This window comes from Streptomyces sp. NPDC056580, from assembly GCF_042793175.1.
Lineage (GTDB): Bacteria > Actinomycetota > Actinomycetes > Streptomycetales > Streptomycetaceae > Streptomyces.
This window is the reverse complement of the sequence record NZ_JBHTVE010000006.1, coordinates 1-55727: the sequence shown is the minus strand read 5'-3', so window position 1 is coordinate 55727 and position 55727 is coordinate 1. Positions and strand designations below refer to the sequence as shown.

The 55727-nt window shown below is 74.0% G+C and carries 46 protein-coding genes and 2 pseudogenes (1 of these 48 running past the window's edge); 23 read left to right on the top strand and 25 right to left on the bottom strand.

The annotated features are described in order from the left end of the window. A protein-coding gene (gene bla, locus ACFQ9Z_RS14040) for a class A beta-lactamase (RefSeq protein WP_383015978.1) crosses the window boundary here: on the bottom strand, nucleotides 1-463 show its 5' portion. The gene continues 458 nt to the left of window position 1, outside the view; only the first 463 of its 921 coding nucleotides appear in the window; it begins with the start codon at nucleotides 461-463; its stop codon lies off the left edge, out of view. Nucleotides 464-599: 136 nt separating this feature from the next. Between bla and ACFQ9Z_RS14035 the strand changes: the two genes are divergently transcribed. Both ACFQ9Z_RS14035 and ACFQ9Z_RS14030 read left to right on the top strand, forming a co-directional pair. Beyond that, nucleotides 600-1592, top strand: a complete 993-nt coding sequence (locus tag ACFQ9Z_RS14035) for a LysR family transcriptional regulator (protein WP_383015975.1) — start codon at nucleotides 600-602, stop codon at nucleotides 1590-1592. Then, nucleotides 1589-2524: a serine hydrolase gene (locus ACFQ9Z_RS14030; protein WP_383015972.1), complete on the top strand. Its 936-nt coding sequence runs from the start codon at nucleotides 1589-1591 to the stop codon at nucleotides 2522-2524. The genes ACFQ9Z_RS14035 and ACFQ9Z_RS14030 overlap by 4 nt, the downstream gene beginning before the upstream one ends. Nucleotides 2525-2570: 46 nt before the next feature. Here ACFQ9Z_RS14030 and ACFQ9Z_RS14025 read toward each other — a convergent pair whose 3' ends face one another. From ACFQ9Z_RS14025 to ACFQ9Z_RS14015, 3 genes are all read right to left on the bottom strand, one after another. After that, the gene (locus ACFQ9Z_RS14025; RefSeq protein WP_383015969.1) at nucleotides 2571-3173 is read right to left on the bottom strand and encodes a hypothetical protein; all 603 of its coding nucleotides are present in this window, start codon (nucleotides 3171-3173) and stop codon (nucleotides 2571-2573) included. Nucleotides 3174-3435: 262 nt separating this feature from the next. After that, nucleotides 3436-5667: a catalase/peroxidase HPI gene (gene katG, locus ACFQ9Z_RS14020; protein WP_383015965.1), complete on the bottom strand. Its 2232-nt coding sequence runs from the start codon at nucleotides 5665-5667 to the stop codon at nucleotides 3436-3438. Nucleotides 5668-5724: 57 nt separating this feature from the next. Next, the gene (locus ACFQ9Z_RS14015) at nucleotides 5725-6162 is read right to left on the bottom strand and encodes a Fur family transcriptional regulator (protein WP_383015962.1); all 438 of its coding nucleotides are present in this window, start codon (nucleotides 6160-6162) and stop codon (nucleotides 5725-5727) included. A gap of 452 nt (nucleotides 6163-6614) precedes the next feature. Here ACFQ9Z_RS14015 and ACFQ9Z_RS14010 point away from each other — a divergent pair, with 452 nt between their 5' ends. From ACFQ9Z_RS14010 to ACFQ9Z_RS13980, 7 genes are all read left to right on the top strand, one after another. Then, nucleotides 6615-7802 (top strand): acyltransferase family protein, encoded by a 1188-nt coding sequence (locus tag ACFQ9Z_RS14010; protein ID WP_383015960.1) that lies wholly within the window; start codon nucleotides 6615-6617, stop codon nucleotides 7800-7802. A gap of 158 nt (nucleotides 7803-7960) precedes the next feature. Next, a complete protein-coding gene (locus ACFQ9Z_RS14005) occupies nucleotides 7961-8440 on the top strand; it encodes an SRPBCC family protein (protein ID WP_383015957.1) in 480 nt (159 codons plus the stop codon). A gap of 214 nt (nucleotides 8441-8654) precedes the next feature. Further along, nucleotides 8655-9551, top strand: a complete 897-nt coding sequence (locus tag ACFQ9Z_RS14000; protein ID WP_383015954.1) for an STAS domain-containing protein — start codon at nucleotides 8655-8657, stop codon at nucleotides 9549-9551. After that, nucleotides 9548-9925 carry an STAS domain-containing protein gene (locus ACFQ9Z_RS13995; protein WP_383015951.1) on the top strand — a complete coding sequence of 126 codons (378 nt, stop codon included), beginning with the start codon at nucleotides 9548-9550 and terminating at the stop codon, nucleotides 9923-9925. Before ACFQ9Z_RS14000 ends, ACFQ9Z_RS13995 begins: the two co-directional genes overlap by 4 nt. Next, a complete protein-coding gene (locus tag ACFQ9Z_RS13990; protein ID WP_383015948.1) occupies nucleotides 9925-10371 on the top strand; it encodes an ATP-binding protein in 447 nt (148 codons plus the stop codon). Before ACFQ9Z_RS13995 ends, ACFQ9Z_RS13990 begins: the two co-directional genes overlap by 1 nt. Continuing rightward, nucleotides 10371-11429 (top strand): SpoIIE family protein phosphatase, encoded by a 1059-nt coding sequence (locus tag ACFQ9Z_RS13985; protein ID WP_383017138.1) that lies wholly within the window; start codon nucleotides 10371-10373, stop codon nucleotides 11427-11429. The genes ACFQ9Z_RS13990 and ACFQ9Z_RS13985 overlap by 1 nt, the downstream gene beginning before the upstream one ends. Further along, a complete protein-coding gene (locus ACFQ9Z_RS13980) occupies nucleotides 11413-13092 on the top strand; it encodes a PP2C family protein-serine/threonine phosphatase (protein ID WP_383015945.1) in 1680 nt (559 codons plus the stop codon). Before ACFQ9Z_RS13985 ends, ACFQ9Z_RS13980 begins: the two co-directional genes overlap by 17 nt. Nucleotides 13093-13143: 51 nt before the next feature. Here ACFQ9Z_RS13980 and ACFQ9Z_RS13975 read toward each other — a convergent pair whose 3' ends face one another. The 7 genes and pseudogenes from ACFQ9Z_RS13975 to ACFQ9Z_RS13945 all read right to left on the bottom strand — a co-directional run bounded on the left by ACFQ9Z_RS13975 (nucleotide 13144) and on the right by ACFQ9Z_RS13945 (nucleotide 21573). Further along, nucleotides 13144-13380 carry a chaplin gene (locus tag ACFQ9Z_RS13975; RefSeq protein ID WP_383015942.1) on the bottom strand — a complete coding sequence of 79 codons (237 nt, stop codon included), beginning with the start codon at nucleotides 13378-13380 and terminating at the stop codon, nucleotides 13144-13146. Between the two features lie 103 nt (nucleotides 13381-13483). Then, a complete protein-coding gene (locus tag ACFQ9Z_RS13970; protein WP_383015939.1) occupies nucleotides 13484-15691 on the bottom strand; it encodes a catalase in 2208 nt (735 codons plus the stop codon). A 419-nt stretch (nucleotides 15692-16110) separates the two neighbouring features. Then, nucleotides 16111-16311: pseudogene (locus ACFQ9Z_RS13965) on the bottom strand (ornithine decarboxylase); the annotation flags it as partial. 24 nt (nucleotides 16312-16335) lie between these two features. Further along, nucleotides 16336-16578 carry a hypothetical protein gene (locus tag ACFQ9Z_RS13960; RefSeq protein ID WP_383015936.1) on the bottom strand — a complete coding sequence of 81 codons (243 nt, stop codon included), beginning with the start codon at nucleotides 16576-16578 and terminating at the stop codon, nucleotides 16336-16338. Nucleotides 16579-16823: 245 nt separating this feature from the next. After that, nucleotides 16824-19364 carry a discoidin domain-containing protein gene (locus tag ACFQ9Z_RS13955; RefSeq protein ID WP_383015933.1) on the bottom strand — a complete coding sequence of 847 codons (2541 nt, stop codon included), beginning with the start codon at nucleotides 19362-19364 and terminating at the stop codon, nucleotides 16824-16826. Nucleotides 19365-19514: 150 nt separating this feature from the next. Then, the gene (locus ACFQ9Z_RS13950) at nucleotides 19515-20315 is read right to left on the bottom strand and encodes an inositol monophosphatase family protein (RefSeq protein ID WP_383017135.1); all 801 of its coding nucleotides are present in this window, start codon (nucleotides 20313-20315) and stop codon (nucleotides 19515-19517) included. A gap of 82 nt (nucleotides 20316-20397) precedes the next feature. Then, nucleotides 20398-21573, bottom strand: a complete 1176-nt coding sequence (locus ACFQ9Z_RS13945; protein ID WP_383015930.1) for an FAD-dependent monooxygenase — start codon at nucleotides 21571-21573, stop codon at nucleotides 20398-20400. Nucleotides 21574-21869: 296 nt separating this feature from the next. Here ACFQ9Z_RS13945 and ACFQ9Z_RS13940 point away from each other — a divergent pair, with 296 nt between their 5' ends. The 3 genes and pseudogenes from ACFQ9Z_RS13940 to ACFQ9Z_RS13930 all read left to right on the top strand — a co-directional run bounded on the left by ACFQ9Z_RS13940 (nucleotide 21870) and on the right by ACFQ9Z_RS13930 (nucleotide 24273). Further along, on the top strand, nucleotides 21870-22298 hold the full coding sequence (locus tag ACFQ9Z_RS13940; RefSeq protein WP_383015927.1) for a PaaI family thioesterase: 429 nt from the start codon (nucleotides 21870-21872) through the stop codon (nucleotides 22296-22298). Nucleotides 22299-22450: 152 nt separating this feature from the next. After that, nucleotides 22451-23667 (top strand): annotated as a pseudogene (locus tag ACFQ9Z_RS13935) (chitinase). A gap of 141 nt (nucleotides 23668-23808) precedes the next feature. After that, nucleotides 23809-24273, top strand: coding sequence for a hypothetical protein (locus tag ACFQ9Z_RS13930; RefSeq protein WP_383015924.1), 465 nt, complete (start codon nucleotides 23809-23811; stop codon nucleotides 24271-24273). 69 nt (nucleotides 24274-24342) lie between these two features. On the opposite strand, the gene ACFQ9Z_RS13925 is transcribed toward ACFQ9Z_RS13930, so the two are convergent. Further along, complete coding sequence (locus ACFQ9Z_RS13925) at nucleotides 24343-27717, bottom strand: pyruvate carboxylase (RefSeq protein ID WP_383017131.1); 3375 nt, start codon at nucleotides 27715-27717, stop codon at nucleotides 24343-24345. 532 nt (nucleotides 27718-28249) lie between these two features. On the opposite strand from ACFQ9Z_RS13925, the gene ACFQ9Z_RS13920 reads away from it, so the two are divergent. From ACFQ9Z_RS13920 to ACFQ9Z_RS13910, 3 genes are all read left to right on the top strand, one after another. Continuing rightward, nucleotides 28250-29422 carry a cytochrome P450 gene (locus ACFQ9Z_RS13920; protein WP_383017128.1) on the top strand — a complete coding sequence of 391 codons (1173 nt, stop codon included), beginning with the start codon at nucleotides 28250-28252 and terminating at the stop codon, nucleotides 29420-29422. A 207-nt stretch (nucleotides 29423-29629) separates the two neighbouring features. Then, nucleotides 29630-30619, top strand: a complete 990-nt coding sequence (locus ACFQ9Z_RS13915; protein WP_383015921.1) for an aldo/keto reductase — start codon at nucleotides 29630-29632, stop codon at nucleotides 30617-30619. Nucleotides 30620-31176: 557 nt separating this feature from the next. Further along, the gene (locus tag ACFQ9Z_RS13910) at nucleotides 31177-32439 is read left to right on the top strand and encodes an MFS transporter (RefSeq protein ID WP_383017125.1); all 1263 of its coding nucleotides are present in this window, start codon (nucleotides 31177-31179) and stop codon (nucleotides 32437-32439) included. 22 nt (nucleotides 32440-32461) lie between these two features. Here ACFQ9Z_RS13910 and ACFQ9Z_RS13905 read toward each other — a convergent pair whose 3' ends face one another. The 8 genes from ACFQ9Z_RS13905 to ACFQ9Z_RS13870 form a co-directional block, all read right to left on the bottom strand. Beyond that, nucleotides 32462-33202, bottom strand: a complete 741-nt coding sequence (locus tag ACFQ9Z_RS13905) for a metallophosphoesterase (RefSeq protein WP_383015918.1) — start codon at nucleotides 33200-33202, stop codon at nucleotides 32462-32464. Further along, the gene (locus ACFQ9Z_RS13900; RefSeq protein WP_383015915.1) at nucleotides 33199-33486 is read right to left on the bottom strand and encodes a BON domain-containing protein; all 288 of its coding nucleotides are present in this window, start codon (nucleotides 33484-33486) and stop codon (nucleotides 33199-33201) included. The genes ACFQ9Z_RS13905 and ACFQ9Z_RS13900 overlap by 4 nt, the downstream gene beginning before the upstream one ends. Continuing rightward, nucleotides 33483-34169, bottom strand: coding sequence for a hypothetical protein (locus ACFQ9Z_RS13895; RefSeq protein WP_383015912.1), 687 nt, complete (start codon nucleotides 34167-34169; stop codon nucleotides 33483-33485). Before ACFQ9Z_RS13895 ends, ACFQ9Z_RS13900 begins: the two co-directional genes overlap by 4 nt. A 204-nt stretch (nucleotides 34170-34373) precedes the next feature. Then, the gene (locus ACFQ9Z_RS13890) at nucleotides 34374-34871 is read right to left on the bottom strand and encodes a hypothetical protein (RefSeq protein ID WP_383015909.1); all 498 of its coding nucleotides are present in this window, start codon (nucleotides 34869-34871) and stop codon (nucleotides 34374-34376) included. Nucleotides 34872-35019: 148 nt separating this feature from the next. Next, complete coding sequence (locus tag ACFQ9Z_RS13885) at nucleotides 35020-35319, bottom strand: acylphosphatase (protein ID WP_383015906.1); 300 nt, start codon at nucleotides 35317-35319, stop codon at nucleotides 35020-35022. Beyond that, nucleotides 35316-35657 carry a hypothetical protein gene (locus ACFQ9Z_RS13880; RefSeq protein WP_383015903.1) on the bottom strand — a complete coding sequence of 114 codons (342 nt, stop codon included), beginning with the start codon at nucleotides 35655-35657 and terminating at the stop codon, nucleotides 35316-35318. The genes ACFQ9Z_RS13885 and ACFQ9Z_RS13880 overlap by 4 nt, the downstream gene beginning before the upstream one ends. 34 nt (nucleotides 35658-35691) lie before the next feature. Further along, nucleotides 35692-37833, bottom strand: coding sequence for an acetoacetate decarboxylase family protein (locus ACFQ9Z_RS13875; protein WP_383015900.1), 2142 nt, complete (start codon nucleotides 37831-37833; stop codon nucleotides 35692-35694). Between the two features lie 245 nt (nucleotides 37834-38078). Then, a complete protein-coding gene (locus ACFQ9Z_RS13870; RefSeq protein ID WP_383015897.1) occupies nucleotides 38079-38537 on the bottom strand; it encodes a flavodoxin family protein in 459 nt (152 codons plus the stop codon). Nucleotides 38538-38658: 121 nt separating this feature from the next. On the opposite strand from ACFQ9Z_RS13870, the gene ACFQ9Z_RS13865 reads away from it, so the two are divergent. Further along, nucleotides 38659-39300 (top strand): class I SAM-dependent methyltransferase, encoded by a 642-nt coding sequence (locus tag ACFQ9Z_RS13865; protein ID WP_383015894.1) that lies wholly within the window; start codon nucleotides 38659-38661, stop codon nucleotides 39298-39300. A gap of 15 nt (nucleotides 39301-39315) precedes the next feature. Here ACFQ9Z_RS13865 and ACFQ9Z_RS13860 read toward each other — a convergent pair whose 3' ends face one another. Beyond that, nucleotides 39316-40641 (bottom strand): lipase family protein, encoded by a 1326-nt coding sequence (locus ACFQ9Z_RS13860; protein ID WP_383015891.1) that lies wholly within the window; start codon nucleotides 40639-40641, stop codon nucleotides 39316-39318. Between the two features lie 183 nt (nucleotides 40642-40824). Here ACFQ9Z_RS13860 and ACFQ9Z_RS13855 point away from each other — a divergent pair, with 183 nt between their 5' ends. Next, the gene (locus tag ACFQ9Z_RS13855) at nucleotides 40825-41544 is read left to right on the top strand and encodes a lipoprotein (RefSeq protein WP_383015888.1); all 720 of its coding nucleotides are present in this window, start codon (nucleotides 40825-40827) and stop codon (nucleotides 41542-41544) included. A 23-nt stretch (nucleotides 41545-41567) separates the two neighbouring features. On the opposite strand, the gene ACFQ9Z_RS13850 is transcribed toward ACFQ9Z_RS13855, so the two are convergent. Together ACFQ9Z_RS13850 and ACFQ9Z_RS13845 are read right to left on the bottom strand one after the other, a co-directional pair. Continuing rightward, a complete protein-coding gene (locus tag ACFQ9Z_RS13850; protein ID WP_383015885.1) occupies nucleotides 41568-42200 on the bottom strand; it encodes a GNAT family N-acetyltransferase in 633 nt (210 codons plus the stop codon). 134 nt (nucleotides 42201-42334) lie between these two features. Then, nucleotides 42335-44368 carry a DUF1996 domain-containing protein gene (locus ACFQ9Z_RS13845; RefSeq protein WP_383017122.1) on the bottom strand — a complete coding sequence of 678 codons (2034 nt, stop codon included), beginning with the start codon at nucleotides 44366-44368 and terminating at the stop codon, nucleotides 42335-42337. 463 nt (nucleotides 44369-44831) lie between these two features. Between ACFQ9Z_RS13845 and ACFQ9Z_RS13840 the strand changes: the two genes are divergently transcribed. From ACFQ9Z_RS13840 to ACFQ9Z_RS13820, 5 genes are all read left to right on the top strand, one after another. After that, a complete protein-coding gene (locus tag ACFQ9Z_RS13840; RefSeq protein WP_383015882.1) occupies nucleotides 44832-46313 on the top strand; it encodes an NlpC/P60 family protein in 1482 nt (493 codons plus the stop codon). Nucleotides 46314-46502: 189 nt separating this feature from the next. After that, entirely contained in the window at nucleotides 46503-47867 is a 1365-nt protein-coding gene (locus tag ACFQ9Z_RS13835; RefSeq protein WP_383015880.1) for an FAD-dependent oxidoreductase, read from the top strand. Nucleotides 47868-48251: 384 nt separating this feature from the next. After that, on the top strand, nucleotides 48252-49442 hold the full coding sequence (locus tag ACFQ9Z_RS13830) for a hypothetical protein (RefSeq protein ID WP_383015878.1): 1191 nt from the start codon (nucleotides 48252-48254) through the stop codon (nucleotides 49440-49442). Nucleotides 49443-49553: 111 nt separating this feature from the next. Next, complete coding sequence (locus ACFQ9Z_RS13825; protein ID WP_383015875.1) at nucleotides 49554-49877, top strand: YkvA family protein; 324 nt, start codon at nucleotides 49554-49556, stop codon at nucleotides 49875-49877. Nucleotides 49878-50169: 292 nt separating this feature from the next. After that, the gene (locus ACFQ9Z_RS13820) at nucleotides 50170-52791 is read left to right on the top strand and encodes a SpoIIE family protein phosphatase (protein ID WP_383017119.1); all 2622 of its coding nucleotides are present in this window, start codon (nucleotides 50170-50172) and stop codon (nucleotides 52789-52791) included. A 116-nt stretch (nucleotides 52792-52907) separates the two neighbouring features. On the opposite strand, the gene ACFQ9Z_RS13815 is transcribed toward ACFQ9Z_RS13820, so the two are convergent. Both ACFQ9Z_RS13815 and ACFQ9Z_RS13810 read right to left on the bottom strand, forming a co-directional pair. Continuing rightward, nucleotides 52908-53144 (bottom strand): hypothetical protein, encoded by a 237-nt coding sequence (locus ACFQ9Z_RS13815; protein ID WP_383015871.1) that lies wholly within the window; start codon nucleotides 53142-53144, stop codon nucleotides 52908-52910. Between the two features lie 116 nt (nucleotides 53145-53260). After that, nucleotides 53261-55096, bottom strand: a complete 1836-nt coding sequence (locus ACFQ9Z_RS13810; protein ID WP_383015868.1) for a glycoside hydrolase family 15 protein — start codon at nucleotides 55094-55096, stop codon at nucleotides 53261-53263. Nucleotides 55097-55313: 217 nt separating this feature from the next. Here ACFQ9Z_RS13810 and ACFQ9Z_RS13805 point away from each other — a divergent pair, with 217 nt between their 5' ends. After that, a complete protein-coding gene (locus tag ACFQ9Z_RS13805) occupies nucleotides 55314-55520 on the top strand; it encodes a hypothetical protein (protein WP_383015865.1) in 207 nt (68 codons plus the stop codon). Nucleotides 55521-55727 lie beyond the last annotated feature (207 nt).

Sequence of the window (55727 nt, the reverse complement as noted above, 5' to 3'; positions counted from 1 at the left end):
GACGCAGCAGCAGGTTCCCGGCGGTGTTGTCGCTGAACTGGATCGCGGCGGCGCACGCCTCGCCCACCGTCATCCCCGTTGCCAGGTGGTCGTCGGAGTACTGCGAGTTGTCGAGGATGTCCCGCCCCGGGTAGTGGATCACCTTGTCCAGGGGCGCGCAGCCGGCGTGGTCGCGCAGCACGGCCGCGGCGGCGAACGCCTTGAACGTCGAGCACATCGCGAACGGCTCCCCGGCGCGGTAGGCCGCGGTCCGGCCGGTGCGCGTGTTGCGGGCGTAGACACCGAGCCGTGCGCCGTAACGCAGCTCGAGATCGCTGAACTCCTTTCCGAGGTCTACGGTTTCGGCGTCCGGGGCTGCCGAGGCGGGTGCGGAGGCCAGGGCGGGGGCCACCGCGGCGGCGGCGGTGAGGGCGAGACCGGTCTGGAACAGGCGGCGGCGCGGCATCGGGTCGGCACTGGTCATGTGCGGAGTCCTCCCAGGTCGTCGGTGACCGGATGTCGGTCGGTGGATCTTCGACGGGGACAGCGAAACAGCAGGACTCCGCCCATGTCCAAGAGTCAACTTTGAAGTGCCCATACCCAATTGATATGACTGCTGGATGGATCTGCTCGCACACCTCGAGGCGTACGTCGCCACCGTGGACGAGACGAGCTTCTCGCGCGCCGCCGACCGGCTCGGGATCGCCCAGCCGCTGCTCAGTCGCCGCATCAAGACGCTGGAGTCCCGCTTCGGCGGCCTGCTGTTCGACCGCTCCCGGCGGCAGGTCGCCACGACCGAGCTGGGCATGCTGCTGCTCCCCTACGCGCGGGACGTCCTGGACCGGGCCCAGCGGCTCGACCAGGCCGCCCGGTCGGCCCAGCGGGCCCAGGTCCGGATCGTGGGGGTGCCCGCCGACTGTGCGCCGGCGGAGCTGGCCCGGGTCATCCGCGCCGGGGCGGAACGCGGCAGCACGCTCGGCGTGCGCGAACTGCCGCCCCAGGAGCGGGAGGCCCGGCTGGCGGACGGCTCGCTCGCGTTCGCGCTGCAGCGCGTCCCGCCGGAGCACGCCGCGTACCGGGTGCCGCTCGGCCTGGCCTCCGCGCCGCCCCCGGACGCCGGACGGCCGGCGCACGCCGCCCCGGGCGGCGCCCGCGGACGCCCGGTCCACCTGGAGGACCTGCGGCCACGCCGCCTCGGCCCCGCCACCGGCGCGCGGACCGCTCCCCTGCCGATCCTGACCCTGGCGGAGGACGACGTGCCGTACGCGCGCGACAGACTGGGGCGCGCGGCGGCCCGCTCCGGACTGCCCGAGCAACTGGTCCGGCCGGCCGGGCCGGCGGCCACCGCGCTCGCCGAGACGCTGGCGGGCCGGGCGGTGCTGCTGTGCGACGAGCCGTTCGCGCGGCGACACGGGGCCGACTGGGCGCCGCTCGCCGACGCCGCGCTGCACCGGGGGTACGAGGTGCGGGGCACCCCGCGTCAGCAAAGCGGCGACGTACCGCAGTGGCTGTCAGCGGCACTGGCCGCGGCGGCCGGCGCCTCGACGGGTGCGCGCGCCGCGCGGCGGCCCGGGTCCGCGGACGCCGCCTCCCGGCTGGCGGCCCGCGGATGACCTGGGACGCGGCCCACCGGGCGCCCCAGGTCTGCGGCGACGGCCCCCTGCTGGACGTCGCCGAGGCGATCGCCCAGGACTGGGCGGCGCTCGGCGTCCGGGGCTCGTTCCTCGCCCGCGACATCGACACCGGCGACCGGCTCGGCTTCGACACCGAGGAGCCCGTCCCCCTGGCGTCCGTGGTGAAGGTGCCGCTCGCCCTGGTCGTGCTGGACCTGATCGCGGAGGGCGGCCTCGACCCGGCCCAGCCGGTGACGGTCGACCCGGCCACCAGCAGCGTCGGCCCGACCGGTATCGCCGCGTTCCGCCATCCCGTCACGGTCGCCGTCGGCGACCTGCTCCTGCTGATGCTCTCGGTGAGCGACAACGCCGCCGCCGACGCGCTGTTCGACCTGGTGCCGGTGGCCGACGTCGACGCCCGGCTGCGCTCCTGGGGCTGCGCCGGCATCCGGGTGCGGCACCGGATGAACCACATGTACGAGTGCGCAGCCGGCGCCGCGGGCAACGACTTCTCCCTCGCGCTGGAACTGGCCGTCCGCGACGAGCGGGCGGGACGGCACACCATCGAGACGCTGGACCCGGCGCACGCCAATCTCGGCACCGCCTCGGCGCTGGTCGACCTGCTGCGGCGGGTGTGGCGCGACGAGGTGGCGCACCCTGGGGCCACGGCCGAGCTCAGACGGCTGATGGGCCATCAGGTCTTCACCCAGCGGCTGGCGAGCGAACTGCGCGCCGACAGTCTGCGGCTGAGCGGGAAGACGGGGACGTTCCTTCACCTTCGGCACGAGATCGGCGTGATCGAGGCGGACTGCGGGACCCGGGTGGCCGTGGCCGCCCTCACCCGGGCGGACCGGCGGGCGGCGCAGGCGCCGGACATCGACCTGGCGATCGGGATCGGCGCACGGCAGGCGTTCGAGGCGTTGCGCGGGTGAGGCGCCGGGAAGCCGGGGCGGGCGGGAAGCGGGCCGCGGGGACCGGTCAGCCCCGGCCGCCGCTGTAGTTGCGCCACTCGGGCCCGACGCGCTTCCACTCCTCGTCCCACTCGGCCAGCCGGCGCCGCACCAGCGCGTTGCGGACCAGCCAGCCGCCGGCCCAGACCGTCGTGCCGGCGACCTGGGCGACCAGGGCGCCGGTCAGGACCGTCTGCAGCATGGCCTCGGCCGCGGAGGCGGGCGCGGGCACCGCCCGACCGGTGCGGTCCGTCCACACCGTGACCTGGGAGCCGGCCGGAGCGCCGGGCAGGACCTTCGCCCGGTCCATGTGCACCTTGCCGTCCGGGCCCGTCCAGCGGGCCGTGGCCCAGACCCGGCCGTCGTCGTAGCCGCTGCCGGCGGCCGGGGTCTTCACGGCGCCGTCGGTGAGGACCGCGGAGACGGCGTGCACCTGGGCCCGCCGTGCGGTCAGCGTCGAGTCCACGGAGTGCGCCGCCGCCCAGCCCCCCAGGGCCGCGCCCAGCAGGGCGAGGGACCAGGTGACGAGCACGACCCACGCCTCGACGAGGTCGCTGTGCCGGCGCAGCGGGTTGTGCCGCCAGCGCCACAGCCGGTCCCGTGTCACCGTAGTGGGAGGTGTCCGAGTCATCGGCCGCCGCCTCCTCTCGCCTGCCGGCGGCCGCGTGCCACGCGCGGGTCCGCTCGGCGTTCGGAGGATCCGGATCGGGATCCGAATCGCCACCTCACCATCGTGCACCCCGGCCGCCCCGAACGCAGTACCGGGGACGGTCCTCGGCTCCGAGGCGCGGGCGGCCCCGCTCCACGCGGTCGGCGGTTCCGCCCGGCACACGGCGAGGGGCGTCCGGCCCCGGCCCGTGCGGGCCGGGGCCGGACGCCCCTCGGTGGGCCGGTCAGGCCAGGTCGAACCGGTCCAGGTTCATGACCTTGTCCCAGGCGGCGACGAAGTCCTTCACGAACTTCTCCTTCGCGTCGTCAGCGGCGTAGACCTCGGCGAGCGCGCGCAGCTCGGAGTTCGAGCCGAACACCAGGTCGGCGCGGCTGCCGGCCCACTTCACCTCGCCCGTGGCGGCGTCCCGGCCCTCGAACGTGGTCTGGTCCTCGGTGGTCGCCGACCACGTCGTGCCCAGGTCGAGCAGGTTGACGAAGAAGTCGTTCGTCAGCGAGCCGGGCGTCCTGGTGAAGATGCCGAGCTGCGAGCCCTCGGAGCCCACGCCCAGCACCCGCAGACCGCCGACCAGCACGGTCATCTCGGGGGCGCTCAGCGTCAGCAGGTTGGCCCGGTCCAGCAGCAGGAACTCGGCCGGCAGGCGGTTGCCCTTGCCGAGGTAGTTGCGGAAGCCGTCGGCGGTCGGCTCCAGCGCCTCGAAGGACTCGGCGTCGGTGTGCTCCTCGCCGGCGTCGACCCGGCCCGGCGTGAAGGGCACCTCGACCTGGAAGCCGCCTTCCTTCGCGGCCTTCTCCACGGCCGCGGCGCCGCCGAGGACGATGAGGTCGGCGAGGGAGACGTGCTTGCCGCCGGCGGAGGCGTTGAACTCCTGCTGGACGCTCTCCAGGGTGCGCAGCACCAGCGCGAGCTGGTCGGGCTGGTTGACCTCCCAGCCGCGCTGCGGCTCGAGGCGGATGCGGGCGCCGTTGGCGCCGCCGCGCTTGTCGCTGCCGCGGAAGGTGGAGGCGGACGCCCAGGCGGTGGTGACGAGCTGGGAGACGGTCAGGCCCGAGTCGAGCAGCTTGGCCTTGAGGGCCGCGATGTCGGCGTCGTCGATCGCCTCGCCCTCGCGCTCCGGCAGCGGGTCCTGCCAGAGCAGGGTCTCCTGCGGAACCTCCGGGCCGAGGTAGAGCGACTTCGGGCCCATGTCGCGGTGGGTCAGCTTGTACCAGGCGCGGGCGAAGGCGTCCGCGAACTCCTGCGGGTTCTCGTGGAAGCGGCGGGAGATCGGCTCGTAGATCGGGTCGAAGCGCAGCGCCAGGTCGGTGGTGAGCATCGACGGGGCGATCTTCTTCGAGGAGTCGTGGGCGTGCGGGACGGTGCCCTCGCCCGCGCCGTCCTTCGGCTTCCACTGCTTGGCGCCGGCCGGGGACTCGGTCAGCTCCCACTCGTAGCCGAAGAGGTTGTCGAAGAAGCCGTTGCTCCAGCGGGTGGGCGTGGAGGTCCAGGTGACCTCGAGGCCTGAGGTGATGGTGTCGGCGCCCTTGCCGGTGCCGTAGCTGCTGCGCCAGCCCAGGCCCTGCTCCTCGAAGCCGGCGGCCTCCGGGTCGGGGCCGACGTGGTCGGCGGGGCCGGCGCCGTGGGTCTTGCCGAAGGTGTGGCCGCCGGCGATCAGGGCGACGGTCTCCTCGTCGTTCATCGCCATGCGGCGGAACGTCTCACGGATGTCGCGGGCCGCGGCGATCGGGTCCGGGTTGCCGTTGGGGCCCTCCGGGTTGACGTAGATCAGGCCCATCTGGACGGCGCCGAGCGGGTTCTCCAGCTCGCGGTCGCCGGTGTAGCGCTTGTCGTCGAGCCAGGTGGTCTCCGGACCCCAGTAGACGTCCTCCTCCGGCTCCCACACGTCCTCGCGGCCGCCGGCGAAGCCGAAGGTCTCGAAGCCCATGGACTCCAGGGCGACGTTGCCGGACAGGACCAGCAGGTCGGCCCAGGACAGGCTCTGGCCGTACTTCTTCTTCACCGGCCACAGCAGGCGGCGGGCCTTGTCCAGGTTGGCGTTGTCCGGCCAGCTGTTCAGCGGGGCGAAGCGCTGCTGACCGGCGCCGGCGCCGCCGCGGCCGTCGCTGATGCGGTAGGTGCCCGCGCTGTGCCAGGCCATCCGGATGATGAAGGGGCCGTAGTGGCCGAAGTCCGCCGGCCACCAGTCCTGGGAGGTGGTGAGCACCTCCAGGATGTCCTGCTTCACGGCCGGAAGGTCCAGGGACTTGAACGCCTCGGCGTAGTCGAAGTCCGCGCCCAGCGGGTTGGCGACCGCCGGGTTCTTGGCAAGGATCTTCAGGTTGAGCCGCTCCGGCCACCACTGACGGTTGCCACCACCCTGGGTCGGGTGCAGGGCTCGCCCGTGCGCGACGGGGCAGCCGCCGCTCGGCTCCTCCGAATTCGCGTCAGTGACGATCGCGTCGTGGTTCTCAGTCATGGCAATCCTTCCGAATGGAACGGAACTCTGTGCTCAGCAACTCTGGAACTCGGGAACTCAGGCGATGCGGCCGGTGGAACAGCCCGGGCAGGTGCCCCAGTAGACGACCTCGGCCTCGTCGATCGAGAAGCCGCGGTCGTCGGACGCGGTCAGACAGGGCGCCTCGCCCACCGCGCAGTCGACGTCGGCGAGCGCACCGCACGACCGGCACACGATGTGGTGGTGGTTGTCGCCGACGCGTCCTTCGAACCGGGCCGGGCTCCCGGCCGGTTCGATCCGCCGTATGAGGCCCGCCGCGGTCAGCGCGTGCAGTGCCTCGTAGACGGCTTGCAGCGAAATGTGGCCCACGCGGTCACGGACCCCGGAAGCGATCGCCTCGACGCCGAGGTGGTCACCCGCACGGACTGTCTCCAGCAGCGCGACGCGGGCCGCCGTCACGCGCAGGCCGGACCCGCGCAGTTCCTCGGCGGTGCTCGGAGTACCGGATGCGGTCATGGGCCGAACCTACCCCTGTAAACACGAAGGGTTCAATAAAACGAAGGATGCAATTCTGGCCTCCCGCCGGCACCCGGTGTCCGCCCGTGCGTGGCCTGGCCCGGCATCGCCTGAGGCGCCGTGTGAACGCATCATGTGGCCGCACGGTCCACCCGGACGGGGCACCGGGCCGACGGGTCCTCCGGACGGGTGAGCGCGGGGCCGGCGGGACGGATCACCGCGTCGCGGCGCAGGCGTCCGGAGCGCCCCCGCCGCCCCGCTCACGAGGACCGGGACGCCCGGGAGCGGGGCTTTTCACTCGTAAGGACGCGCGGGTGCGGCCGGCCGTGGCATACGGCGGACCCGGTCGTTCGGCAGCAGTGTGATGTTCGCAACGCGAGGTGAGTGGAAAGGGGCGACCGGGCAATGTTCCCCTTTATGCCCCACGCAACCCTCCTGCGGCAGGTGATGTGATGACGACGGCGACGCCCCGGACGACCCGGACGCCGCCCGCACGAACCGGCGACGACAGGGCGGGCTCCGCCCCGCCGGCCGCCGCCCCCGCCCTGCCGTCCCTGACCGGGCTGCGCTGGGTCGCGGCGCTGCTGGTCTTCGGACTGCACGTGAACAACTTCGGCTACTTCGGGGGCGAGCCCGGCCGTCTCGTCCTGTGGGGATTCGGGGCGGGCGCCACGGGCGTGTCCTTCTTCTTCGTGCTGTCCGGTTTCGTACTGACGTGGTCCGCCCGCCCCCAGGACCGCGCGCCGGCCTTCTGGCGGCGGCGGATCGCCCGTGTCTACCCCGTGCACCTGGTCACCCTGGGCCTCGCCCTGCTCATGGCCTACGCACTGCCCCGCCAGCCGAGACCGACCTCCGGGCAGGCGCTGTCCAACGTCCTGCTGGTGCACTCGTGGTGGCGTCCCTGGTGGCAGACGCTGAACCCGGTGAGCTGGTCGCTGGCCTGCGAGGCGTTCTTCTACGCCGCCTTCCCGCTGCTGTTCCTGCTGCTGCGCCGGCTGGGCCCCCGCGGCGCGACCGCGCTGGGGGTGCTGTCGGTGGCGGCCGTGCTGGTCCTGGCCCGGGCGGACGCCCACCACTGGACGGAGCAGGCCCTGTACTCGATGCCCGCGGCCCGGCTCCCGGAGTTCGTGCTCGGCGCCGTCACGGCCCGGCTGGTGCTGCTCGGCCGGTGGCGCGGGCCCGGGCTGGAGGCCTCGCTGGCCCTGGCCGTCATCGGCTACTTCCTGGTGCCGCAGGTGACGCCCGGCTACTCCGCCACCGTCTGCACCATCGCCGGGTTCGCGCTGCTCATCCCGGCCGCGGCCGTCGCGGACCTGCGCGGACTGCCGTCGTTGTGGCGGCGCCGGCGGCTGGTGCGACTCGGGGAACTGTCGTTCGCCTTCTACATGATCCACCTGCTGGTCCTGCGCGCGGGCACCCAACTGCTGGGCACCAAGCCGCACTTCGGTCTGCTCGCCGGCCTGGCGGTGACGGCGGTCGCCTTCAGCGTGTCGCTGGCGCTGGCCTGGGTGCTGTACGAAGCGGTGGAGCGGCCCGCGAGGCGCCTGCTGCTGCGCCGCCGGGGTGCGGGCCGCCCGTCGCGGGAGCGGCCCGAGCCGGTCCCCGGCGTTCGGGAGACCGCGGCGCCGGCGCGGGACTGACGGCTGGCCGCGTGCTTCCCTCGCTCGCCTGCGCGCCGCCGCTCGCGGCGGCCCGTGCAGCCCGGCCGGTCGTCCGTGTGCCGGTTCGCAGGCATGACCCGGCGGCAAAGAGGAACCCGGTCTCTCGTACAGCCGACGAGAACGAGAGGTGTTCCTGTATGTCGCAGGTCGAGGAATCCGTGCGGGTCGGCGTCCCGGTGCGCACCGCGTACAACCAGTGGACCCAGTTCGAGACGTTCCCGGAGTTCATGGAGGGGGTGGAGCGCATCGAGCAGCGCAGCGACACCCTCACCCACTGGGTGACCAACGTCGGTGGGGTACGCCGGGAGTTCGACGCGGCGATCACCGAGCAGCAGCCCGACGAGCGGGTCGCCTGGACCACTGTGGACGGCGAGGCGAAGCAGGCCGGCGTCGTCACGTTCCACCGCATCGACGACTCCACCACCAAGGTCATGCTGCAGCTCGAGTTCGAGCCGGAGGGCGTGACCGAGAAGGTGGGTGACAAGCTCGGCGTCGTCAAGCGGCGGGTCTCCGGGGACCTGCACCGGTTCAAGGAGTTCATCGAGCGGCGCGGCGGCCTGGAGACGGGCGCGTGGCGCGGCGAGGTGGGCGGCCCGGGCGGCGGCGGGACGTACTGATCCGTCGCACGCGCGAGTGACGTGCCTAACAGTGAGGAGAGGTCTCCCTGATCCTGGGTAGACGGCCCTCCGACACCGGCCCGGCGGCTTCGGCCGCCGGGCCGTCCGGGGTTTGTGCCGGTCGGCGGCGCGGATCCCGGCCGTCCGCCGTACGCAGGCCATCGGCCCGGGACCGGCCGGACGGGGTGGAAGCGGGCTGTGCGGAAGGGAGAGGATGTACGTGCCGGAGCAGGATGCGGCCGAGTCGGCGTCTCGTGTGGTGAGCGCCTTTCTGGAGCGGCGCCGGGAGCAGATCGCACAGCGCTGGGCGGACGCCCCCTTGTTCCGCTCGGTGTTCACCGTCTCCCGCGACGAGGCGGTCGAGGCGTGCAAGGCCGTGCTGGACGCGCTGTCGGACGTGGCGATGAGCGGCCGCCCCGAGGACGTCGACGCCCCCGGCTTCGGTACGGTGCGCGAGCAGCTGGGCCGGATGGCCGCCACCCGCGCCCGCACCGGGTCCAGCCCGGCGCAGATCTCCGGCGAGGTGGCCTCCTTGCGCGGTCCGGCGGTCGAGCTGCTGCGCGGGGAGTTCCCGGACCCGGCCGGCCCGGAGGCCCAGGCAGCGGTGCTCGCCCTGACCCTGATCATGGGTACCCTTCGTCTTGTGGTGATGGAGACGGCGCTGCACGCGGGTGAGGACCTGATCCACCGGCAGCGCCAGCAGCTCCTCGAAGTGGCCACGCCGGTGATCCAGCTCTGGGAGGGCACCGTCGCCGTGCCGCTGATCGGCACCCTGGACAGCGCGCGCAGCCAGGTGGTCATGGAGTCGCTGCTGGAGGCGATCGTCGAGGAACGGGCCAGGTACGCGATCCTGGACATCACCGGTGTGCCCACGGTCGACTCGCTGGTCGCGCAGCACCTGATGAAGACGGTGGCCGCCGCACGGCTGATGGGGGCGGAGTGCATCGTCTCCGGCATCCGGCCGGCCATCGCGCAGACGATCGTGCAGCTCGGCATCGACCTCGGGTCGGTGGTCACCCGCGCCTCGCTGGCCGACGCGCTCGCCTACGCGCTCGGCCGGCAGGGCATCGAGGTCTCCGCCCGCGCCGACGCCGCGGCGGCCGCGCGGTGAGCCGGCCCTTTCCCGCTCGGACCCAGGTGCCCGTGCTGGCGCTCGGCGACATACTTCTCGTCTCGTTGCAGGGCGAGCTGCACGACGGCCTGGCGGAGCAGCTTCAGCACGACATCTCCAGCCGCGTCGCCACCAGCAGGGTGACGGGCGTGGTGCTCGACATCTCCGGCGTCGACATCGTGGACTCCTTCCTCGGCCGGGTGCTCGCGGAGATCGCCTCGACGGCCCGGCTGCTCGCGGCCCGTACGGTGCTGGCGGGCATGCGGCCGGCGGTGGCGATCACCCTGGTCGAACTGGGGCTCACGCTGCCCGGTCTGATCACGGCTCTCGACGTCGACCGCGCCATGGAACTGCTGTCGCCGGAGGAGGAGTGATGCCGGCGTCGCCCGGCCACGCCTGCGCGACCCGCCTGCCCATCGGCTCGGACGGGGACCTGGCCTACGTCCGGCAGCAGGTGCGGCAGTACGCGGCGCAGCTCGGCTTCGGCCTGGTGCAGCAGACCAAGCTGGTCACCGCGGCCAGTGAGCTGGCCCGCAACACGCTGGTGCACGGCGGCGGCGGCGGGGCGGAGATCACCCCGCTGGACCGCGGCGGCGTCCGCGGGCTGCGGATGCGCTTCACCGACGAGGGCCCGGGCATCCGGGACCTGGAGCTGGCGATGACGGACGGCTACACCTCCGGCGGCGGACTCGGTCTTGGGCTGAGCGGCGCAAGACGGCTCGTCCAGGAGTTCGAGGTGGACACCGAGCCCGGCCGGGGCACCACGGTCACGGCCGTCGCGTGGGTCAGCCCGGTGCCGCCGTCCAGGACGGGGGCCTGATGACCCGGGTGTGGGAGATCCCGGTGCACGACTCGACACGGGTGCGGGACGTTCGGGTCGCGGCCGAGGCCGCGAGCTCCGCCGCGGGCCTCGGTCAGGAGCGCACCGCGGCGGCCGCGCTGGTCGCCACCGAGCTGGCCACCAACCTGATCAAGCACGCCGGCGGCGGCCGCATGGTGCTGAACCTGGTGACCGGGCCGGCCGACGGCGCGCCGTCGGTGCAACTGTGCTCGCTCGACCAGGGGCCGGGCATCGCCGACGTCGGCACGGCCCTGCGGGACGGCTTCAGTACCGCCGAGGGCTCCCTCGGCGCGGGCCTGGGCAGTTGCCGCCGGCTCGCGAACGCCTTCCACCTGCACACCGCCCGGGGCCGCGGCACGGTGGCGTCGGCGCGTGTCGACCGGGAGGCCGACCGCACCGGCGCGCCCGCGCACGAGGCGCCGGTGGGCGGGATCACCGTCGCGCTCGACCAGGCGGAGCACTCCGGGGACGGCTGGGGCTGGGCACGCTCCGGTTCCCTGCTGACGCTGCTGCTGGCCGACGGTCTCGGTCACGGCGCCAACGCGGCGCACGCCTCCACCGCCGCGGTCGACGAGCTGCGCGGGAGCGCGCAGCTGCCGCCGGTGGAGATGCTGAAGCGGCTGCACGCCGCGCTGCGGCGCACCCGGGGCGCGGCCGTCGCGGTGGCACAGGTGGACACCGAGCGCCGGGAGCTGCGTTTCGCCGGGGTGGGCAACGCCGGCGCCCGGCTGCGCACGGGGGGTGTCTGGACCTCCCTGGTCTCCCATCCGGGCATCGTCGGGGCGTACTTCCCGGCGCAGGTGCCGCTGCGGAGGGCGCCCTGGGACCCGGACAGCCTGCTCGTCCTGCACAGCGACGGGCTGCCGAGCCGCTGGTCGCCGCCCGACGACCCCGGTCTGCTCGCCCGTGACCCGTCGGTGCTGGCCGCGACGATCCTGCGCGACGCGAGCAGCCCCGCCCGCCCCGTACGCGACGACACCAGTGTGGCCGTACTGGCCCCCGACCGCCGGACCAGCTCCCATGACAGCCGCCCGTGACCTCTGGACCGTCGCCTCGACCGCCGACGCCGCCCGCGCCCGGGCCGTGCTCGCGCGGCTCACGGCCGACGCCGGCCTGCCCGCGCTCGACCGCGCCCGGTTCCTGACCGCGTTCACCGCGCGGCTGCGCCGCTGTGTGGGCGAGGGCGGCGCCGAGGTCGCCGTCCGCGCCGACGCCGACGGGCAGTTGCACGTCACGCTACGGCAGCCGGGCCGGCCCGGGGCCTGGCGGCACGCCCTGACCTGCCCCCGCCCCATCACGTCACCGCTGCCCTCGCCCGCCGGACTGGACGGCGCCGGGCTCGCGGAGGCACTGCTGGACGCCGACGCCGACGCGGACGCCGTGCTGGAGAGCCTCGCGGAGACGGAGGAGCTGGTCGGTTTCCACCGCGAGGAGCTGCACCAGACCAACCAGGGGGTGCTGGCGCTGCACGCCGAGCTGGAGGCGGCCGCGCTGGCGCAGCACGAACTGCTGGACGCCGAGCGGGCGGCACGTGCCGCGGCCGAGAACGCCCGGCGGCTGCTGACCTTCCTGGCGAACGCGAGCGCCGCCCTGAACGCCTCCCTCGAACACGACGACATCCTGCGCAGGCTGCCCGATCTGCTCGTGCCGGAGTACGCGGCCGAGGTCGACATCTGGCTCGCCGACGAGGAGCGGACCCCGTCGGGCGACCGGGCGGCCCTCACCGCGGCCCGCACCGGCCGTCCGCAGCACGCGGCGCGGCACCCGGGCGAGCTGCCCGGCGTCGAGGACCAGCCCCCCTCCCCCCTCTCCCCCGACCGGCCGCTGCTGTGCATCCCGCTCGGCGCGCGCACGGTCCAGGGCGTGCTGACGCTGACAGCGCCGGGTGAACGGTTCGACCCGGACGTCACCGTGATGCTGCTGGAGCTGGGCCGGCGGGCGGGCATCGCCCTGGACAACGCCCGCCAGTACGAGCAGCACCGGGACGTCGCCGAGGCGCTGCAGCGCGCCCAGCTCACCGACCTGCCCGAGGTGCCGGGGCTGTCGCTGGCGGCGCGCTACCTGCCCGCGACCCGCGGCCTGAACATCGGCGGGGACTGGTACGACGCCTTCCCGCAGCCCGACGGCAGTGTGCTCGCGGTGATAGGTGATGTCACGGGGCACGGACTGCGCGCGGCGGTGATCATGGGTCAACTGCGCACCGCGCTGCGGGCGTACGCCGTCGAGGGCAACGGCCCGGGCCGCATCCTCACGCTGCTGCACCGGATGCTCCGCCACCAGCAGCCGGAGCTCTACGCGACCTGTGCCGTCGCCCGCTTCACCCCGGGCGACCCGGCCGTGGTGTGGGCGGCGGCCGGGCACCCGCCGGCCATCACGCGCGATCCCGGCGGCAGGGTGCGCGTCCTCGACCTCAAGCCGGGGATCATGCTGGGCGTGCCGCTGGCGTACGAGTACGAGGAGCACACCGTGCGGCTGCCGCCCGGGTCGACGCTGGCCCTGTACACGGACGGCCTGGTGGAGCGGCGGGCGGCCGGGATCGACGCGGGCATCGAGCGGCTGGGCCGGGCCCTGGAGGCGCTGGGCGCGGCGGAGCTGGAGGACCTGGACGCGGCGGCCGAGTCGCTGCTGAAGCCGATGCTGCACGACTCCGAGCACGACGACGACGTCTGTCTGCTGCTCTGCCGCACCTCTCCGGCCTGAACAGCGGTGCGCCGGCCCCCTGTTGCCCGGGGGCCGGCGCACGCGGCCGTGTCAGTGCGCGGTGCAGGTGCTCGCGCCGCCCGGGTTCAGCAGGCCGATGACGTCGACGCTGTCGCCGCACAGGTTGAGGCCGAGGTCGACCGGGACCTGCGTGACGTTGCCGGAGAGCACGCCCGGGCTGTTGACGGCGGTGCCGGTCGTCGGGTCCGGGTCGGCCGCGTGGGCGGCCGTCGTACCGGCCAGGGCGAGAGAGCCCGCGAGTACCGCCGCCGTGGCAAAGCTGCGCATACGCATGTGTGTTGCCTCACTGGTTGACGTAGGGACTCTCTCATCACACCGGCTGCGCGCGGCGGTCGCCCGTCGGGTTACGCCGTTGGGGGACCGGCGCGGCTCAGGCGGCGGCGGGGAAGCGTTCCCAGACCCGGTGGGCGCCGAGCAGGCCGTTGAGCTGCTGCAGCACGGCGGTGGCGCCGTCACCGGTGACCACGCCGGGCGCGTCGAGCGGGATACCGGCCGCTTCGAGCGCGCTCTCGCCGCCCTTGGCCGCGCCGATGGCCTTGCCGTGCCGGTACGCCTCCGCCAGCAGCAGCCCCACCCGGGGATCGGGTGTGCCCTGCACGGGCGCGGGCAGGCCGGCCTTGGCGTCCCGGGCGCCGAAGGCGTCGACGCCGACCCCGGGGGTCCCGGCCACCAGGAGGGCGTCGAACTCCACCGAGCGCGCGGTGGCGTACGTCCGCTGGACCGTGAGGGCGTCCGCGCCCTCGTCGAGGGTGCCGCCGTTCGGCGCCACGATCAGCGGGACCATGCCGCTGTCGAGCACTTCCTGGCGCACCTCCCGGACCCCGTCGAGGTCGCCGTCGGGGCCGGTGACGATGCCGATGATCCGGCCGTCGCTGGGCCAGGTGAGGCCGACCTGGGAGAGGGCGGGGCTCGGTTCGACGTCCGCGAGCGGCACGGTGGGCTCGGGTGCGGGCAGCCCGAGGCCCGCGGCGACAGCCGTGCACAGCTCCGGGTCGATGTTGGCGAGGACCTGCAACGCCCGCTCCCTGATGGCCTGTTCGTAGCACTTGCCGAGCTCGAAGGTGTAGGCGTGGATGATGTGCTCGCGCTCCACCGGGCTCATGCTGAGCCAGAACCGGCGGGGCTGGCTGAAGTGGTCGTCGAACGACTCGGGCGCCTCACGGACCTTGGTCCCCTCGGGCACGCGTACGGGCGTCTCGATGAACGCGCCCGTGTCGGCGCCGGCGGTGAACGGGCAGCCTCCGTCGAGGGAGTTGGGCCGGTAGGGGGCGACGCCCCGGTGAACGGCCGTCTGGTGCATGCCGTCGCGCAGCATGTCGTTGACGGGGGCCTGCGGCCGGTTGATGGGCAGCTGGGGGAAGTTCGGGCCGCCCAGACGGGTGATCTGGGTGTCCAGGTAGGAGAAGAGCCGGCCGGCGAGCAGCGGGTCGTCGGTGACGTCGATGCCGGGGACGAGGTGGCCGACGTGGAAGGCGACCTGCTCGGTCTCGGCGAAGTAGTTCGAGGGGTTGCGGTTGAGGGTGAGCAGTCCGATGGGCTGCACGGGGGCGAGTTCCTCGGGGACGATGTTGGTGGGGTCCAGCAGGTCGATGCCCTCGAAGGTCTGGTCGGGGGTGTCGGGGAAGGTCTGGATGCCGAACTCCCACTCCGGGTAGGCGCCCGCCTCGATGGCGTCGTAGAGGTCGCGGCGGTGGAAGTCCGGGTCCACGCCGTTGATGATCTGCGCCTCCTCCCACACCAGGGAGTGCACGCCCAGCTTGGGCTTCCAGTGGAACTTCACCAGGGTCGTCCCGCCGGCGGCGTCGACCAGGCGGAAGGTGTGGACGCCGAAGCCCTCCATCGTGCGGTACGAGCGCGGGATGCCGCGGTCGGACATGTTCCACAGCGTGTGGTGGGTGGCCTCGGTGTGCAGGGTGACGAAGTCCCAGAAGGTGTCGTGGGCGCTCTGCGCCTGCGGGATCTCCCGGTCGGGGTGCGGCTTGCCGGCGTGGATGACGTCGGGGAACTTGATGGCGTCCTGGATGAAGAACACCGGGATGTTGTTGCCGACCAGGTCGAAGACGCCCTCGCTGGTGTAGAACTTGGTCGCGAAGCCCCGGGTGTCGCGGACCGTGTCGGAGGAGCCGCGGGAGCCCAGGACGGTGGAGAAGCGCACGAAGACCGGTGTCTCGACGTCCTCGGCCAGGAACGCCGCCTTCGTCACGGTGGCCGCCGTGCCGTAGCTGCGGAACACCCCGTGGACTCCGGCCCCCCGGGCGTGGACCACGCGCTCCGGGATGCGCTCGTGGTCGAAATGCATCACCTTCTCCCGCAGGTGGTGGTCCTGCAGGAGCACCGGGCCGCGGGGACCGGCCTTCAGCGAGTGGTCGGTGTCGTACAGCCGGGTGCCCTGGGCGTTGGTGAGGTAGCTGCCGCTCTGCGCCATCCGGGCCTGGTCGGCGCCGGTGGGCTGACCGGTCGGCGAGACGGTGTCCGGGCCGCTCTGGTCGGGCTTGGGGGGCAGCGGCTCGCGGGGGTGGGCCGGTTCGGCGACCGACGGCGACTCGGGGGCCGGCTTACCGGGGATGCTCTCGCTCATCGCTACCATTCCTTCGCTGGTCATGTGGAGGCCACGCCCGGCACGGGAGTCCGGCATGTTCTGCGCACGGCGGCCCGCGCCGGCCCGGAGCGGGACGCGGCGGTGGGCGGGCACAGGGCTCGGGGGTCCGGTTCGGACCCTCACACCGAGGTCCCCAGGCCGGGGCGTCCGAAACCGGGGGCCGTACGGCCTGTCCCGTGGGGTGAAGTCGGGCCGGAGACGCGGCGCGTCGTCCGCGCGCCCGGACCTTCGGACATACGCGCCCGGACCCGGGGACCGTCGGGCGGGGTCAACCACTCCCAGCCGAAAGCGGGTTCGGAGGAGGGCCGTTTCTTGACCCGCGAGCGGACCGGCACGCGGCCGTCCGCACTCGCCACCCTAGGCGCTGCGCCTGGGCCGCGCAGTTCGGCTCGCGCCGGTCACGGGCGGGCGACCACGCGGAAGGACCGCACCGAGGGATCGGCAGCGTCGGAGATCAGGAAACCGTGCTCGACGCCGCTGCGCAGGTAGTCGACGACCGGCTCCGTGATCACCTCGCCCGGCGCCACGACCGGGACGCCCGGCGGGTAGGGGCTGATCGTCTCGGCGGAGATCCGGCCGACGGCCCTGTCGGCCGGAACCTGCTCGGTGGGGCCGAAGAAGGCCTAGCGGGGCAGGACTGCCTGCTCCGGTTCGAGGGCGCGGGGGTCCGGCAGGTGGACCGGGGGCTGCCGTTCGATCGAGTCGGCACCGTTCACCAGGGAGCGCACCGCGTCGAGCAGGATCTTCTCGGCGTCGTCGTCGGCGTGGGCGATCGAGGCCACGCGGGCGAGCCGGTCACCGTGGCGGACATCGCGGGGGCGGCGCGGATCACCGTGCGGACCCTGCGGTACACCTTCCGCCGTCATCTGGACACCACTCCGCTGGCCCAGCTGCGCCGGGTGCGGCTCGCGCACGCCCACCACGACCTGCTCGCCGCCGATCCGGCCGGCGGGGCACGGTCACGGAGATCGCCGCCCGCTGGGGTTTCCACCACCCGGGCCGCTTGGCCTCCCTGTACTCGGACACCTGCCGGCGCGCTCCCCGGCCGGCGCCGGCCGGGGAGTGAGGGCGCTCCCGCGCGTCCGGCGGACGCGCGGGAGCGGGGCGTGCGTCACGGGAACGAGGTCACCTTGGACGGGACGGTGTCCGTCCCGGAGGTGGGGGCGCCCGTGCTGTTGACGACATGGGCGTACTGGCCCTTGCCGCCGAGGGAGATCACCAGCAGGTCGTGCATCCTGATCCCCGGGCCGGTCGGGACCTGGAAGCCGTGCGCCTGGACGATCGTGGGATCGGCCGTGAAGTTGCAGTAGCTGCCCAGACCCCACGCCTCGTGCGTGGTGACCGAGTCGGCGACCTTGTAGGCCGCGTAGCCGACGATGCCGTCGTGGGTGATGGCGGCGGCGTTCGGGGCGTCGTACGCCTTCTCGTTCTGGAAGAAGATCGTGCGGCCGCGTTCGCCGCTCCAGTAGACGTCGTACTTGTTGAAGTGCTCGACGAACAGGCCGGTGGCGAGGACGTCGTTGCCGTTGACGCGCAGGCCGTAGTCGGCGCGGTTGGTGTTCCAGCCGACGCCGCTGCCGTGGTCGGCGCGCCAGAGCCAGGTGTGGTCGATGACGACGTTGTTGCTGTTGACGACCACGGAGTTGGTGGCGAGGCCGGGTCCGGCGCCGCCGATCCGCACGAAGACGTCCTGCATGGTGGTCGGGTTGGCCGAGTGGTCGGCGGACGAGCCGGGGTCGCCGATCCGCAGCAGCGTGTCGGAGTTGGCGGTCCCCGCGTCGATGAGGAACCCGGCGAGTCTCACCCCGTCGACGTCGGCGACGTGCACGGCGTCGACGCCGTTGTCCGGGACCAGGGTGGCGAGGCCGAGGCCGAGGACCACGGTGTTGGCGCGGGTGACGTCGATGGTGCGGTCGAGGTGGTAGACGCCCGGTGTGAACAGGAGGTTGAGGCCCTGGGCGAGGGCCTGGTTGATGGTGGCCGCGGTGGCGCCGGGCTTGACGACGTAGAACTGGTCCAGCGGCAGGGACGTGCCCGCGTTCGCCGGCCAGGAGACGCCCCGTGCGTTGGTCCGCTTGGCCGGGACGAACACCTTGTAGGCGGAGCCGTCCAGGTAGAGGAAGGGCTTCTCGCGGGAGACCGGCGTGCTGTCCAGGGTGGTGTACGGGCCGCTGTCGAAGTTGGTCGCCGGCGCGCCCTGGACGCCGGAGAAGGTCATGTTCCACACGCCGTTGGTCCAGCCGCCGACCGAGCTGTCGCGGGTGTACCACTGCTGCTGGGAGTACGGGCCGACGGTGCCGTCGATCTTCGAGTCGGCGATGTAGCCGCCGGAGGCCCAGCCGTAGCCGTTGGGGGCGAGGTTGAGGCCGCCCTGGACGTGGATGCGGCGGAACGGGGCGGCCTGGGCGACCGCCCAGCGGTCGGTGCCGTTGGACGGCCTGATGGCGAGGTTCTCCGCCGAACGCCAGAAGTTCTGCGTGGCGTTGCCGTTGAACCAGCCCGCGTCGACGGTCACGTCACCGTTGATCTGGGTGTCGTCGGGGTTCATGCCGAGCCCGGAGATCGAGGTGTAGAAGCCGATCTGGGCGTTGATGCCGTTGTAGGTGCCCGGCTTCAGCAGGAACTGGTAGCGCCCGGTGCCGAACTGGCTGGACTCCTGCTGTCTGAAGACGTCGTCGAACTTCTGCTGGAGGTTCGGTGTGGAGGGGTCGACGACGATGACGTTCGGACCGAGGTCGCCGCCGCCCTGGACCGGCGGCACACCGGTGGAGCCGGTGTGCACGGCGACCTCCCACAGGGAGTAGCCATAGCCGGTGCCGCGGGCGGTGCCGTAGACCCGGACGTAGCGGCCGGTGCCGCTGACGTCGTAGGAGGCGGTGCCGCCGCTCGCGCCGGTCACGCTCTTCAGGGTGCTCCAGGTCTGGCCGTCGGCGGAGGCCTGGAGCTGGAAGTCCTTGCCGTACGCCGCTTCCCAGTTGAGGTCGATCCGGCACAGGTCCTGGACCGAGCCGAGGTCGACCCGCAGCCACTGCGGGTCGGCGGCCTGGCTGGACCAGCGGGTTCCGGTGTCGCCGTCGAATGCGGCGGAGGCGGGGGTGCCGGCGTTCTCCGTGGAGGACGCGGTGGCGGGCCTGCCCTGGGCGGCGTTGGCGGTGCCGCAGGCGGACTGGCTGCCGCCCGCCGTGCCGTAGACCTGGAACTCCCACAGGGAGTAGCCCCATTGGGTGGCCCGGTGCACGCCGAGCATGCGCACGTAGCGGCCCTGGCCGGAGACGTCGAGCGTGTCGACGCCGCCGTCGGAGCCGGTCACGGACTTCAGGTCGGTCCAGGTGCCGCCGTCCTTGGATATCTGGACCTTGTAGTCCTTGCCGTATGCGGCCTCCCAGTTGAGGACGACCTGGCTGACCGTGGCGGTGGCGCCGAGGTCGACCTGGAACCACTGGTCGTCGGTGGCGGCCGAGGACCAGCGGGTGCCGGTGTCGCCGTCGACGCCCTTGGCGGCGGCGGTGCCCGCGTTCTCCTCGGAGGACGCCGTGGCCGTCTTCCCCTGGGACAAGGGGGTCTCGGCCGCGACGGCCGGCGGGTGGGTGGTGGGCAGGGCGATCAGCGCGGCCGTGGCGGCCAGCGCGATGCCCAGGGATCTCAGTCTCATGTGGTGGCTCCATGCGGCTGCGGAGGTCAGGAAACTGACCCCATGGCTTAGTTCATGTTTTGATTTAAGTGATGAGCCAAGCGGGCGGCAAGCCTTCGGAAGTGAAAACCTGAAATACGCGCGACCTGGCGGGGCCGCGCGCCAACTCCACTAGTCCGTCTGGTTCTTGACCATCTCCAGCAGCGCGGCGTGGGTAGCGGCGTCGGCGGCCGCGATCAGTCCGCCCGCGCCCGTGTGCAGTGGCTGGCCGTGGATGCCCGTGACCGTGCAGCCGGCCGCCCGGCACAGGGCGATGCCGGCGGCGAAGTGCACGCTGTCGCGCAGGTCGCCGTCGGTGACGTACGCGGCCCGGCGGCCGGCGGCGACCCAGGCGACCGCGAGGGTGGTGGAGACCACCCGGGGCCGGAACAGCCGGCCGAAGCCGGGGTCGGCCAGGAGCCGGACCGCCTGGAAGCCGGGGGCGTTGGGGAACGGCGGATCGAGGTTCACGTCGACCAGCCGGGACTCCGGCGAGGGAGCCGGCTCCTCGTCCGCACCGTCCCGGTGGACCAGGGCGCGGTGCCCGTCGGTCCAGAACATCTCGCCGCCGAACGGGTCGGCCGTCGCGGCCGCGGTGATCGCGTCGCCCTCCCGCAGGGCCACGTTCACCCCGACCAGCATGTTCCGCACGGCGTAGTTGAGGGTGCCGCACAGCGGGTCGACCAGCCAGCGGCGCGGGGTGTCCGCGGCGCCGCTGCTGCCGCTCTCCTCGCCCGTGACGGCGTCGCCGGGCCGGGCGGCGCGCAGCACGTCCAGGATGGTCCTCTCGGCCGCGAGGTCGGCCGTCGTCGCGAAGTCGCCGGCGGACTTCTCCACGCGGTCCAGCCGCCCGCCGTACATCTCGCGGACCACGGCGGCTCCCGCCTGTGCCGCCCGGCGGGCGAGGTGGGCGTCCGACTCCGGGTCGATCATGTCCACGGGGGAAGGATAGCCCGCGCGGTCGTGCATCGAACTCCCCCTCGGCCACGGTCGGTTGGCCGGCGCGGGCCGGACTTCAGCGCTCGGTGCGGGGAAGGCCGGGCAGCGGGGTGTCCCAGTCCAGCAGGCGGTTCAGCGCGTCGTCCTCGCGGGGTGCGCCGGGGGCCGCGGAGGCGTCGCGCGCCGGGGTGCGGGCGCCGCGCGAGATGGCGCCGCTGACGGTGATGTTGTGCTCCGCGCGTGGGCGGCGGTGATGCTCGTACACGGTGAGAGCGGTCCGCTGGTCCGGAAGGTCGCGCAGGGCCTTGGCGAGGACGACGGCGTCCTCCAGCGCCATCGAGGCGCCCTGACCGGTGGCGGGCGAGGCCGCGTGCGCCGCGTCGCCGACGAGCAGGACACGGCCCGCTTGCCAGGGGGTGCCCAGCGGCAGCTCGGTGGCGTCGGTGGCCATGACGCTGCCGTCACCGGCCGCGACGATGTCCCCGGCGGGCGTGGCGTCCTCGCGCAGCAGCGGCAGCAGTTCACCGCGCAGCCCGGCGGGCGTGGGGTCCGGCTCCCCGCCGGCGGGGCGGGGGCCTGCGGCGACACGGGCGAACCAGTACGTCTCCCCCGCCGGCGAGACCGCGTAGCCGAACGCGGCCGCGCTGCCGCGCACCATGGTGATGGCGCCGGTCTCCCCCGGCGCGGGTGCCGTGTCCGTGTAGCCGTAGTACACCCGCTGGCCTGCGTACCGGGGACGGGCGGCGGGCGCCACGACGAGCCGGCGCACGGCCGAGTTCAGGCCGTCGGCGCCGATCAGCAGGTCCGCGGTGGCGCTGGTGCCGTCGGAGAAACGCGCGGTCACCGCGTCGGCGCCGTCGTCCACGGCGACCAGGCGGGCGCCGTGGCGCAGGGGTGTGCCACGGCGGACCGCCTCGGCCTGCAGGGCCGCGTTCAGTTCGCCGCGGCGCAGGCAGCGGTACCGCAGGGCGGGATCGTCCGCGCCGGCGAGCGGGGCGCGCGCCACCTCGCCGCCCCGGTCGTCCAGCAGGCGCAGGGAGGTCAGCGGGAAACCGATGGCGGTGACGGCGTCCGTGGCGTCGATCTGGGCCAGGGCGCGCATGCCGTTGGCGGCGAGGGTGAGGAAGGCGCCGATGTCCTCGGCGGTGTCGGGGTGGGCCTCGAAGACGGCCGCGTCGTGTCCGGCCTTGCGCAGGCCCAGCGCGGCCGCCGTGCCGGCGATGCCGCCGCCGATCACCAGAATGCGTGCCACCGGTACCACCCACCGTTTCCGTTCGCGTGCCCGACGGGTGGCACAGCTTAGGGGGCCCGGGCGGTGGCCCCTCCGGCACGGGCGTGCGGAATCGGCCACGGGCCGGGCCGGACGGCGGCGCACCGCCCGGCGCCGTCCGCTCGGGCCCGGCCTCGGCATACCCGCCCGGTGACGTCGGTCCGGCCCGCGACCGGCCGGGGCGACGGCGGCCATCGGTCCGGCCGGCGCCGGGCGCCGCTGGCACACTGCCTGATCGGCGTGCTGAACGGCACGCGACCGATGAGAGGCGGTACCCCATGTCCCTGTCCGAGCCGGCCGCTCCCCGGCCCGCCGACCTGCTGGCCGCCATGCCGTTCGCGGCCCGCCTGGGCATCGAGCTGCGCGAGGCCACGGCCGACCGCGCCGTCGGCAGCCTGGCCTGGTCGCCGGAGGTCTGCACGGCGGGCGGCGCGCTGCACGGCGGCGCGCTGATGGCCCTCGCGGACAGCGTCGGCGCAGTGTGCGCCTACCTGAACCTGCCGGCGGGCGCCGCCGGGACCTCGACGGTGGAGTCCAAGACCAACTTCCTGCGGGCCGTCACCGCCGGGCAGGTCCTCGCGACGGCCCGTCCGCTCCATGCCGGCGGAACCCTGCTGGTGGTGCAGACGGATCTGCGCGACGACCGGGACCGGCTGGTCGGCCAGACCACGCAGACCCAGATCGTGCTGCGCGGGAGCGGGGCCTGAGGGCCACCGGCACCTGAAGTAAAGAACTCGTATGGTCTAGTCCAAAGACCCCTTTGGACTAGACCAACATATTGACGTGACCGCAACAACTCCCGGAGGCTGGGGCGACCTTCCGCCGGGCAACTCCCTCCCCCACCCCCTGGAGCTCGCAGATGAGACCTGTTCGCGCATGTCTGGGCGCGGCGGCCGCCGTCGCGCTGGCCGCCGCCGGCACCACCGCCCTCGTCACCACCAGCGCCTCGGGCGCCACCTCCGCGCTGAGCGACCGGTGGTACGCCGCCGCCCCCTATCTGATGCCGCTGGACAACGACCCGCCGAACGCGGCCGACATCATGGACGCCACCGGCCTCAAGGCCTTCCAGCTCGCCTTCGTCCTCGCCCCGAACGGCGGCGGCTGCTCCCCCACTGGGGCGGCACGTCCCCCGTCTCCTCCGACACGGCCGTCCAGTCGGTGATCAGCACCATCCGCGCCAAGGGCGGCGACGTGTCCGTCTCCATCGGCGGCTACGGCGGCACCAAGCTCGGACAGGCGTGCGCGGACCCGGCCGCCACGGCCGCCGCCTACCAGCAGGTCGTCACCAAGTACGGCCTGCACGCCATCGACTTCGACCTCGAGGAACCGGAGTACGAGAACGGCGCCGCGATCAGGAACGAGATCGGCGCCGCGAAGATCCTCCAGCAGAACAACCCGGGCCTGTACGTCTCCGTGACCACCGCCGGCACTGCGGACGGCACCGGCTGGTTCGGCAAGCAGATGCTGCTGGAGGCCAAGTCCCAGGGCTTCACCCCGAACAACTTCTCGATCATGCCGTTCGACGGCGGCTTCAACGGGGCGGCGAGCCAGACCACGGCGCTGACCAACTTCAACTCGGTCCTGCAGTCGACCTTCGGCTGGGACCAGGCGACGGCCTACGCCCACGAGGGCTTCTCCGGCATGAACGGCCGCAGCGACACCGGCGAGTACTTCAGCCAGGCCGACTTCCAGACCGTGCTGGACTACGCCACCAGCCACCACATGGACCGGTTCACGTTCTGGTCCCTGAACCGCGACCGCCAGTGCACGCCGGCCGACAACGGCGGCCGCACGTCGGGCACTTGTTCGAGCGTGGCGCAGAGCCCCTGGGACTTCGCGAAGTACTCGGTGAAGTTCGCCGGCGCCACCCCGCCCACCACGACGCCCACCCCCACCCCCACGCCGACCCCGACCCCGGGCGGCGCCTGCAAGTCCGCCTGGAGCTCGACGGCGGTGTACACCAAGGACAACGAGGTCTCGTACGGCAAGCACAACTGGAAGGCCAAGTGGTGGACCCAGAACGAGGTGCCCGGCGCCTCGGAGTGGGGCCCCTGGCAGGACGAGGGCGCCTGCTGACCCGCTCGGCGCGTCCGGGCCGCCCAGGGGCCCGTCCGCACCGCGGACACGCGGCGCGACCTGCGCGACTGGTACATCGGGGCGTACGGTCGTAGCGTCGATGTGCACGCGGTCGGACACGGAACGACAGTGGGAGCGGCCATGCGCGGATCATTGGTGGGAACGGCGGTCACGCTCGCGGCGGGCGCCATGCTCACGGCGGCCATGACGACGGCCTCCGCGGACACGAAGGCCCCGCAGGACACGCCGGCCGGCCAGGGCCGGCGCGCGGAGCCGGTGCTGGTCGACTGCTCCTTCCAGCGCAACGTCCGCCCGGCCGACTTCATCCTGGCGTGCGGTGACGGCAACAGCCGTCTGCTGGGTCTGCAGTGGAGCAAGTGGGGCTCCCGGGCGGCCGTGGCCCAGGGGCTCAACGCGGTCAACGACTGCAAGCCGTACTGCGCGGCCGGCAGGTTCCACTCGTACCGGGTGACGGTGCGGCTGGACCGCCCGGCCCCGTGGAAGGGGCACCCGGGCGCCCGGCAGTTCACCCGGATGACCCTCGCCTACGAGGGCGCCCGGCCCCAGGGCTACGAGCAGGTCGTGACCTACCCCCTCTGGAGCTGACCGGGCCCGCCGGTCCGCACGCCCGCCCGCCGCGGCCGGTCAGCCGGCCGCGGCGGGCGGACGCTTGTGTCACGCGATCTCCACCAGCAGGTCGCCGCCCTCCACCTGCTGGATCCGGTTGATGGCCAGCCGGGACACCCGGCCCGCCTTCGGCGCGGTGATCGTCGCCTCCATCTTCATAGCCTCGATGGTGGCCACGGTGGCGCCGGCCGCCACCTCGTCGCCCTCCGTCACCGCGAGCGTCACCACACCGGCGAACGGCGCCGCCACATGACCCGGGTCCCCGCGGTCGGCCTTCTCCGTGACCGGGACGTCGGTGGCCGCCGCGCGGTCCCGCACCTGGATGGGCCGGAGCTGGCCGTTGAGCGAGGACATCACGGTGCGCATGCCCCGCTCGTCGGCCTCGCCGACCGCCTGCAGCTCGATCAGCAGCCGGACACCGGGCTCCAGGTCGACGGCGTACTCCTTGGCCGGGCGCAGACCGTAGAAGAAGGCCTTGCTGTCCAGCACGCTGGTGTCGCCGAAGCTCTGGCGGTGCGCGTCGAACTCGCGGGTCGGACCGGGGAACAGCAGCCGGTTGAGGGTCGCTCGGCGGTCCTTGGCCAGGCCGTCGCGGTCCTCGGCGGACAGCTCGGGCGCCGGCCTCGCCTCGCCGCGGCCCCGCAGGGCCTTGGTCCGGAAGGGTTCCGGCCAGCCGCCGGGCGGCGTGCCCAGCTCACCGCGGAGGAAGCCGATCACCGAGTCGGGGATGTCGAACCGGTCCGGGGTCGCCTCGAAGTCCTCCGGCGAGACCCCGGCGCCCACCAGGTGCAGCGCGAGGTCGCCGACCACCTTGGACGACGGGGTCACCTTGACCAGCCGGCCGAGGATCCGGTCGGCGGCGGCGTACATCGCCTCGATGTCCTCGAAGCGGTCGCCGAGTCCGAGGGCGACGGCCTGCGTACGCAGGTTGGAGAGCTGGCCGCCGGGGATCTCGTGGTGGTAGACCCGCCCGGTCGGGGAGGCGAGACCCGCCTCGAACGGGGCGTAGATCTTCCGGACGCCCTCCCAGTACGGCTCCAGGTCACCGACGGCGCCCAGGTCCAGGCCGGTGGGCCGGTCGGAGTGGTCGGTGGCCGCGACGAGCGCCGACAGCGAGGGCTGCGAGGTGGTGCCGGCCATCGAGGCCACCGCGCCGTCGACGGCGTCGGCCCCCGCCTGGATCGCGGCGAGGTAGGTGGCGAGCTGGCCGCCGGCCGTGTCGTGCGTGTGCAGGTGCACGGGCAGGTCGAACTCGCGGCGCAGCGCGGTGACGAGCCTGGCGGCGGCCGGGGCGCGCAGCAGTCCGGCCATGTCCTTGATCGCCAGGACGTGCGCCCCGGCGTCGACGATCTGCTCGGCGAGCCGCAGGTAGTAGTCGAGGGTGTAGAGCCGCTCGGCGGGGTCGCTGAGGTCGGCGGTGTAGCAGAGGGCGACCTCGGCGACGGCGGTGCCGGTCTCGCGCACCGCCTCGATGGCGGGCCGCATCTGGCCCACGTCGTTCAGCGCGTCGAAGATGCGGAAGATGTCGATGCCGGTGGCGGCGGCCTCCTGCACGAAGGCGTCGGTCACCTCGGTCGGGTACGGGGTGTAGCCGACGGTGTTGCGGCCGCGCAGCAGCATCTGCAGGCAGATGTTGGGCACGGCCTCGCGCAGCGCGGCCAGCCGCTCCCACGGGTCCTCGGCGAGGAAGCGCAGCGCGACGTCGTAGGTGGCGCCGCCCCAGCACTCCAGGGACAGCAGCCCGGGCAGGGTGCGGGCGACGACCGGGGCGACGGCGAGAAGGTCCTTGGTGCGCACCCGGGTGGCCAGCAGCGACTGGTGGGCGTCGCGGAAGGTGGTGTCGGTGACTCCGATGGTCGGCGACTCGCGCAGGTGCCGGGCGAAGCCCTCGGGACCGAGTTCGACCAGCCGCTGCCGGGAGCCGGGCGCGGGCTCACCGGCCGGCAGCGGGGGCAGCTTGGTGACCGGGTCGAGCAGCTCGGGCCGCTCGCCGTGCGGCTTGTTGACGGTGACGTCGGCGAGGTAGGTGAGCAGCTTGGTGCCGCGGTCGGCGGAGTGCCGGGAGGTCAGCAGGTGAGGGCGCTGCTCGATGAAGGAGGTCGTGACCCGGCCCGCCTGGAAGTCGGGGTCGTCCAGGACCGCCTGCAGGAACGGGATGTTGGTGGCCACACCGCGGATCCGGAACTCCGCCACGGCACGCCGGGCGCGTCCCACGGCCGCCTGGAAGTCCCGGCCCCGGCAGGTGAGTTTGACCAGCATCGAGTCGAAGTGGGCGCTGATCTCGGTACCGGCGTGGGTGGTTCCGCCGTCCAGGCGGATGCCGGAGCCGCCCGGGGAGCGGTAGGCGCTGATCCGGCCGGTGTCCGGGCGGAAGCCGTTGGCCGGGTCCTCGGTGGTGATGCGGCACTGCAGGGCGGCGCCGCGCAGGGTGACGGTGTCCTGGGAGAGGCCGAGGTCGGCGAGGGTCTGGCCGGAGGCGATGCGGAGCTGGGCCTGGACCAGGTCGACGTCGGTTACCTCCTCGGTGACCGTGTGCTCGACCTGGATGCGCGGGTTCATCTCGATGAAGACGTGGTTGCCGTCGCGGTCGAGCAGGAACTCCACGGTGCCCGCGTTGCGGTAGCCGATCTCGCGGGCGAAGCGCACCGCGTCGCCGCAGATCCGCTCCCGCAGTTCGGGGTCGAGATTGGGCGCGGGCGCCAGTTCGATGACCTTCTGGTGGCGGCGCTGGAGCGAGCAGTCGCGTTCGAAGAGGTGGATGACGTCGCCCTCCCCGTCGGCGAGGATCTGCACCTCGATGTGGCGCGGGTCCACGACGGCCTTCTCCAGGAAGACGGTCGGGTCGCCGAAGGCGGACGCGGCCTCGCGCGAGGCGGCCTCGATGGACTCGCGGAGCTGGGCGGGGTCCTCCACCCGGCGCATGCCGCGCCCGCCGCCGCCGGCCACCGCCTTGACGAAGACGGGGAAGCCGACCTCCTCGGCGGCGCGCACCAGTTCGTCCACGTCGGTGGAGGGCGCCGAGGAGCCCAGCACGGGTACGCCGGCGGCGCGCGCGGCGGCGACCGCGCGGGCCTTGTTGCCGGTCAGTTCGAGCGTCTGCGCGCTCGGCCCGACGAAGGTGATGCCCGCCTCCTCGCAGGCGCGGGCCAGCTCAGGGTTCTCCGACAGGAAGCCGTACCCGGGGTAGACGGCGTCGGCGCCCGCCCGGCGGGCCGCGCCCACGATCTCCTCGACGGAGAGGTAGGCCCGCACGGGGTGTCCGGGTTCACCGATCTCGTAGGCCTCGTCGGCTTTCAGCCGGTGCAGTGAGTTGCGGTCCTCGTGCGGGAACACGGCGACCGTGCGCGCACCGAGTTCGTAAGCCGCGCGGAATGCGCGAATCGCGATCTCCCCACGGTTGGCGACCAGCACCTTGCGGAACATCCTGGATCCCTTCAGCTGCCTGGCGGCGACGAACACCATGGTGTCAGCCATCCCTGCCGTACGTCGCGGCAACATTAGGGGGTGCCAAAACGTCTCGACGTGCGAGAACCGTCACACGGGCGAGGTGGGCGACACCACAGGCCCCCTCGGTCGATGGTCCAGGCCGGTGACCGTCCCGGTACCCGGAAGGAACACGGACTCTTTCCTCTTCGATCCCGAACTCTCGTACAGTGACCGGCAGTTCACACCCGAGTGTCTCCTCTCCCCCACCCGGATGTCTCCGCCTGCCCTCCCTTGCCCCTCCCTGCCGCGAGGCCCTCGCCCCGGCTCAGGGGACTGAACCGGCTGCCCGTCCGCTTCACTCCCGTACTCGCCCGCTGATCACCGCGTCCCCCCGGCCGGTCCGTTCGCCGGCCTGGCCCCGGGGCTCCCCCGGACATGCGCGACACCCCTGACCCCGCCCCTGGGAGGCACGTCACGATGAGCACCCGTACCGGAGCACCGCGGATCGCCCGACCCATTCGTCTCCGACCTGGCCGGCGAGAGCGCCGCACTGCGCGCGGCCGGCCCGCTCGCCGCCGTCGAACTGCCGGGCGGCGTCCCGGTGTGGGCAGTCACCCATCACGCGGAGGCCAAGGCGCTGCTCACCGACCCGCGTCTGGTGAAGGACATCGAGGTGTGGGGCGCCTGGCGGCGCGGCGAGATACCCGCGGACTGGCCGCTGATCGGCCTGGCCGACCCGGGCCGCTCCATGCTCACCGTGGACGGCGCCGACCACCGCCGGCTGCGCACGCTGGTCGCGCAGGCGCTCACCCCGCGCCGCGTGGAGCGGATGCGCGAGCGCATCGGGAAACTCACGCAGGACCTGCTCGACGCGCTGCCCGCGGACGGTTCGACGGTCGACCTGAAGGCGGCCTTCGCCTACCCGCTGCCCATGTACGTCGTCGCCGACCTCATGGGCCTGCCCGAGGCGCGGCTGCCGCGGCTGAAGGTGCTGTTCGAGAAGTTCTTCTCCACCCAGACCCCGCCGCAGGAGGTCGGCGCGACCCTCACCGAACTGGCGCAGATCATGGCCGAGACGGTCGCGGCCAAGCGGGCCGAGCCGGGCGACGACCTGACCAGCGCGCTGGTCCTCGCCTCGGAGGACGGTGACCGCCTGACCGACCAGGAGATCGTCTCCACGCTCCAGCTGATGGTGGCGGCGGGCCACGAGACCACGATCTCGCTGATCGTCAGCGCCGTCGTGAACCTCTCCACCCACCCCGAGCAGCGTGACCTGGTGCTGTCCGGCGGGGCCGACTGGTCGGCGGTGGTCGAGGAGACGCTGCGCTGGTCCACCCCGACCTCGCACGTGCTGATCCGCTTCGCGACCGAGGACGTCCCGGTCGGCGACCGGGTGATCCCCGCCGGTGACGCGCTGATCGTGTCGTACGGCGCGATCGGCCGCGACGAGAAGGCGCACGGCCCGGACGCCGGGGAGTTCGACATCACCCGCGAGAGCGGGAACCGGCACATCTCCTTCGGGCACGGCCCGCACGTGTGCCCAGGGGCGGCGCTGTCCCGGCTGGAGGCGGGGGTGGCGCTGCCCGCGCTGTACGCCCGCTCCCCCGGCCTGGACCTGGCCGTCCCGGCGGCCGAGCCGCGCAACAAGCCGGTCGTCACGCAGAACGACCTGTTCGAGCTGCCGGTCCCGCTGGGCGTCTGACACCTGGGCGCCCGGCGCTTGCGTTCGAGCGCACTTCAGGTCGTAACGTCGGGAACCTCCCGCCGCGCGAGAGCGGGCCGCCCGGCGTCCCCCACGGGATGCCGGGCGGCCCGATCCGTCGCTGAATGGTGGGGTGGTTCCTTCCGTCCGTGCGCCGTGACGGCGGCACGGACGCCGACCGAAATGTGCGAAAGGCTGGAACAGCACATGCGACAGCGCAGTCTGCGGGATCTCCAGGTATCGGCCATCGGCCTCGGCTGCATGGGAATGTCCGCCTTCTACGGCACCGCCGACCAGGACGAGGCCATCGCGACCATCCGCCGCGCCCTCGAGCTCGGCATCGACTTCCTCGACACCGCGCAGATGTACGGGCCGCTGACCAACGAGTCCCTGGTCGGCGAGGCGATCCGGGGGCACCGGGACGAGTACGTGATCGCAACGAAGTTCAACTACCGGATGGACGACGCGGTGCCGGGCGACATGAGCACGGTCGGCCGGCAGGACGGCTCCGCCGAGCACGTGCGCAGCTCCGTCCACGGCTCGCTGCAGCGGCTCGGCACGGACCACATCGACCTGTACTACCAGCACCGGGTCGATCCGCAGGTGCCGATCGAGGAGACGGTGGGCGCCCTGGCGGAGCTGGTCGCCGAGGGCAAGGTGCGGTACATCGGGCTGAGCGAGGCGAGCGCGGAGACCATCCGGCGGGCGAACGCCGTCCACCCGGTCACCGCCGTGCAGAGCGAGTACTCGCTGTGGACCCGTGACGTGGAGGCCGAGGTCCTGCCGGCCTGCCGGGAGCTGGGCATCGGCTTCGTGGCGTACTCGCCGCTCGGCCGCGGTTTCCTCGCCGGCCGCTTCTCCTCCCCCGACGAGCTGGACGAGAACGACTACCGCCGCAGCAGCCCCCGTTTCACCGACGCCCACCTCGAGGCGAACCTACGGCTGGCGGCGAAGGTCAAGGAGATCGCCGCGGAGAAGGACGTGACCCCGGCCCAGCTCGCGATCGCCTGGGTGCTGGCCCAGGGCGAGGACCTGGTCCCGATCCCGGGCACCAAGCGCCGTACCTATCTGGAGCAGAACGCGGCCGCGGTGGACATCGAGCTGACCAAGGAGGACCTCGACCGCATCGACGCGGAACTGCCGCGGGCCTCGGGCGAGCGCTACGACGAGGCCGGGATGCGGTCGGTCAACCGCTAGTGACCTGAGTCAGAGATTCGTCGGCAGTAGGCGGCAACTTTGTCGAGGATCTCGTCGGCTGTCTAGCGGCGGCCCCCGGCGCCGGAGCGTGAACGGGGCTCCGGCGCGGCCGGCCGGCCCGTGCCCGGTCGTTGCCGCTCATGTCACACCTCCGGCGCCCGGAGCGGACGGTCCGTGGCCCTTCCGCGTAGCCCGCGCGGGCGCCGGGCAAATGCCCGCCACTCGCGGGTGGGACGCGGGGCCTGTGAGCAAGCCCACCCAGCGCCCAAGTCCGTTGCCGGGGCGCGGCCTTGGGGTTGACCGGAACGCCGCGCGGCGCGGGGCGGCAACCACTCGCCCGTCCGTCTGCCACCATGGTCGGCGCCCTTGCGACCGGGCGGACCAGCCGTGCAGCGCCGCCGGTCTCGCCGTTCCGCCGTCGCCCTTCCGACGCCCCCGGATGTCGAGTAGCCGCCGTGCCCCCTGCTCCTGCCCTGCCCACTTCCCTGCCCGAAACCGGTGCCGCCGCGCGCCCGGGCGCCTCGCGTTCGCCGTGGCGGTCGCTGCGTCACCGCGGCATGCGCTGGTGGTCGGTCGCGAACCTCGTCTCCAACGCCGGCACCTGGATGCAGCTCACCGTGCAGAACCTGCTGGTGCTGCAGATCACCGGGTCCGCCGCGGCGACCGGCCTGTCGATGTCCGTGCAGGCGGCGCCCGCGCTCTTCGTGAGCCTGCTGGGCGGCGCGGCCGTCGACCGCTGGCCGCGGAAGCTGACGGTCGCCGTCAGCCAGGGCCTGCTCGGCGCGGTCGCCTTCACCACCGCCCTGCTCGTGGCGCTGGACCGGATCGACATGCCGTCGCTGCTGGTGCTGGCCGCGGTGACCGGCGTCATCGCCACCGTCGACGGACCGGCGTGCGCGCTGCTCGGCAACGACCTCGTGCCGGTGGCGGACGTGCCGTCCGCGATCGGCGTGGGCGCCCTGGTGCACAGCGCGGGCCGGCTGGCCGGTACGGCGCTGGCGGGAGTGACCGTCGGCTTCCTCGGCACCTCCGCCGCGTACGCGGCCAACGGGCTGTCGTTCCTCTTCGTGGCGTCGGTCGTGCCGTTCCTGCGCCCCGTGCACGGGGCGGTCCGGGAGGGGGCGGTCCGGGAGGGGTCGGCCACCGAGCGCGCCGTACCGGACAAGGCCGAGATGAGCGTCGGGCAGGGCCTGGCCTTCTTCGTCCGCCGGCCCCGGCTGGTGGCCCTCGCCGCCGTCACCGGCCTCAGCTCGGTCTTCGGCCGCAACTACGGTCTCACCCTCGCCGTCCTGGTCACCGGTCCCCTCGCGGGCGGCGCCGGGGCGTTCGGCGCGGTGTCCACGGTGCTGGCCGTCGGCGGCATCCTCGGCGCGGTCCTGGGCGCACGGCTGCGCAGCCCGTCGGTGCGGACCGTGGGCGTGCTCGCGGCGGCCGGCGGGCTGCTCCAGGCGGCGGCGGGCCTCTCGCCGTCCCTGGCCGTCCTGCTGGTGCTGGTGCTGCCGATGGCCGTGGTGGAGTCGGTCTCCGACACCGCCGGTACGGCCGTGCTGCAGACCGACCCGCCCGCCCACATGCGGGGCCGGGTGCTCGGGGTGTGGAGCAGCATCGGCACCGTCTGGGGCCTGGGCGGGCCGCCCGCCCTCGGCCTGCTGATGGAGCGGGCGGGGGCCCGGGGCGCCCTGGTCGCGGGCGGGCTGCTGATCGCCGGTGCGATCGGCGCGGGTCTCATGAGGCGCCGCGTCGCGGTTCCCACCGCGCTGAGGCTGCCCGCGAAGGACGGCGACATGACGGGCCGGGAGGCCCTGGGCACGGCCGCCTGAGCCCGTGCCGAGAGCCGCCGGGTCAGGCCGCCGCGCGCTCGCGACCCGGCAGGTTGTAGACGTGGAACGCCTGGCCGATCACCGGCTGGGCCACGTTGCGGACCCGGATGCCGCCGCTGGTCATCCCGTGCTCGGTGCCCGCGTGGGCGTGCCCGTGCACGGCGAGGTCGGGGCAGGCGGTGTCGATCGCCTCGGCGAGCAGGTAGCTGCCGAGGAAGGGGTAGATCTCCGGCGGCTCCCCCGCCAGGGTGTCCGGCACGGGTGAGAAGTGGGTCAGGGCGATCCGGACGTCGCAGTCCCAGTCGTCGAGCTGCTTCAGGCCGGCGAGCAGTCCGTCGGCGCACCGGCGGCTGTAGCGGACGAACTCCTTCATGATCGGTTCGCCGAACTCGCCGGCGCAGCGTCCGACGAATCCCCCGCCGAAGCCCTTCGTCCCGGCCACCCCGATGCGTGCGCCGTCACTGGTGACGACGGCGGCCTGTCCTTCGAGGACGTGCGCGCCGGCGTCGCGGAGGATGGCGGTGACCTCCTCGGGGCGGTCGTCGTGGTGGTCGTGGTTGCCCAGGACGGCGACGACGGGCACCGCGAGGTCCTTGATCTCGCGGGCGACGACCTGCGCCTCCTCGGGCGTGCCGTGCCGGGTGAGGTCCCCGGCGAGCAGCAGGACGTCGGCGCACTCGGGCAGGGTCTCGAAGGCGGGGCGCAGCGTGCCCTGGCTGTCCGGCCCCATGTGGATGTCCCCGACGGCGGCGACACGGATCATGTGAGGTCCTCCCCGTGATCGGGCGAGGAGGTCCCGGCGACGAGGATGTCGCAGTGCACGGGGTGCCCCGCCAGCGCCTCGCGGGCCATGCCGAGGATCTGGTCCCGGCACTCGGTGGAGGGCACGGTGCCCGTCAGCAGCACGGAGCCGCCGTGCGGGACGAGCCGTACGCCCAGTTCGCCGAACGGTCCGGCGGCGATCCGTTCGGCCAGGTGGGCGACGCGGTAGTCGAGGTTCTCGGCGGCCGGCCGGGCCGGCGGCCGGTGTGCGTCCTGGTCGGTCATGACTGCGCCTCCCGGGGTGCGATCACGTTCAGTCGTTCGAGCAGGAAGAGGAAGGCGGCGGGCATGGGCTGGTCCCCGCACGAGTCCCGCACCTCGTCCCAGTCGACCTTCTCGCGCACGGCGCGGGCCACCGGGAGGACCGCGCCGAAGTCGCAGTAGTGCTCCGAGAAGGCGCTGATCAGGCTGCGGATGAGATCGGTCGGGGAGAGCACGGGCATGAGGACGGAGTCGACCGGCAGGCACGTCGCCCGGGCCAGCATGTCCTTGGTGACGGGCTGGTGCGCGAGCTGGTAGATGATGTCGATGTCCTGCTCGTGGCAGGTCGTCTTCAGCAGCCAGTCCTCCGGCGGAGTGCGCACCGGCAGGCCGGCCTCGTGCAGACTGGCGGCCACCGCGTCGGAGTCCTCGGGGAGTACGGCGAAATCGGCGTCGTGCTGGAGGTCACGGCTCCCGCCGTGGGCGTAGACGGCCACGCTGCCGGCGAGGGCGAAGGGGTGTCCCTTCCTCTTCAGCAGGGCGCCGATCTGCTTGGCGGCCTCCAGGATCGCCTGGCTGCGGTCGTGCGGCAGGGGATCTGCGGCCGATGCGGTCGGCACCCGCGGCTCCGGTCCGTCACCGGCGAGGCGGATCCCGGTGACCTCCGTCCGCCGGGCGGGGGCGGGTCCCTCCCCGTTCTGCGTCATGCTCTCTCCATTCGCGGCGCCCTGCTCTACCCGTCCGGCCGGGACGGCCCCGGGGGCCCGTCGGGTACCCGGGCCGGTGCCGCTCAGTCCTGGCCGGCCGCGCCGCGGGACGGGGCGGGGCGGCCGTCCGGCGCCGCAGGACCCGACGGCCGCGCGGGCCCGCCCCGGGTGGGGCGGGGCGGGACCGCGGGCCCGCTCGCCGGGTCAGCCCGCCGGCTTGAGGCCGGTGATCTTCAGGGTCCGCAGGTCGGACTGGACCTCGATCCTGGTGACCTGGGCGTGGGCGCCGTCGCCCCAGGTCAGCGTGACCCTGCTGGTGGCGTGGCCCATGCCGGACCCGGTGTAGGCGACCTTCCACTTCACCGGCACGTTCTGCGCGAACAGGATGCCGTCGGCGTGGTTCCTCCGCTCGTAGTCGGCGGCCTTCTTCTGGGCGGCGGCGGACAGGTAGAAGGCGCGCAGCGCCTTGGCGTTGGCGGCGGCCGCCGGGTCGTCGGCGGCCCAGACGGAGTCGATGTAGGCGCCGTAGAAGTCGGCCACGCGCTGGGTGGCGTCGCGCGGGTCGCCCTGGGCCGAGGACACGGCGGCGGTGCGGGTGTGGCTCGTGCCGGTGCCGGCGAGGGCGGGCGTGACGGCGGCCAGGGTGAGGCCGGCCGTGACGGCGGCGGCGGTCAGAAGGGTCCTGCGACTGCGGACAGGCATGTTTCTCATTCCCCCGTTTTATTCGCGACCGGACGATCCCGGGCGTCGACGGACCGTAAGACCCCGAATCCCTTCCGTCGGTTCCCTTTTCGCGTCCTCTCCTTCCCGGGGGCCGGACACGGACACGAGGCGCCCGCGTGGCGGCTGCCTAGCGTGGGCCGTCGCCGGGCGCGGCGTCGGGCAGTACGCGGAAGCCGGACAGGCCCTCGGGGGACTCGCTCACGCCCGTGCAGCGCGTCACCCTGGCTGCCGGCGGGCCCTGCTCCGCCCAGCGCGCGAGATGGGCGACGTCGTCGGGGCGACCCTCGAACACGGCCTCCACGTCACCGTCGTGCAGGTTGCGCACCCAACCGGCCACACCATGCTCCTCGGCGAGCCGCCGGCAGGTGTCGCGGTAGAAGACCCCTTGGACGCGTCCGCTGACGCGCACATGCCGCCGTACCGTCATCCCCGCGCACCCCTGTCCTCGCCCGGCACCGCCCACGGCTGGTACCGGCCGGCGCCGGCCGGCGGTCCGCCCCGTCCGTTCGCGGTGGCCCGCCGGTGCGCGAGCAGCGCGTCGGCGGCGGTGCGCAGCCTGCGCGCCGCGACACGGCAGGCGGCCGCCTGGCGTTCCAGGGCCCGGCGGCTCGACTCGGGCGCCGCGGTGCCGGTCAGCGCCCGGGCGGTGGCCAGCAGCCGCCGGGCGTAGCCCTCCAGCAGGTCGGCGTCGGCGCGCAACGCGACCGCCCGGTCGAGGATCTCGACGGGCGAGGGCATCGTGCGGGGCAGCAACTCGGTGACCAAGACGGCTCCCAACTCACGGATCGGTGCGTTCGGTTCAGCGCGGCAGCACGGCGCCGGCGCTGCGGTGGGCCGTGAACCGCGGTTGGTGCAGCACGAAGAGCGGCCGGGCCCGGTCGATGCCGAGCCGGCGCAGCTGTCCGGCCATGGGTTCGGCCGCCGCCGTGTCAAGGCGCAGCCGCACCCGGGCGCCGGCGTGCAGCCGCGGTGCGCCGTGGGCGCGGACCAGGGTGCGCACCGTGGAGCCGTCGCGCCGGCCGTACAGCGCCCAGTCCGGCTGCGGGCAGCGTGCGCCGCGGCCGAGGCGGCCGGCCACCACGAGGCCGGTCTCCATGGTGGCGAACCCGAGGTGGCGCCCCATCAGGTCGGCCACGGCCGAGCCGAGGGTGGCGGGCTGGCCCCAGACCTCCCGGGCGACGGCACGGGCCTCCTCGCTGCTGACGGCGAGGGAGAGGACCTGCCGGCCGGTACGGCGCAGGTCGGCGCGGCGCAGCAGGTCGGCGGCGAGGTCGTACGGGCGCGGCCGCCACAGGTCGGCCACCGGCACCGTCAGGGCGACCTCGGTGTAGGGGCCGATGGTCGAGCAGCGGTGCTCGTACAGCGACAGCACCGCCAGCGCCCGGCCGGTCGCCCGGCCGGGCAAGGTCCGGCCGCCGGCGGGCAGCAGGGCCTGCGCCGTCCCGGCGTCGACGAGGTAGCACAGGTGGGCGGCGGAGGAGTCGTAGTAGCGCACCGGCACGTCCACCGGGCCGGCCGTGGTGGCGACGGAGGCGGTGGGCAGGGTGAGGAAGGGGTGCCCCTCGGGCGGGTGGGCGCGGTTCCTGAGCCGGTAGGCCTGAGTGCGTACGACCGGGCCCCGGTAGGGCGTGAGCGCGTCGTCGACGGTCTCGCGGGCCTGGGGGACGACGGCCCGCAGGTGCTCGATGTAGTCGCGGACCGTGTGGCGCAGCGGGAACGGGCCGGCGGGTCCGGCGTAGTCGAGTTCGTACCGGTTGGGGTCCGGGCCGGTCCCGGGGCCGCCGGGCCGGCCGTCGGAGGCGTGCGCCATGTCGTGCTGGTCGGTGATGGCGGCGGTCCAGGTGCCCGGATCGGCGGCGGGGAGTCCGGCGGCCGGGGAGCCGACGGTTATGACGTGGGTGATCCGGTAGGCGCGGCAGAAGTCCGGGTCCCGGGCGAGGTTGAGCAGCGCGGTGCCGCCCTCGCCGTGCCCGATCAGGGCGAGCTCGGCGCCGCGCGGGATGCCGTAGTCCGCGAGGGCGAGCCGGATCGAGCGGGTGTGGGGCGAGTCGGTGGCGAACAGGTCGTGCCAGGCGTCGGCGAAGTCGCGCGGGCCGTCCTCGCGGGGCCGTCCGGGCGGGGTGCCGGGGGCCTGGACGGCGTAGCGGACGACGCCGTCGGGGCCGCGCACGTTCTGCACCAGGATCCGTCCGTCGCCGGACAGTACGTGGATGTTGCGCAGGAAGCCGAGGAAGGACCCTTCGGCGGCGATGGTCTGCCGCTCCTGTTCGGTGAGGTCGACGGCCTCGGCCGCGGCCTCGCCCCTGTCCCTGGCGTGGACGGGCGGCACGGGGGCGGCGGGCGGCGGTCCGTCCGGCGGGCCGGGGACGAGCGCCCAGCCGGGTCCGTCGCCGGGCCTTGCCCCGCCCTCCAGAAGCCGCCTGACGGCTATGAGTTCGGTCATCAGGGGGGTGAGGCCGGCCAGGGCGCGCTGTGCTCCCGGGTCGCGGAACAGGGCGCGCAGGGACCGTACGGCCGCCGGGTCGCCGCCGGCCGCGAGGGCGTCCGTCAGCCGCCGGGTGCCCGGGTCGCGGGCGAACTCGGGGTGGCCGGCCAGCACGGCGGCGACCCTCAGCCGCAGCGCGGTGACCGCCACCCAGGCGGGCAGTCCGGCACGGCCGGGCAGCCGTACCGGACTGCCCGGCGGCACGGCCGCCGGACGGCCGAGTCCCTGCCCGCCGGTCAGGGCGCGCAGCAGCGCCCAGCGGGCGGCCAGGGCGGTCCGGCGGCGGTGCGGGGAGCCGGCGAGCCGGGGGTCGAGCAGGGCCGCGCCGGTGCGCGCGGACACCGCGCCGATGCCCTCGGCGACGTCCAGTACGTCCTCGGCGCACCGGCGCAGCAGTTCCCCGGCGTCCTGGCCGTCCGGCCGGGGCCGTCCGGAGGCGTGGCCGTCCGCTCGCATCCGACGCTCCCTAGGGTCGACGACGTGCGTGCGCGGCCGGGCCCTCGAAGGCCGGCCGCGGTCCCATCGTGGGCGAGGGACACCACGCCCGCACCTTCGCCTGCCGGCCCGCGCCCGCCCGACCGGGCGGAACACGGGATTCGGGCCGGCCGGCAGGCACCCGGACGGCCTAGCGTCCGCCCGGCGCCGGGCGTCCGGGCAGGCCCCGGACGAGGGCCGACGGCGGCCCCCGTACCGTGCCGCCGTCAGCCCTCGTCCATGAGCCCGGCCGCGACCGTGGCGCCCAGGTCCCAGCAGGCCTGGACGTCGGACCTGCCGGGTGCGCCGGTGACGGTCACCGCATCGGCGGCACGGCGCCAGCCGAGGCCGGTGGTGACGGTCTCGACGGCTCGGACGGCGCCCGTGACGTCGTTGCCGCCGTGGACCCAGTAGCCGAAGGGCCGTCCCCGGGTCTCGTCCAGGCACGGGTAGTAGATCTGGTCGAAGAAGTGCTTGAGGGCGCCGGACATGTAGCCGAGGTTCGCCGGGGTGCCGAGGAGATAGCCGTCGGCCTCCAGGACGTCGGCGGCGGTGGCGGACAGCGCCGCCCGCCGCACGACGCGGACGCCCTCGATCTCCGGTGTGGTCGCGCCGGAGACGACGGCCTCGAACAGTTCCTGGCAGTTGGGCGAGGGGGTGTGATGCACGATCAGCAAGGTGGGCACGCCCCGAACCCTGCCCTGCCGGTACCGGACCCGCAAACCGCGCCCGGCGCGCGGCGTTGTCGGACGCGGACCGGGAGTGCGACGATGCCCGGCACCCGCAGGCGACGACAGAGGAGCCGTCTTGACCGAGGACGACCACCGGGCACCGGCCGCCGTGCTGTTCGACACGCTCGGCCTCGACTACGAGAAAGCGTTCGCCGCCTCTGAGGCGCACCGCGACTCCCTGCGCTGGCTGCTGGACCGGCTGGAGCCGGGCAGCAGAGTGCTGGACGTGGGCAGCGGGACGGGACGGCCGACCGCGCGGGCCCTCGCCGACGCCGGGCACGAGGTGCTCGGCGTCGACGTCTCCCCGGTCATGGTCGACCTCGCCTCCGGGCAGGTGCCCGGGGCCGTCTTCCGTCTCGGCGACATCCGTGAACTGACCCTCGACGAGGCTTCGTTCGACGCGGTGTGCGTCTACTTCTCACTGCTGCAGATGACCCGCGCCGAGCAGTCGGCCGTGGTGGCGCGGCTGGCCCGGGCGCTGCGGCCGGGCGGGTACGCCGTGCTGGCCACCGTGCCCCTCGACCTGGAGGGCGCCGAGGGGCTGTTCATGGGGCAGCCGGTACGGGTGACCAGCTTCACGGCCGGGGACTTCGCCGCGCTGGCGACCGGGGCGGGTCTGACGGTACTGGCGGCGGAGCACGCCGAGTTCGCCCCGGCCCATCCCGGCGCCGTGCCCGAACCGCACCTGTTCCTGCACTGCCGGCGCGCGTCCGGCTGAGCGCGCCGGACGCGGTCAGGGCCGGATGGGCAGCGACCAGCAGGTGGAACCGGCCGGCTTGCCGGCCAGGCGGTCGGTCAGCCAGTCGATGGCGTCGCCCTGGTCGGCGATCAGCGGTGCCAAGTGGTTGAGCAGGGAGCGGCCCAACGGGAGCGCCACGACCGGCACGTAGGTGACGTCGGCGCCCTTGCGGCACCAGTCGACGGCGAGGGTGCGGGCCTGCGCGTGCGGGACCAGGTCGTCGTTGACCCCGGTCGCCACCCGGACCGGGCCGGCCGGCTTCGCCCGGCCGATGCGCTGCCGGTCGAGGAAGTCCTGCAGCGCGGGCTCGGCCGCGATGACGTCGCTGAGGGAGGAGCCGTCCGTCGTCCAGGCGGTGCTGTGCGCCGAGTTGTAGGAGAGGATGGCGTCTCCGGCGCACATGGTCGACAGGTCTTCGAGCGCCGCCTTGCCGGCCGCGTCGAGGCGCTTGTCGGCGATCGTCCGCAGGGCGGGGTCGGCCTGCAGGAAGCCGTTGACGGCCCAGGCGAGGGCGCCGGCCAGGTCGCTGCCGTCGATGGCTCTGGTGACGGCGGCCAGATCGGCGGGCGGGGCACCCGAGTAGGTGCCGGCCAGGGTGACGTCGGGGGCGTAGGCCGGCTGGAGTTCGGCGGCGGAGGCCGTGGCGCCGCCGCCCTCGCTGTAGCCGTACAGACCGACGGGCGAGGCGGCCGTCACGGACGTGCCCGGCAGGTTCCGGGCGGCGCGCACGGCGTCCAGCACGGCGTGCCCGCCGTCGAGGCGGTTGACGTAGGTGTGCAGCCGGTCGGTGGCGCCCAGGCCGGCGTAGTCGGTGACGACGACGGCGACGCCCCTGGCGAGCAGGCGGTAGATCGCCAGGTCCTCGTAACCGACGGACACCGTCCCGGCGTTGAGGCTCAGCGGGTGTTCCAGGCCGAGGGAGGCGGCACACTGGTCGCCCTGCCCCATGGTGCCGGGCGCGACGGCGATCAGGGGGCGCGGTCCGCCGTGCTTCCAGGCGGCGGCCGGTTCGATGTAGGCGCCGGTCACGGCGACCGGACTCCCGGTCGAGTCGGTCGACTTGTACATCAGCCGGGTGGCCCGGCCGGGCAGCGGGCCGTCGAGGCCGGGCAGGCTCAGCGCGAGCGGAAGGTGCTCGCTGCGCACGAGGGCGCCGTCCGCGGCGGGCAGGGTGGCGGGCGGGTCGTAGAAGGCGGGGATGGTGACCCCCCGGGACGCGACGGTGTCCGAGGCTGCGGCGGGCAGTGCCAGGGCGGCCTGTGCGCCCAGGCAGACGGCGACGGCGAGCGCGAGCACCGGAAGACGGGTGCGTGCGGGCATGGCGGACCTCCCGAGTGGTGGGGCAGGGGGTTCCGATGTGGGTGGCACGGACCTTACTGTCGAGTAAGTTACTGGCGGTAGCCCACGGAAGGTCACGGTTGGGTAATGAGACGCCGCGTCAGCAGCGGCAGCGCGAGCCGCTCCCCGCCCCGCCTTCGGCCTCTGCGCTACAGTGTCCGGCCGATGATCGGGGAGGGGACGGTGCAGGTCAAGGTGGGGATCATGCGCGGCGGGGCAGTGGGTCTGACGGTCGGATCGGCGCTCCTGACGGCGGTGCTGAGCGGATGCACCGAGTCGTCCACGGCGCAGGACGGGGGCGAGCCCAGCCGGCCGGCGAAGGCGGCGGCGAGCGCCGCGACGGCGGCCCGCGGAGGCACGGTCGGCGCGGCCGGCTCGGCCTGCGAACTGCCCGTCAGCTTCGACGTCGCCGAGCACTGGAAGGCCGAGGGCGTCGACGCCGGGGCGGAGCTGTCGAAGGCGTCGAAGGGCGCGGACGGCGGCCTGACGGGCGACCTCGCCGACGCCTTCCTGCGCCAGGGACCGGTCACCGCCGCCTGCGAGATCGACGCCAAGCCGGCCGGGAACATCGGTTTCCTGCGCGTGTGGACCGGAAAGCCCGGCGACACGGACGCGCGCACCGCACTGCGGGAGTTCGTGGCGGCCGAGGACAACGCCGGCGGGGCCGAGTACCACTCCTTCCGGACGGCCACCGGCGTGCCCGGCGTCGAGGTCGAGTACCTGTACACGAGCAAGCTCCTCGACGAGACGAAGAAGGAGACCGCCCTCGCGGTGAGCACTCCGGACGGGCCGGTCGTGCTGCACCTCGGCGGCATGGACACCGAGGAGCACGAGGAGATGCGGCCCGCCTACGAACTCGCCAAGCGGACCCTGCGCGTCCGCTGACGGACCGCTCCGGCCGGCCCGGTTCAGCCGTCCGCCGCGGCCCGGCCCAGATAGGTGAGCGGGCCCGGGTCGCGGACCGGGATCACGTGGAAGCCGAGTCGGTCGTAGAAGGCGCGCGCGGCCGTGTTGGCGGTGACCATACCGAGGTGGACGGCCGGAACGCCCTGCCGGTGCAGGGCGTCGAGCAGCGCGCCCATCAACCGGCGCCCGTGTCCGCGCCGCTGCCAGGGCGGAAGCAGGTCGATGTGCAAGTGGGCCGGGTAGGCGACGAGTTCGGGGAGGATCATGCGCTCGGGGTGGTGCAGCAGGCCGATCATCTCCTCGCTGGGCGTGCGCGGTGGCGCCACCGGGGCCGGGTAACGCTCGGCCACCAGGGGGATCCACACCTGCCGGCAGTCCTTGACGAAGCGCTCGGTGTCCGCCGTGCCGACCACGTAGCCCACGGCCCGGCCCTCACCGTCGTCCAGCACGAAGGCGAGGTCCGGGTCGAAGTGGCAGTAGGGCTCGGCGAAGATCGTCGGCATCAGGCGCGGGTCGGGGTAGATCGCCCGGGAGTCACCGCCGTTGTGCGCGGTGCGGACGCAGACGTCGGCGACCGCGTCGCGGTCGGCCGGGCGGTAGGGACGGACGAACGGGCTCGGGGCGTTGGTCGGCATGGGGACATGCTCCCGCTCCTGGGAGCGCTCCCACAAGGGATTTGCCCGACCCCGGGCGACGGAACGGCGGCCACACCCGCGAGGGGAGGGCCGCCGTTCGCGGACCGGGTCCGGCGTCGGGGCCGGCGGGGTCGTCAGTGGGTCAGGCGCTTGGCCCTGAGCAGCATGAACAGACCGGCGAGCGCCAGCAGGACCCCGATGCCGGCGGGCCACAGGTCGGCCCCGGTCTCGGCGAGTCCGCCCCGGCCGGCTGCCTGCGGTTCCGGCTGGGCGACCGGCGCCTGGGACCGGGCGGCCGCGGACTGCGCGGCCGTGGGCTGGACGCCGCCGCCGTCGGCCGCCGGCGCGGGTGCGGTCCCGGTGGCCGGGCCGGCCTCGCCGGCGCCGCCCGAGCCGGACGAAGTGGCCGGAGCGCCCGTGGAGTTGGCGTCGCCGCCGGCCGCCTCGGTCCGCCTGTCGCCGTCGGCGGGTTCGGTCCGCTTGCCGTCCCCGGCCGGCTTGCCGTGCTTCGTGGTGTTCGCCGGTGCGGTCGTCGCGTCGGTCCTCGGCTCCTCGGCCGGGGCGGAGGAGGACGGCTCGGCCGTGGCCGTGGCACCCGTGCCGGGCTCGGCCGTGGCCGTGGCACCCGTGCCGGGCTCACCCGGGGCGCCGCCCCCCGGTTCGTCCGTCGCACCGGCACCGGGGCTCCGGCTCGGGGCCGCGGTGGCGCCGGAGTCGCCGCCGCCCGGACCGCACGTGCGGCCGGAGTTGATGCAGTCGACCATCTCGCGCATCAGGCCCTCGTCGAAGACGTTGATGAAGTCGCCGTGGTCGGTGACCGGCTTGTGCAACTGCTCCGGGAAGGAGTCCACGGCGAACAGCGGCACCGTCCGCCCGCCGTCGTTCAGGCTCGGCGCCTTGACGTCGTAGACGATGCGCTGGACGAGCTGCGGGATCGCCTGGAAACCCGCGGGGCACGCGCCGTCCGGCGTCGCGAACGCCACGTGCGTGCGGTGGTTGGCGCTGTCGATGTTGCGGCCGTCCCAGCAGCTCTGGAAGCGGAAGGTGCGCACCACGTCGCTGCCGGCCGGGCACAGCGGGTACTTGTCCTTGAGCTGCCGGTCCTCGAAACCGGTGCAGCTCCAGGAGGCGTTGGCGTTGGTGGGCCCGTTGACGAAGGCCTTGGCGTCACCGGTGATGATGCGCAGCAGGCGCGGCATGGCGGTGACCTTGCCCTGCGGGCTGCCGACGAAGGTAAGGGTGACGTCCTTGGGGGTGACGATCTGGCCCGCGTTGCCTTCCGTGCCGCCACCGGGCGCACCGGCGTCCCGCTCCTGCTTGCCGTTCTGCAGGCGCACCACCGGCCAGTAGTACGTCGACCTGTCGCCCTTGTCGACGCAGCTCGTGTCGGCCTTGGCCAGGTCGTCGTCGCTGGCGAAGGCGGTGTTGGACTGGTTGCCGACGTAGTCGTGGAAATGGTGGGCGCCGTTGGAGACGCCGGGAGCCACGATGACGTTGTCGGAGTTGAACAGGCCGTTCGCGTTGACGCCGCACTCGGTGGTGAAGGTGCCGCGCGAGGCGCCGTCCCGCTGGGGCAGGGCCGGGGCGTTGGGCTGTACGGCGGTGATGTCCGCGTAGTCCGAGGCCACGGGCCCGTTGCCGCCCTGCCCCGCACCCGCCTGCCCGGCGCCGTTCTGCCCCTGGCCGCCGTCCTGCGGGCCGCCGGTCCCCGGTGCGGCGGTGGCCTGGCCGGCCGCTTCGGCGCCGGCGCCGTCCTGGCCCGGGCGCAGGGTGCAGGCGGCCAGGGACTCCAGACCCTCCGGCCGGTCCCCGGCCCGGTCCACGGCGGCGGCGATGCGTTCGATCGCCGCCGCCCGCTTCTCCTTCAGCGGGTTCATGATCGGGCCGTCGGCGGCGCCCGGGTCCTGGCGGATCTGCTCGGCCGACGCCTGGAGTTGCCGATAGGCCGTGGCCGTCTGCTCGTCGAGCCCGGCGAGTTCGCGGTCCACGTCGGCACGGGCGTCGTCCGGGACCGACGTCAGCCGGCTCCCCACGTCCGGGCAGTCGATCGTGGCCATGCCCGCGGACCTGACCTGTCCGGTGGCGGCCTGGTCCGGCCCGCCGCCCCAACCGCCCTCCGTGGCCGAGGCGTAGACGTTCACGGCGGCGAGGCCGCCTCCGCCCAGCATCAGGGCGACCGCTGCGAAGGTCGCGCGTCGTGCGCCGGTCGGGCGTCTGCGCCTGTTGCTTGCCAAGGTGGTCCCCTTGTGTGGAGCGGTCGGTCGGGCATGGCGTCCCCGCGTCCCATACGCAGGGCGGAACCGCGGCGTTCAACCGAAACGGGAATTCACCGGGATCTCACAGGAAACCGTGGTCACACCGGCGGCGGCAGCGTACGGCAGTTCGAGACGGGTGGCACGGCCACGCAGGAGAGCGGAACAGTCTTCCCACTCGAACAGCGCCGCGAACATCACAAATACGTATCGGACATTCCGCCCTGCAACCTTCACACCGAGCACACAAGTTGGCTAGGTTGACCGCCAGGCCGCCCGGCTGCCCGCAGCGAATCCGCCGTGGCGTCCGGGGCCGGGGCTCGACCGACCCCGTGACCGGCCCGACCGCCCCGCGGGGCGAGGAAGGAGCACGTCTTCCATGGTGCCGGAGGGCCGCGACGAGGTTCGGCGGCGGATCGATTCCCTCTACGAACACGCGGAGAACGCGACCGGTAACTACAACGCGACCCGGGCGATGTCCGCGGCCGCCAGGAACCGGGGGGTCGCGCTCTCCAAGGGCTCCGGGCGGCGCCCGGAGCCGGGGGTCGACGCGGTGGCCCGGCAGTGGTTCGACGTGGTGCGCGCCGGCGTCGGTCCGACGGTCCCGGCAGTGCTCCCCGCCGACCGGCTGCCCGCGCCCCCCGCCGTCCCGGCCCGCTCGTGGGACCGTGCGGACGCCGGCGACCTGGACGCCCTGAGCGTCGCGCTGCCCGAGCTGGCGCCGGGCTCCGCCGGCCGTGCGGTGGCGGAGCTGACGAGCGGGCCCTCGACGGCGCCGGACGGCCGCCCCCGGGCCGCCCTGGAGGCGGGACCGTCCGGGCCCGGCAGCCGACTGGCGCTTCCGCCCACGGACGCCGCTGAGCGTCCGGCCGTCCTTGCCGCCCAAATCCCATCGGCGTTCAGCGAGTTGCCCGCGCCGCGCCCGCCTCTGCCGGTCGAGTGGGGTACGGCGGAGCAGGCCGGCCCCGCCCTCGTGGAGACGAGCGGCCCCGGCCCGGCGGGAACCGCCGTACTGCCCGTCGCCACACTTCCCGTGCCGCGGACCACCCCGGCGCGCACGCCTAGGGAACTGCCCGGCTCCGGCGCCGCACCCCGGCACCCCTCCCCCGCCGACTCCAAGACGGGCCGCCGCCGCAAACTGGCCGCGGCCCGCGACCTGCTGGCCCGGCACGCCGCGCAAGCCACTCCGGCGACAACGGAGTTCGCGGCGGCGACCGGGCAGTGGCAGCAGCCCCGGTGGACGGCGCCGAGCGCCCCCGCCTCCGTCGCCACCCCGGCGCCTCCGACGGACACGGGCTCTTTCGGGCGGCCCACGACCGGTGACAGTCTCACCGGCACCGGCACGTACACACCGCCGGCCGCCGCCGACACCTTCATACCGGCTGCCACCACCGGCTCCTTCTCACTGCCCACCACCACCGGCGCCTTCGCCGCGGCGACCTCCACCGGCCCGCTCCCCCCGCCCACGGCCAACGGCGCCCACGCCCGGTTCGCCACCGACACCTCCCGCGCCGCCAGGGCCATCGCGTTCGCCCGGGCGCAGATCGGCAAGCCGTGCGTCTGGGGCGCCACCGGGCCGGACTCCTACGACTGCTCCAGCCTCACCCGGGCCGCGTGGCAGGCCGCCGGGGTCACGCTGCCGCGCGCCGCGCACGAGCAGGCGCTGGCGGGCACCCCGGTCACCCTCGCGGCACTGGAACCGGGAGACCTCGTCCTCTTCTTCGACGACGACCGGCACGTGGGCCTGCACATCGGCGACGGCATGATGATCCACGCGCCGGGCCCGGGATCCACCATCCGCGAGGAGTCGGTCTACGGCGCCGGGGAGTCCGCGATCCACCGGGTGATCCGGCCGGCCTGACCCCCCGGGACCGCCGCGCCGGCCCGGCCGTGGGCCGGCGCATAAGCGGCTCCTTGCACCCTCATAAGATGGGCTTATGAGGTCATAGACCGGACCCGCGTACTAACTTAGGGCTGCCTTAGCTTAGGCTTCCCGATCGAGCGAGTCTCCTGTTCAGGCTCGAATGTTCACGCTCGAAGGGAACTGATCATGCCGCGCCCCCTGCGGGTAGCCATCGTCGGAGCCGGCCCGGCCGGGATCTACGCCGCCGACGCCCTGCTCAAGTCCGAGGTGGCCGCCGAGCCCGGCGTCTCCATCGACCTCTTCGAGCGGATGCCCGCCCCGTTCGGCCTGATCCGCTACGGCGTGGCGCCCGACCACCCGCGCATCAAGGGCATCATCACCGCCCTGCACCAGGTGCTCGACAAGCCGCAGATCCGCCTCTTCGGCAACGTCGACTACCCCACCGACATCAGCCTGGACGACCTGCGGGCGTTCTACGACGCGGTGATCTTCTCGACCGGCGCCACGGCCGACCGCGAGCTGTCCATACCCGGCATCGACCTGGACGGCTCCCACGGCGCCGCCGACTTCGTCTCCTGGTACGACGGCCACCCGGACGTGCCGCGCACCTGGCCGCTGGAGGCCGAGAAGGTGGCCGTGCTCGGCGTCGGCAACGTGGCGCTCGACGTCGCCCGCGTCCTCGCCAAGACGGCCGACGAGCTGCTGCCGACCGAGATCCCGCCGAACGTGTACGACGGCCTGAAGGCGAACCGGGCCAAGGAGATCCACGTCTTCGGCCGCCGCGGCCCGGCGCAGGCGAAGTTCAGCCCGATGGAGCTGCGCGAGCTGGACCACTCGCCCAACATCGAGGTCATCGTCGACCCCGAGGACATCGACTACGACGCGGGCTCCATCGAGACCCGGCGCGGCAACAAGCAGGCCGACATGGTCGCCAAGACCCTGGAGAACTGGGCGATCCGCGACGTCGGCGACCGGCCGCACAAGCTGTTCCTGCACTTCTTCGAGTCCCCGGCGGAGATCCTCGGCGAGGACGGCAGGGTCGTCGGCCTGCGCACCGAGCGCACCGCCCTCGACGGCACCGGGAACGTCAAGGGCACCGGCGAGTTCAAGGACTGGGACGTCACCGCCGTGTACCGGGCGGTCGGCTACCTCTCCGACAAGCTGCCCAAGCTCCCCTGGGACCTGGAGACCGGCACCGTCCCGGACGAGGGCGGCCGGGTCGTCGAGGAGAGCGGCGGCCACCTGCAGTCGACGTACGTCACCGGCTGGATCCGGCGCGGCCCCGTCGGCCTCATCGGCCACACCAAGGGCGACGCCAACGAGACCGTGGCCAACCTGCTGGACGACCACGCGAACGGCCGTCTGCATACTCCCGCCTCGCCGGCGCCGGAGGCCGTGGACGCCTTCCTCGCCGAGCGCGCGGTCCGCTTCACCACCTGGGAGGGCTGGTACAAGCTGGACGCCGCCGAGCGGGCGCTGGGCGAGCCGCAGGGCCGCGAGCGGGTGAAGCTCGTCGAGCGCGAGGACATGCTGCGGGAGAGCGGCGCGTGACTCCCCGGCGGACGGGTCCCGCCCCGCGAGGATGACGGGCGGGACCCCTCCGGCGGACCACCGCCGGCGAGCGGTGCGGTGACCGGCGCGCGTCACCGCACCGGCGCCCCGGCCGGGTGCGGGCCGCGCGTCACGTTCGTCGGCGCGCGTCATCGGTGCCGCCCCTCGCCGCGAGGCGCGCACTCCGCAAGGCGCACGCCCCGTCGTGCGCCGGGACCACCACCGCGCGCCGGGCGCACCGTTCCGCCACCGCGAGCCCGCTCGCGACACGCTTCGCGCCTCTGTCACCGGTGACGCGGCGCGCCGCCCGGGGCCCCGGCGTCGGATTCCGGCCGCCGACGGTGATACTGGGTAGCGCACCGGCCCCCATCAGCAGATTGGCCCATGTCGAACTCCGCCACCGACCGCGCCACCATCCCGCAGACCCTCTGGGCGGCCCGCGGCCGCCACCCCGGCCCCGCCGCCGAGGACGTCGTCCGCCGCACCCTCGGACGGCACAAGGAGAGCGGGGACATCGACGACTTCGCCGAGCCGCCCGCGCCCGACGACTCCCCCGAACGGACCTTCGAGGCCCGATGGCGGGCCGGGGGCACGGTGACCGTGCGGGCCCGGCTCACCCTCGTACCCCGGGCCGGCCGCCCCGAGGGGCAGGAGTGGACGCTCGTAGCCGAGGCGGAGCGGCCCTGGGACGACGCCTGGCCCTCCCCCGCGACCCTGTTCTGGCCCGAGGCCGGACCGGCGGAGAGCGCCGAGGGCGCCTGGGACCACCACCCGACCATCGCCGGCCTGCGCTTCCGGCAGGCCAACGCACTGCCCGAGGACGACAAGGAGACGCGGCGGCGGCTGAAGGACGCCGCCCGTGAGTCCTGGTGCGTCCACGTGGTCGTGCACGAGGCGATGACGCCCGGCGAGCAGGGCCGGCTGCCCCTCGCACGGCTGCTGCCGCCGGGGCTCCGGCACCGCGTGATGGAGCACCGGGCGGCGCCGCAGCAGTTCCGTGCCGTCAACTGGGCGCTGAAGGACCTCGGTGTCGAGGTGCCGCGCGGCGGTGCCGTGCTGCTGCCCCCGGACCCGGCCCCCGAGGACTACGACGGCCGGGAGCACAGCGTGCGCACCGTCTTCCTGGACGGCGCGGAGCCGACCGGGCTGGTGGCGGCGCTTCGTCACTTCGTGGCCCTCCCCCGGCCGCTGCCGCGCGGCGCCGAGGAGGCGCTCACGGACCTGCGCGAGAACTGGACGCTGACGACCCTCCAGGAGGAGCTGGAGCGGCAGCGGGAGCTGGTCGCCATGTACGCCGACGCGCTGGAGGCCATGACGAAGTCCCGGGACCTGTACCGGGAGGCCGCCGAGCAGGCGCACCAGGCGCTGGCCGCCCTCCGCGACGCTCCCGCGCCCCTGCCGCAGCAGCAGCGGTCCGGCGCCAGGACGCCCGCCGCGCTGCAGCAGCTCACACGGACCTTCGAACGGCTGCGCCTCACCGCCAAGGGACCGCGTCCGGCACCGGCCCCGGACGGCCCGCCGACGGCTCCCGGAGCACCCGGCACCGACGGCGCCGGCGCGATGGAGCCGGGGTAGCGGGCCCACCGCGGGGCGGTACGTCGGCCGGGAGCGGGCAGAGGGAGGGGAAGGGGAAGTGAACGGGTCCGTACCGGCCCGCCCCGTCCGTCACGAGGGTCTGGAGGCCGCATGGATTCCACCGCGACCTGGCTGGTGATCGGCGCCGTCGTCGCGGCGGTGCTGCTCGCCGTCGCCGTCGTCCTTCTGGTGCGCCTGGTCCGCGCCCGGCGCGACCTCAGGCGTGCCGGGCTGCCCACGGGACCGCGGTGGGTGTTCTGGGGCGCCATCGCGTACCTGGTGCTGCCCACCGATCTGCTGCCGGACCCGGTGTACCTGGACGACATCGCCGTCCTGCTGCTCGCCCTGCGCAGCCTGCGGACCGGTCGCGTCCTGCCGGGCGGGACCGGGCTGGGGGCCGACGGCGCCCTGCCGCCGAAGACCCGCAAGTCCTGATCCCGGACCCGCGCCTCACCCACGGCCGCCGCCCGCGACGCGGCCGCCCGTCCCGACGGCACGGTGCCGCCGCGCGCCGCCCGGCGGCAGCCCAGTGGCGGTGAACGGGGGCCGCCGGGCGGTCCCCGCGGCAGCCGGCTCCGCCACGCCCTCGCCTCCCGGGGCCGCGCAGTGTAGACATGGGCTCATGGTCCGACTGCCCGGCCGGCCCGAGACTCGGCCGCCCCGTTCCTTCGGGCATCCGCGCGCGCCTGGGCAGCGGATATCCGGCACGAACGGCGCGCCGCCCGGGATGCTGCGGTCGGCGGTGACCGGGCGCAGCGTCGCCGGACAGGTGTTCCTGCTGCAAGTGGTGATCGTGCTGCTGCTGGTCGTGTCGGCGGTGGTGGCCCAGGTGCTCCAGGTGCGGCACGACAGCGACCAGGAGGCGCGCAACCGCTCGCTCGCCGTCGCCCAGTCGTTCGCCAACGCGCCCGGCACGGCGGCCGCGTTGCGCGCCCCGGACCCGACGGCCGTCCTGCAGCCGCGCACCGAGGCCACCCGCAAGGCCACCGGCGTGGACTTCGTCGTCGTGATGTCGACCGACGGCACCCGGTACACCCATCCCAACACCGGCCGGATCGGCCAGCAGTTCGTCGGGACGATCGCGCCGGCCGTGGCCGGCGGCACGGTCGTCGAGGAGGTCAACGGGACCATCGGCCCGCTGATGCAGGTGGTGGTGCCGGTCAAGGACCAGGCCGGCAAGGTGGTGGGCCTGGTGGCGGCCGGCATCACCACCGCGCACGTGGGCGGTACCGCCGACCAGCAGCTCCCGCTGCTGCTCGCCGCGGCCGCGGCGGCGATGGCGCTGGCCACCGCGGGCACGGCCCTGGTCAGCAGACGGCTGCTGCGCCAGACGCACGGCCTCGGCCCGTCCGAGATGACCCGCATGTACGAGCACCACGACGCGGTTCTGCACTCCGTGCGGGAGGGCGTCCTGATCGTCGGCGGCGGCGGCCGGCTGCTGCTCGCCAACGACGAGGCGCAGCGGCTGCTGGACCTGCCCGAGGACGCCGAGCAGCGGCACGTGCTGGAGCTGGGGCTGGACGAGGAGACGGCCGGGCTGCTCGCCTCTGGACGGGTCGCGACCGATGAGGTGCATCTGGTCAAGGACCGGCTGCTGGCCATCAACCAGCGGCCGACCGACCTGCGCGGCGGGCCGCCGGGCAGTGTCACCACGCTGCGCGACTCCACGGAGCTGCGCGCCCTGTCCGGCCGCGCGGAGGTGGCGCGCGAGCGGCTGAACATGCTGTACGACGCCGGGGTGGGCATCGGCACGAGTCTGGACGTGGCCCGTACGGCGGAGGAACTGGCCGAGCTGGCCGTGCCCCGGTTCGCGGACTTCGTCACCGTGGACCTGTTCGACGCGGTGCTGAAGGGCGAGGAGCCGAAACCGGGCACCGCGCTGCGCCGGGCGGCGTTCAGCGGCATCCGCAAGGACGCCCCGCTGTATCCGTTGGGCGAGCGCATCCGGTTCGTGTCGACGTCGCCGCAGGCCCGGAGCCTGACGACCGGGCAGGCCGTCGTGGAGCCGGTGCTGCGCGAGGCGCCCGGCTGGCACGCGCAGGATCTGCGGCGCACCAGCGAGATCATGGCGTACGGGATCCACTCGCTGATCACCGTGCCGCTGCGGGCGGGCAGCCTGGTCCTGGGCCTGGCCAACTTCTGGCGCTCGGAGAAGCCGCAGCCGTTCGACGCCGAGGAACTGGCGCTCGCCGAGGAGCTGGTGGCGCGGGCGGCGGTGTCCATCGACAACGCGCGCCGCTACACGCGGGAGCACAGCATGGCGGTGGCCCTCCAGCGCAGCCTGCTGCCGCGCTCGCTGCCCGACCAGGGCGCCCTGGAGATCGCCTACCGCTATCTGCCGGCCCAGTCCGGGGTGGGCGGCGACTGGTTCGACGTGCTGCCGCTGTCCGGCGCCCGGGTTGCGCTGGTGGTGGGCGACGTGGTGGGGCACGGGCTGCACGCGGCGGCGACGATGGGCCGGCTGCGCACGGCGGTGCACAACTTCTCCGCGCTGGATCTGCCGCCGGACGAACTGCTCGGCCTGCTGGACGAGCTGGTGGGCCGCATCGACCAGGACGAGACCCCGGCCGACGGGGCCGCGGTCACCGGCGCGACCTGTCTGTACGCGGTGTACGACCCGGTGTCCCGGCGCTGCACCATCGCCCGGGCGGGGCACCCGCCGCCCGTACTGGTGCGCCCGGACGGCGAGGTGGAGTTCCCCGAGGTGCCCGCGGGTCCGCCCCTGGGCCTGGGCGGGCTGCCGTTCGAGACGGTCGACCTGGAACTGCCGGAGGGCAGCAGTCTGGTGCTCTACACCGACGGTCTGGTGGAGGACCGCGACCGGGACATCGACGTCGGCCTCGAGCTGCTGCGCGACGCGCTGCGCCGGACGCCGGGCGCCTCGCCCGAGGAGACCTGCCGGACCGTCCTGGACCACCTCCCGGCCCGGCCCAGCGACGACGTGGCGCTGATCGTGGCCCGCACCCGGGTCCTGGGCGACGACCGGGTCGCCGAGTGGCAGGTGCCGTCCGACCCGGCGGCCGTGGCCGAGGTGCGGGCCTCGGTGGTCCGTCAGCTCGACGGCTGGGGCCTGGCGGAGCTGTCGTTCAGCACGGAGCTGATCCTCAGCGAACTGGTGACCAACGCCATCCGGTACGGGCGCGGCCCGATCGGGGTGCGGCTGCTGCGCGAGCGGACGCTGATCTGCGAGGTCTCCGACGGCAGCACCACCTCACCGCACCTGCGGTACGCGGCGAGCACCGACGAGGGCGGCCGGGGCCTGTTCCTGGTGGCCCAGCTCGCCGACCGCTGGGGTACGAGGTACACGCCCAACGGAAAGATCATCTGGGCGGAACAGCCGTTGCCCTGACCGCCCCGGCCGGGGCCGCGTGGCCCGGTCTGCCGCCGGGGACGCGAGAAGCACCTGCGGGCGGGGCGGATTCGCCGCGCCCGCAGGTGCTTGCGGTACGTCCGGCGCGGGCCCGGTCAGCCGCCGCCGAGCCGGGAACGCAGCAGCTGCTTGCCCATCTCGGCGCCCTTGCGGCTGTCCGACTGGGCCTTGCGGAACAGGTCCACGACCTCGTCGTCCTTCTCGCGCTCGGCGTCCTGGATGTACTGCTCCAGGCGCAGCGCGTTGTTCAGGCACGCCTCGACATACCAGATGAGGTTGTAGTCCTTGTCGCGGGTTCCGGTGACGTCGCCGGTCTCACTGGTGCTGGTCATACGGGGTCTCCTCCTTCTGCGGACCCTGTGTCGTGCCCTCGGGCAGACCCCCGGGTACCCGTGCGGCCCGCGGGCACACGGCGCCGCCGCGGGCGGCGCGGGCGGCCGGTGCCGGGTCAGCCGAGGGCGCGGTCGAGGTTGAAGGCGGCACTGATCAGCGACAGATGGGTGAAGGCCTGCGGGAAGTTGCCCTGCTGCTCGCCGGTGCGGCCGATCTCCTCGGCGTACAGGCCCAGGTGGTTGGCGTAGGTCAGCATCTTCTCGAAGGCCAGCCGGGCCTCGTCGAGCCGCCCGGCCCGGACCATGGCCTCGACGTACCAGAACGAGCAGATGGAGAAGGTGCCCTCGTCGCCGCGCAGCCCGTCGGGGCTGGCCTGCGGGTCGTAGCGGTAGACGAGGGAGTCGGAGACCAGGTCCTCGGTGAGCGCGTCCAGGGTGGACAGCCACTTGGGGTCGGTGGGGGCGATGAACTTGGCGAGCGGCATCATGAGCACGGCCGCGTCGAGTACGTCGCTCTCGTCGTGCTGGACGAAGGCGCCGCGCCGCTCGGACCAGCCCCGGTCCATGATCCACCGGTAGACGGTGTCGCGGGACCGGCGCCAGCGGGGCAGGTCGGCGGGGAGTCCGCGCCGGTTGGCCAGGCGGATGGCCCGCTCCACGGCCACCCAGCACATCAGCCGTGAGTACAGGTAGTTGCGGCGGCCGCCCCGGGTCTCCCAGATGCCCTCGTCGGGCTGGTCCCAGTTGTCGCACACCCAGTCCACGAGGTGGCACACGTCGTCCCACTGGCCGCTGGAGATGGGCTGGGCCCACTTGTCGTAGAGGTAGATGGAGTCGATCAGGGCGCCGTAGATGTCGAGCTGGAGCTGGTCGGCGGCGGCGTTGCCGACCCGGACCGGGGCGGAGCCCAGATGCCCCTCCAGATGGGTGAGTTCGCGTTCGGGCAGGTCGGTGCGGCCGTCGATGCCGTACATGATCTGCAGTGGTCCGGAGTGGTCGCCGCAGCCGGGGCTGATGTGGGTGGTCAGGAACCGCATGAACGCCTCGGCCTCGCCGGTGAACCCGAGCCGCAGCAGCGCGTAGACGGCGAAGGCGGCGTCGCGCACCCACACGTAGCGGTAGTCCCAGTTGCGCTCGCCGCCGAGCTGCTCGGGCAGGCTGGTGGTGGGCGCGGCGACGATGGCGCCGGTGGGCGCGTAGGTCAGGAGCTTGAGGGTGAGCGCGGAGCGGTGCACCATCTCACGCCAGCGGCCCCGGTACCGGGACTGGTGCAGCCAGCGCCGCCAGTACGCGACGGTGGTGTTGAACTGGTGCTCGGCCTCCATGTGGGGGCAGCCGCGCGGCGGCACGTCCGCGCCGGCCTGGTCGAGGGCGAACACCGCGGTCTCGCCCTCGCCGAGCTTGAAGTCGGCCCACGCGTCCCGTGCGTCGCTCTCGAGGACGACGGTGGAGGTGAGGGCCAGGGACCGCTCGGGTGACTCGAAGACGACGAGCCCGTCCAGCCTGCGCACGGTGTGCGGGTCGGCGCCGTAGTTGAAGCGGGGCGCGACCCTGGTCCGGAAGGGAACGGTGCCGCGCACGCACACCACGCGCCGGATCAGCCGGTGCCGGTCCGACTCGGCGGAGAGTCCGTCGCCGGTGACCGGCATGAAGTCCTGCACCTCGCCGACGCCGTCCTCGGTGAAGAAGCGGGTGATCAGCACATTGGTGTCGGGGAAGTAGAACTGCTTGGTCCGGGCGGGCACGGCGGCGGCCAGCTCGAAGCAGCCGCCGCGCTCGGCGTCCAGGATCATCGCGAAGACGCTGGGCGAGTCGAAGGACGGCGAGCAGTACCAGTCGATCGTGCCGTTGCTGCCGACCAGTGCGACGCTGCGCAGGTCGCCGATGAGACCGTGCTCGGCGATCGGCAGGTAGCGGGGGGACGACTCCTGCGGGAAGCGCATGTCGGCCATCGTGGGCCTCCCCGGTGCGGGACACTGCTGTTTTCCACGGTATGGGTGGTTTTCCAGCTTACGGGCGAGTGCTTCGGTGTGGGCTGGGCAGGCGCTCCTCACCCCGTTCCGCGGCCCCTTCCGGATGCAGGGTCCGCCGCCGGGGTGAATGGTGAGAGGGTGCCCCGTTCGGCGGCACCGGCACGGATGCGGTCATCCGGACCGAGGAGGAGGCATCATGTCGACATCCACACCCGAGGGGTCCCGGTCGTCCGACGACCACTGCACCCCGGACGCCCTGCTCCACTCCGCTCCTTCGCAGGGTCTGACCCCCGAGGACCTGGTGATGGCGACGGGCAGGGACGTCACCCCGGCGGCCCTCGACTGGGCGCGCCGCAAGCTGGAGACCGAGGGTCCGTCGGCCATCGAGAAGCTCCTGCCCTGACAGGGCGTTCCGGGAAGCACTGCGGAGACCAACGGGGAGGGGCCGGGCGGGCGCGCGTCGTCGCAGGGCGCGCCCGCCCGGCGCCGAGTCGTGCCCGTGCCGCCGAACACATACGGACCGGAGCCCGGCCGTGGGGGGGGGGGGGCGGCGCGGGGGGCCCGGGCCCGGGGGGCGCCCGGGGGGGGGGGGGGCGCGGGGGGCCCCCCC

What these genes read in the sequence shown, in the direction of transcription:
- ACFQ9Z_RS14035 (WP_383015975.1), top strand. Translation starts at nt 600, where the DNA reads ATGGATCTGCTCGCACACCTCGAGGCGTACGTCGCCACCGTGGACGAG.
- ACFQ9Z_RS14030 (WP_383015972.1), top strand. Translation starts at nt 1,589, where the DNA reads ATGACCTGGGACGCGGCCCACCGGGCGCCCCAGGTCTGCGGCGACGGC.
- ACFQ9Z_RS14025 (WP_383015969.1), bottom strand. Translation starts at nt 3,173, where the DNA reads ATGACTCGGACACCTCCCACTACGGTGACACGGGACCGGCTGTGGCGC.
- katG (WP_383015965.1), bottom strand. Translation starts at nt 5,667, where the DNA reads ATGACTGAGAACCACGACGCGATCGTCACTGACGCGAATTCGGAGGAG.
- ACFQ9Z_RS14015 (WP_383015962.1), bottom strand. Translation starts at nt 6,162, where the DNA reads ATGACCGCATCCGGTACTCCGAGCACCGCCGAGGAACTGCGCGGGTCC.
- ACFQ9Z_RS14010 (WP_383015960.1), top strand. Translation starts at nt 6,615, where the DNA reads ATGACGACGGCGACGCCCCGGACGACCCGGACGCCGCCCGCACGAACC.
- ACFQ9Z_RS14005 (WP_383015957.1), top strand. Translation starts at nt 7,961, where the DNA reads ATGTCGCAGGTCGAGGAATCCGTGCGGGTCGGCGTCCCGGTGCGCACC.
- ACFQ9Z_RS14000 (WP_383015954.1), top strand. Translation starts at nt 8,655, where the DNA reads ATGTACGTGCCGGAGCAGGATGCGGCCGAGTCGGCGTCTCGTGTGGTG.
- ACFQ9Z_RS13990 (WP_383015948.1), top strand. Translation starts at nt 9,925, where the DNA reads ATGCCGGCGTCGCCCGGCCACGCCTGCGCGACCCGCCTGCCCATCGGC.
- ACFQ9Z_RS13985 (WP_383017138.1), top strand. Translation starts at nt 10,371, where the DNA reads ATGACCCGGGTGTGGGAGATCCCGGTGCACGACTCGACACGGGTGCGG.
- ACFQ9Z_RS13980 (WP_383015945.1), top strand. Translation starts at nt 11,413, where the DNA reads ATGACAGCCGCCCGTGACCTCTGGACCGTCGCCTCGACCGCCGACGCC.
- ACFQ9Z_RS13975 (WP_383015942.1), bottom strand. Translation starts at nt 13,380, where the DNA reads ATGCGCAGCTTTGCCACGGCGGCGGTACTCGCGGGCTCTCTCGCCCTG.
- ACFQ9Z_RS13970 (WP_383015939.1), bottom strand. Translation starts at nt 15,691, where the DNA reads ATGAGCGAGAGCATCCCCGGTAAGCCGGCCCCCGAGTCGCCGTCGGTC.
- ACFQ9Z_RS13960 (WP_383015936.1), bottom strand. Translation starts at nt 16,578, where the DNA reads ATGACGGCGGAAGGTGTACCGCAGGGTCCGCACGGTGATCCGCGCCGC.
- ACFQ9Z_RS13955 (WP_383015933.1), bottom strand. Translation starts at nt 19,364, where the DNA reads ATGAGACTGAGATCCCTGGGCATCGCGCTGGCCGCCACGGCCGCGCTG.
- ACFQ9Z_RS13950 (WP_383017135.1), bottom strand. Translation starts at nt 20,315, where the DNA reads ATGATCGACCCGGAGTCGGACGCCCACCTCGCCCGCCGGGCGGCACAG.
- ACFQ9Z_RS13940 (WP_383015927.1), top strand. Translation starts at nt 21,870, where the DNA reads ATGTCCCTGTCCGAGCCGGCCGCTCCCCGGCCCGCCGACCTGCTGGCC.
- ACFQ9Z_RS13930 (WP_383015924.1), top strand. Translation starts at nt 23,809, where the DNA reads ATGCGCGGATCATTGGTGGGAACGGCGGTCACGCTCGCGGCGGGCGCC.
- ACFQ9Z_RS13925 (WP_383017131.1), bottom strand. Translation starts at nt 27,717, where the DNA reads ATGTTCCGCAAGGTGCTGGTCGCCAACCGTGGGGAGATCGCGATTCGC.
- ACFQ9Z_RS13915 (WP_383015921.1), top strand. Translation starts at nt 29,630, where the DNA reads ATGCGACAGCGCAGTCTGCGGGATCTCCAGGTATCGGCCATCGGCCTC.
- ACFQ9Z_RS13910 (WP_383017125.1), top strand. Translation starts at nt 31,177, where the DNA reads ATGCGCTGGTGGTCGGTCGCGAACCTCGTCTCCAACGCCGGCACCTGG.
- ACFQ9Z_RS13905 (WP_383015918.1), bottom strand. Translation starts at nt 33,202, where the DNA reads ATGATCCGTGTCGCCGCCGTCGGGGACATCCACATGGGGCCGGACAGC.
- ACFQ9Z_RS13900 (WP_383015915.1), bottom strand. Translation starts at nt 33,486, where the DNA reads ATGACCGACCAGGACGCACACCGGCCGCCGGCCCGGCCGGCCGCCGAG.
- ACFQ9Z_RS13895 (WP_383015912.1), bottom strand. Translation starts at nt 34,169, where the DNA reads ATGACGCAGAACGGGGAGGGACCCGCCCCCGCCCGGCGGACGGAGGTC.
- ACFQ9Z_RS13890 (WP_383015909.1), bottom strand. Translation starts at nt 34,871, where the DNA reads ATGCCTGTCCGCAGTCGCAGGACCCTTCTGACCGCCGCCGCCGTCACG.
- ACFQ9Z_RS13885 (WP_383015906.1), bottom strand. Translation starts at nt 35,319, where the DNA reads ATGACGGTACGGCGGCATGTGCGCGTCAGCGGACGCGTCCAAGGGGTC.
- ACFQ9Z_RS13875 (WP_383015900.1), bottom strand. Translation starts at nt 37,833, where the DNA reads ATGCGAGCGGACGGCCACGCCTCCGGACGGCCCCGGCCGGACGGCCAG.
- ACFQ9Z_RS13860 (WP_383015891.1), bottom strand. Translation starts at nt 40,641, where the DNA reads ATGCCCGCACGCACCCGTCTTCCGGTGCTCGCGCTCGCCGTCGCCGTC.
- ACFQ9Z_RS13855 (WP_383015888.1), top strand. Translation starts at nt 40,825, where the DNA reads ATGATCGGGGAGGGGACGGTGCAGGTCAAGGTGGGGATCATGCGCGGC.
- ACFQ9Z_RS13850 (WP_383015885.1), bottom strand. Translation starts at nt 42,200, where the DNA reads ATGCCGACCAACGCCCCGAGCCCGTTCGTCCGTCCCTACCGCCCGGCC.
- ACFQ9Z_RS13845 (WP_383017122.1), bottom strand. Translation starts at nt 44,368, where the DNA reads ATGCTGGGCGGAGGCGGCCTCGCCGCCGTGAACGTCTACGCCTCGGCC.
- ACFQ9Z_RS13840 (WP_383015882.1), top strand. Translation starts at nt 44,832, where the DNA reads ATGGTGCCGGAGGGCCGCGACGAGGTTCGGCGGCGGATCGATTCCCTC.
- ACFQ9Z_RS13835 (WP_383015880.1), top strand. Translation starts at nt 46,503, where the DNA reads ATGCCGCGCCCCCTGCGGGTAGCCATCGTCGGAGCCGGCCCGGCCGGG.
- ACFQ9Z_RS13830 (WP_383015878.1), top strand. Translation starts at nt 48,252, where the DNA reads ATGTCGAACTCCGCCACCGACCGCGCCACCATCCCGCAGACCCTCTGG.
- ACFQ9Z_RS13825 (WP_383015875.1), top strand. Translation starts at nt 49,554, where the DNA reads ATGGATTCCACCGCGACCTGGCTGGTGATCGGCGCCGTCGTCGCGGCG.
- ACFQ9Z_RS13820 (WP_383017119.1), top strand. Translation starts at nt 50,170, where the DNA reads ATGCTGCGGTCGGCGGTGACCGGGCGCAGCGTCGCCGGACAGGTGTTC.
- ACFQ9Z_RS13815 (WP_383015871.1), bottom strand. Translation starts at nt 53,144, where the DNA reads ATGACCAGCACCAGTGAGACCGGCGACGTCACCGGAACCCGCGACAAG.
- ACFQ9Z_RS13810 (WP_383015868.1), bottom strand. Translation starts at nt 55,096, where the DNA reads ATGGCCGACATGCGCTTCCCGCAGGAGTCGTCCCCCCGCTACCTGCCG.
- ACFQ9Z_RS13805 (WP_383015865.1), top strand. Translation starts at nt 55,314, where the DNA reads ATGTCGACATCCACACCCGAGGGGTCCCGGTCGTCCGACGACCACTGC.